The organism is Brevundimonas aurifodinae (assembly GCF_040195595.1).
Lineage (GTDB): Bacteria > Pseudomonadota > Alphaproteobacteria > Caulobacterales > Caulobacteraceae > Brevundimonas > Brevundimonas aurifodinae.
Window position 1 is genome coordinate 1 of sequence record NZ_JBEGDD010000012.1, and the last position, 55,850, is coordinate 55,850.

Here is a 55,850-nt window from a genome sequence, read left to right on the forward strand (position 1 = left end):
GGGTCCAGACGCGATGTCGGCGCTCAAGCACCGGCCGCCCCCACCCGGTCTCCGCTTCGCGTCGACCACCCTCCCCGTTCCTGGGAGGGAGAGGCGATCACCCCCACCCCGCCCCTCGACCCCCGCCCCTCGACCCTCTAGACCCCCTCCCCCATGCCCTTTCCCTTCGACATCGCCGCCACCGACGGCCGCGCCCGCGCGGGCACCCTGCGAACGCCGCGTGGCGATATCCGCACGCCGGCCTTCATGCCCGTCGGCACCGCCGCCACGGTCAAGGCCCTGACCGTCGACCAGGTCGCCGCGACCGGGGCCGATATCCTGCTGGGCAACACCTATCACCTGATGCTGCGTCCCGGGCCCGAGCGGATGGCGCGGCTGGGCGGGCTGCATCGCTTCATGGGGTGGGACCGGCCGATCCTGACCGACAGCGGCGGCTTCCAGGTCATGTCCCTGGCCGGCATTTCGAAGGTCAAGGAAGACGCCGTCACCTTCTCCAGCCACATCGACGGCTCAAAACACGTCCTGTCGCCGGAACGCTCCATCGAGATCCAGGCCGACCGCATCGGGGCCGACATCGTCATGCAGCTGGACGAATGCGTCTCCTGGCCGGCCGAGGAACCCCGCGCCCACGCCGCCATGGAGCTCAGCGCCCGCTGGGGCGCGCGGTCCAAGGCCGCGTTCGGTACCCGCGAGACCCAGGCCCTGTTCGGCATCCAGCAGGGCTCGACGTATCAAGGCCTGCGCCGCGAATCCTCCGACCGCCTCATCGACATCGGCTTCGACGGCTATGCTATCGGCGGTCTGGCCGTGGGCGAGGGCCATCAGGCCATGTGCGAAGTGCTCGACTACGCCCCCGACATGCTGCCCGCCGACCGGCCGCGCTATCTGATGGGGGTCGGCAAGCCGATCGATCTGGTGGAAGCCGTCTGGCGCGGCGTCGACATGTTCGACTGCGTCCTGCCGACCCGCGCCGGTCGTCACGGCCAGGCCTGGACCTGGGACGGCCCTATCAATCTCAAGAATGCCCGTTTCGCCGAGGATCAGGACCCGCTGGACCCGACGATCCTCTGCCCGGCCTCATCGGCCTATTCGAAGGCCTACCTGCATCACCTGATCCGCGCCGACGAGATCCTCGGCAAGACCCTGCTCAGCTGGCACAACATCGCCTTCTTCCAGGCCCTGACCGCAGCCATGCGCGACGCCATCGCGGCGGGCCGGTTCGAGGCCTTCCGGCGCGACTTTCACGCCCGCCACGTCTCGAACTAGCGCCGCGACGCCCCCGCCGGCCGGAACCAGGCGGGCGAGGCCGGAGGCGGACAGTTGGCCCGCATGCCCAGCCCCTTCAGATAGGCCCGCCGCAGCCGACCGGCCTCTACCGCGTCCTGCACCGCCCGCGACCGCGCCTGGGCCCCGCTAAGGCGCCGCACCCAGCTGCGATACGGGATAAAGTCGGTCGCCGCGTCCCGGATGGCGTCCAGCGCCGCCTCGGCCAGGGCGTCCTGAGCCTGTTCGTTCAGGGTCGGCGAATCCGGAGCCGGCGGCTCGTCACGGTCGGGCCCCAGCGCCTCGTCCAGCCTCAGCACCTCGGCCTGGATCGGGGCGCACTGGCTCAGGTTGCGCCGGTCATAGGGATTGGCCTGCGCCTGCAGCAGAACCGTGGGGATCTGCTCGCGCCGCACGTTCAGATCGACCAGCGGCTGCGTCGCCGCATCGCCAACGCCCGCCCCCACCTGCCGCGCCGCCGAACAGCCGCCGACCAGGAGCACGCAGACGATGACGGGCAGAGTGCGCACGCCCTATCAGCTCGCCGGACGCAATGTCGAGGGATCGAATATCTGGATCTCCGAGCCGTACTCGATGAACACCACCCTGGTCGGATCGCTCTCCAGCACGCGGAAGCTGCGGTCGCCCGACATCTGAGGGCCCATCGAACCGCACGGCGGTTCGATGGGCTCGGCGTCGGCCTCTCCCGTCGCGAAGGCGTTCCACCGGGTCGCCAGCTCGCCCGTCGGCTCGAAGCCGAAGCTGCCGGGCACCGCGCCTTCAAACGTCACCGGCTGCAGCGTGCAGTTCGCGGTGTCGGGTCCTGGCGACCGGGCTCGCACGGCCTCCAGGATCGCGTCGATCGGCGCGTCAGCAGCCTTGTTGAAGATAACGACGGCCGGTCCGCGCTCGGTGCGGCCGTCATAGGTCGACTCGACCGCGAACCCCGGCAGGCTGTCGTCGGCGACCAGCTTCACATTGCCGAGCTCGGCCGGACAGGCATAACTCCAGACGGCCAGCCCCGATCCCTCGACCCTGCCCCACGCGCAACTGGCGAAGGTCTGTCGCATGACCTCGGACGGTTGCGGATCCGGCTGGACGGTGGCGGCGGGCTCGCCGGTCGGCTGGCAGGCCGCGATCACGAGCACCGGCAGGATCGCCGCGACGGCGGGAATGGTTCGCATGATCGGCCCCCTGGACAATGCCGCCGACCTTACCAGCGACCGTCCCCCTGTCCATGGAGGCTTGCCCTCAGTAGCGCCGGACGTACCAGTCGTCGTCGCCGGACAGGTTGGCGAACTTCCGCTCGTAGCCGTTGTTCGTCATCACCTCCAGGATTCCGGCCCGCTTCTCCGCGTTGCCGGCGTGCTCGATGGTGAACAGCCGCACGTCCCAGCGGGCGAAATCGAAAGGCCGGATGATGTCCAGTTCGGAACCCTCGGTGTCGATCGAGATGTAGTCGATCCGCGGCGGGGCGTTCCAGTGGGCGAGAAGGTCGCTGAGCGAGACCGTCTCGACCTCGTACCGCTCTCCTTCCATGCGGGTCGCGGCGGCATAGTCGCCGCCTTCATAGCCGGCGATGGTCGAATGCAGGGCGATCGGAGGCTGGACGAAGGTCACCATTCGCCCGCTCTCGCTGAACACCGCCCGACGATCGATGTAGCAGTTCCGGTAGGTCTGGATGTGGGGATACCAGTGCCGCGCCGGCTCCGACAGGATGCCCCGCCACCCGAGCTCCTTCTCGAGATAGTGGGTGTTGCTGGCATGACGCCCGTTGGCGGCTCCGAACTCGACGAAGAAGCCGGACCGGGGCGAGCCGAGTTCCCATGCGACCCACAGGTCCTGGAAGAACTGCGAACGGGCCAGCATCGCGTTCTCGATGCAGTACCGAATGAATTTCAGCTGTTCCTCATTGGATCGCTTAAGGCATTCGTCGCGCAGAAGACGAATGACCTCCAGGCCGCCCGCGAAGCTCATCGTGGTGCCGGCCATGGTTCACCCTCGGGGTTATCGGGCGACCGGCCCGCTGGAGGCGATGGTACGTCCTCTCGGGCTCGAACCGAGGACCCTCTGATTAAAAGTCAGATGCTCTAACCAACTGAGCTAAGGACGCGCATCGCGGGCGCAGAACGGACGGGCCGTTTCGCGGTTGCGCCTTCTGGTTCATGAGACGGCCGGGGTCAACCCCGATGATGCAAAGGCAGGAACGAATGACGCCACTGACGGGGGTCCGTATCGTCGAATTCGATGGGCTGGGTCCGGTCACCTTCGCCGGCATGGTCCTGGCCGACCTGGGCGCCGACGTGGTTCGCCTGACCCGCGCGGACGGTGCCTCGGCCTTCGGGGACGTCGGCGGGGCGGTGCTGCACCGGGGCCGGGCCGCCGTCCCGGTCGATCTGAAGTCCGAGAGCGACCGGGCCGTCGTCCTGGACCTCATCCGTCGCGCCGACGCGGTCATCGAGGGGTTTCGACCCGGGGTGCTGGAACGGCTGGGCCTGGGACCGGACGTCTGCCAGGCGGCCAATCCGCGCCTCGTGTTCGCCCGCGTCACCGGCTGGGGCCAGACGGGGCCCCTGGCCGACACCGTGGGCCACGACATCAACTACATCGCCCTGACCGGCGCGCTGCATGCGATGGGCGAGCCAGACCGGCCGCCGGCCCCACCGCTGAACCTGGTCGGAGACTACGGCGGCGGGGCCATGCTGTTGGTCACGGGCGTGCTGGCGGGCATCCTCGAAGCGAGAACGACCGGCTGCGGCCGGGTCGTCGACGCCGCCATGACGGACGGGACCTCCCTGCTGTCCAGCCTGTTTCACGCCCTGTCGGCCAGCGGGCTGTGGTCATCGCAGCGAGGATCGAACCTGCTGGACGGGGCCGCCCCCTTCTATCGCTGCTATGGCTGTGCCGACGGCGGCTTCGTCGCGGTGGGCGCGCTGGAGCCCCGGTTCTACGCCGCCCTGCTGCGGGGCCTCGGCATCGATCCGTCGGACGCGCCCCAGTTCCCGCCCGGCGGCTGGCCAGCTGTGCAGGCCCGCTTCGCCGAGATTTTCGCGACCCGCGCTCGCGACGACTGGGCGATCCATTTCGAGGGCACCGAGGCCTGCGTCACCCCGGTGCTGACGTTCGAAGAGGCGGCGCTTCACCCGCACAACGTGGCGCGGTCCACCCTGGCCGGCGATCCGGTCCAGCCGTCGCCCGCCCCCCGTTTCGACGGCGCGATCGCGACACCGGGGCTCGCCACCGTGCTGGACCGCGCGGCCCTCTCGGACCTCTGGCGTTAGGCGACGGCCGCCGGTACCGCGGCGACGGGGTCACGCCCGGCGCACGCCTCGGCCAGGGTCTCCGCCAGCAGGGCCGGATCGATCGGCTTGGTCAGGAAGGCGTGCACCCCCGCCGCGTCCCAGGCGGCGCGGTGGACATCCATGGCGTTGGCGGTCAGGGCGATGACAGGCGTTCTGCGGTTCAGCCCTCCGGCTCGAAGCCGCGACGTGGCCTCCAGCCCGTCCATGACGGGCATCTGCATGTCCATCAGGACCGCGTCGAACACCTGGGTCATCGCGGCCTCGACCGCCTCGGCCCCGTTCTCGACCAGCACCAGCGAACAGCCGTGCGGCTCCAGCAACAGCGACAGGATCCGCCGGTTCACGGCGTGATCGTCGGCCGCCAGGATCACCCGGCCCTTCAGGCTGGCCTCGTCAACAACGACCCGGCGCGGCGCCTTGGCGGCCTTGACGATGGCCTCGACCGGCAGGCTGAGCGTGAAGACCGACCCCTGCCCGACCGCGCTCTCGGCCGTCAGGCGACCACCCATGATCTCGGCCAGGCGGCGACTGATCGCCAGGCCCAGACCCGTGCCGCCATATCTGCGCGTCGTGCCGGCGTCGGCCTGTTCGAAGCTGTCGAAGATGCCGGCCAGCCGCTCGGGCGCGATGCCGCAGCCGGTGTCCGCCACGGAAACGATCAGCCGGCCATCCGCCTCGCTCCAGTCGACCGAGACCGAGATCGTCCCGTCCTCGGTGAACTTCACGGCGTTGGACAGGAGGTTGAACAGCATCTGCTGAAAGCGCAGCGGATCGGTGCGGACGGCCTCGGGAACGTTCGGCGCGATCTCGACCTGAAGGCGCACGCCGTTGGCCTCGGCTTTCGGCTGCCAGAGCCGGGTGAGCGAGGCCAGCTTGTCGCGCAGATCCATGTCCGACGCCTCGAGCTGCATCTTGCCGGCCTCGATCTTGGACAGGTCCAGAACGTCGTTGAGCAGCCCGACAAGCACGTCGCCGGCGTCGAGCAGCATAGAGACGTGCTCGCGTTGTTCGCGGTCCAGGCGCGTGCGGCGCAGCAGGTTGGCCGCCGAGATGACGGCGTTCATGGGCGTGCGGATCTCGTGGCTGATGACGGCCAGGAAGTCCGATTTGGCGGCGCTGGCCACCTCGGCCGCCGCGCGCTGGGCCTGGGCCTCGGCGTTGGCGTCCTGTAGCGCCTTGGTGGTCGAGGAACTCTGACGCACAGCGACGACCAGATGCGTCATGTAGAGCACCCCGCCGATGGCGATCAGAACGTCCTCGGGACGTCGCGCGACGATGGCCGTGGCGATCGGAAGTCCCAGAAAATAGAGGCTGTGCGGAACGACCGCCGCGATCAGGAGGGGTCGGACATGGTGCATGTGCAGGCTGACGTGCAGCAGCCCTCCGGCCACCTGGACCATGGCGAACAGCTTGCCCGCCTCGCCACCGGCGACCCAGAGGTAGGCCGAAATGCTGGAGTAGACGAGTACGTTCACCGCTGCGGTGACGCTCAGCAGGACCTTGTAGCCCAGCGACGGTTCTGTCTCCGGGCGGCGACGCAGCGGCCGGAACGCCAGCCAGTCAAAGAACTGGCTGACCACGACAGCGCCCAGCCAAACGGCGGGCCAGTAGCCCTTGCTGAGGAACCAGGCGGTCACGGCGATGAAGGCGGCAAGGCCGATCCGCGTCTTCAGCTCGCGAAACCGCACCTGGGCGATCATGGCCCAGCCGTTTGCTGATGTCTGGATCCCCTCGCCCATGCAAACTGCGTCTCACAGAGAAGCAAAGGAACGGTTGAGGAAATCACCATGCCTGTGACAGGCCCCGTGACGTCGGGCGCGCCCCGGGTTATGGAACCGTCGATCAGACAACGCGTTTCGACGCAGAATCCCGGGGAAGATCCACGCACATGAAGCGACTGTTTCTTTTGGCCGGCTCGGGCCTGACCCTGGCCCTCGGCGGCTGCGAGGAGCCCGCGCCACGCGACATCGAGACCGCGCCGCCGATGGAGGCCGACGTCGCGCCGTCCGCCGAAGACACAGCCGCGCCTGTCGTCGACACCACCGCCCCGACCGACCAGCCGCCGCCGCTCGACAACGGCCGACTTCCGCCGGCCAATCCGTCATCGGAAGAATCGGTCCAGCCTGAAAGCGAGACCCTGTTCTACTGATCGTCGCCTTATCGGTGTCGCGATTGACTGCTTCCGGGGCACCGGTGTCGGCCCCCTCGCCGACCGACAGCGCCAGCCGAGGCCCCCGCGTGCTTCTTCGCCATTCCAGTCTGACCCTGTTTGCCGCCACGGCGTCGGCGACACTGATGATCGCCGGGACGGCCCATGCGGACCCCAGGGCCCAGATCAGAGGCACGCTGCCGGACGACCTGCGCGCCCAGATCGAACAGGCCATCGGCGAAACGGACGGCCCGCCGACGAACCGGTTCGAAGCCCGACGCCGCGCCCGGGCCGCGATGGAATCCGCCGAGGCCCTGCTGAGGTCAGAGGGCTACTATCAGCCGTTGCTGGAGGACATCGTCGAGGGCGAGGACACCCCCGTGGCGATCGTCTCGATCGATCCAGGCCGGCGGTTCGTCATCGGCAATCTCGACGTCCAATGGCAGGCGCCGGAGCCTCCTTCAGAGGTGATCGAGACGGCGCGAACGCGGCTCGAACTGTCGCCCGGCGATCCCGGCCGTGCCGCCGACGTCATCGCCGCCGAGGGGCGCATCATCGCCAGCCTGACCCGACAGGGCTATCCCGACGCCGACGTCCAGCCCCGCCGCGTGGTGGTCGATCATGCCACCTTCACCGTGGCCCCGACCTACCGCATCGCCTCCGGCTCGCTCGTTCGACTGGACGGCGTTCGGATCGAGACGGCCGGTCCGACGAATCCGGCCTGGGTGGCCGCCCTCGCGCCGTGGCAGGAAGGCGATCGCTACGACCCCGAACAGGTCGCCGAGCTCGAGCGCCGCCTGCTGGAGACGGGCGTTTACGACGGCGTCGGCGTCGCTCTGACGCCGGCTGACCAGGCGACCCAGACCGGAACGCGCCCGATCGTCGTCACCCTGACCGACCGGCCCCGTCGCATCCTCGAAGCAGGCGCGACCTTTTCGACGGCCGACGGTTCAGGGGTCGAGGGGCTGTGGACCTGGTACAACCGCTTCGGTCGGGCCGACACCCTGACCTTCCAGGCCCGCGTCGCCGACATCGACAGCCGGATCGGGGCCGACCTGTCCCTGCCCCACTGGCGGCGGCCCGGTCAGACCCTGGCGCTGTCAGCCGCCGTGGTGAACGAGGACACCGACGCCTATCGCCGGACAGCCGGGGTCGTCTCGGCCGACATCCGTCAGAGGATCGGAAAGACGTCCTGGGTCAGCTACGGCCTCGGCCTCGACGCCGGCCGCTATGACGAGAACCGCTTCGATCCGCTGACCCAGGCGCCGCTGTCGATCAGCCGGGACCTGGCGCTTCTGACCGCGCGGGGTTCCGCCTATCTGGATCAGTCGAACGATCCTCTGGACCCGACCACCGGCTGGCGGGCCACGCTGAGCGTCCAGCCGACGGCGGTGGCCGGAGAGGACAACATCCTGTTCCTGCGGACCGAGGCACAGCTGACCGGCTATGTTCCGCTGCAGGACGGCGGACGAACGGTCGCTGCTGGGCGGATCAGACTGGGCTCCATCCTCGGTGGCGATGAGCTGACCATCCCGGCCGACCGGCTGTTCTACTCGGGCGGCGGAGGCTCGGTGCGGGGCTATGAATATCAGGGCGTCGCGCCGCGCCTGCCCGACAACACCCCGCGCGGCGGCCTGTCGCTGTTCGAGGTCTCGGCCGAGGTCCGTCGCGATCTGGGGCGCAATTTCGGCGCGGTCGCCTTCATCGACGCCGGGGCGGTCGGCTTCGACGAGGCGCCCGACTTCTCCAACCTGCGCTACGCCGTGGGCATCGGCGCGCGCTACAACCTGTCCTTCGGCCCGATCCGCGCCGACATCGCCTTCCCCCTCGACAAGCGCGAGGGCGACGCCGACTTCCAGATCTACATCAGCATCGGCCAGGCGTTTTGACCGACGCGCCCGAGACACCGGAGCCGGTCAAGGCCGAGAAGCGCCGTCGCACCCGGCTCCAGGCTCTCGCCTTCTTCGGCGGCATGGTCGTCGCGGGCCTTCTGGCCGTGTTCCTGATCCTGGCGGTCGGGGGACGGATGTATCTGGTCTCCGGCCCGGGCCGGGAACTGGTCACCAGCTTCGTCACCGGCCAGAAGATCGGGCGGTACGGGCGCATCAACGTCGAGGGCCTGTCGGGCGACCTGTTCGACGACTTCACCATCCGGCGTGTCACCGTCACCGACGCCCGGGGCGTCTGGCTGGAAGCCAACGAGGTCCGGGTGGACTGGTCCTACTGGCCCCTCGTTGCCCGGCGCTTCCACGCCACGCAGATCACCGCCGAACAGATCAGGCTGCTGCGCCGGCCCGAGGTCGAGCCGCCGGATGGACGCCCGCCACGCCCCCTCCCGCTGGACATCGATATCGACAGCTTCCAGGCGAACGTCGAGCTGCTGGAGGGCTTCTCGAAGGAATACGGCCGGTGGCGACTGACCGGGGAGGCCGCCGTACCCCGGCGCGGCGACAAGACCGCCCGGATCGGCGCCTACAGTCTGAACCGCCCGGGGGATTTCCTCCGGGTTTCGGCGACCCTCGGAGCCGGCCCCGAGGACCTGCGCCTCAACCTTCGCGCCAACGAGGCCCAGGGCGGCCCGCTCGCGGGATCGCTGGGCTATTCCCCCGACCAGCCCTTCTTCGCCTCGGCCGTGGTCAACGGAGAGATCATCAACGCCACGGTCCGCACCGGCGACTTCACGCCGGTCACGGTGCGCGGTCGGTATGGAGCGGCCGGATCGCGGATCTCGGGATATTTCGATTTCAGCGGGTCCGATCTGCTGGGCCCCTTCGTCCGGCGTATCGGCCGAACGGCGCGCTTCGGCTTCGCCTCGGTGCCCGCCGTCGAAGAGGGCGTGCACGGCGTCGCCTGGCGCCTGCTCGCCGACAATCTGACGTCGAGCGCGCGGGGGCGGTTGCGGCTTTCGGATCGCAGCGTGCCGGACGCGCTGAACCTGTCGGTTTCGACGCCCTCCCTCACGCGTCTGGTCGGCTCGGAGACCGGTGGCGCGACACGCTATGAGGCGACCTTCACCGGGGACGCCGAGACGTGGAGCCTGGACGGCAGGCTCAGGATTGAGGACGCCAACTTGGCGAGTTACACGGCCGACCTCATCGCAGGACCGTTCGACGTCACGGCCGACGGCGGTCGCTATACGCTCACGGGCGATCTGGCGGCGAACGGCGGCAGCGGGTCCGGCATCGTCGGCGGACTTCTGGGCGCGTCACCGACGGCCGCGTTCGAGGCGACGCGACTGGCCGACGGCGCCCTCCTGCTCGAGCGGATCGATGCGCGCGGGCAGGCGCTGACGCTGACGGGCTCGGGCGGCCGCAACCTGATGGGCGGCCTGGGCTTTAGCGGCCGCGCCGAGATCACCGATATCGGCCGCCTCCGCCCCGGCGCGCGCGGCGCGTTCGGTGGGCCGATCAGCGCCACCTCGGCCCGGTCGGGCGCGCCCTGGACCCTGACCTTCGACGGTCGAGGCACGCGCCTGGCCAGCGGCATGGCCGAACTGGACCGCCTGCTGGGAGCCACCCCCCGGCTCCAGCTGGCCGGCAACCTGCGCAGCGGCCAAATCGCTGTTGAGCGCGCCGTCCTGACGGGCGCGGCCGGCACCGCCACGGCACGCGGCCTGATCGAGCCGGAGGGACGCCTTCGCCTTGCCCTGGACTGGAACGCGCAGGGGCCGTTCGGTGTCGGACCGGTCGCCATCGACGGTGCCATGACCGGTAACGGAGCCCTGACCGGCACCCTGGCCCAGCCGCGCGCCGACCTGACGGCCAGTTTCGGCCGGGTCGCCGCCGGTCCGCTGACCCTGACCGACGCCGATCTGACGCTCAGTTTCCGACGGGGAGCGGACGCCTCGGACGGACGTGTGGCCCTCACCGCCGGGTCGAACTACGGGCCGGCCCGGGCGTCCGGCAGCTTCTTCCTCGGCGGAAACCGCATCCGGCTCTCGGACGTGGATCTGGACGCCGGCGGCGTAACGGCCCAGGGCGCGATCGCCCTGGCGAACAATACGCCCTCCAGCGCGGACCTGACGTTCACTGCGCGGCCCGGCGCCTTCCTGGCCTCCGGCACCGCAGACGGCCGCATCCGCCTGACCGAGGGCGCGGGGTCCGAGACCGCGATCCTGGACGTCACCGGGCGCAACGTCCGGCTGTCGAATTCCAGCTGGACCCTGCGCACCCTGGAGCTGAACGGGCGCGGCACGCTGGAGCGACTGCCCTTCACCGTGGTCGCCGACGTCGGAGGCGCGACGCCCGTCGCCTTCGACGGATCGGGCGTCTACTCTCGCCAGGGCGACGCGCAGAGCGTGACGCTGAGCGGGGACGGCCGGGTCCGCGAGATCGCCTTTTCCACCCGCAACCCGGCGGTGGTCGCCCTGGCCGGCGACGGGCGGGTGGCGCGGCTGGACCTGTCGGTGGGGGGTGGCGTCCTGCTGGGCGAACTGCGCCAGGATTCCGACGCCGCGGTGATCCAGGCCGACCTGACCAGCGTCGATCTGGGGTCGATCGCGCCCGATCTGCGCGGCCAGGTCACCGGCCGGGTGTCGCTGCGCGGCGCGGGCGATGATCTTTCGGGCTCGGCCAACATTCGCCTGGCCGGGTTGCGCAGCACCGACGCCCCCCGCGGCCTCAGCGTCGACGGGGCCGTCACCGCGACCCTGGTCAACAACACTCTGCGGATCCAGGCCAATGCTTCAGGAACCGACGCGGTGACCGCCACCGCCGACGTGACCCTGCCGGTCGAGGCCTCGGCCGCGCCGCTGCGGCTCGCCATTGCCCGGACGCGGCCCATGTCGGGCGAGATCGACATCGACGGCCAGATCCAGCCGATCTGGGACGTCTTCTTCGGGGGCGAAAGGTCCCTCGCCGGGCAGGTCGATGGCCGCGCTACCCTGGGCGGCACCCTGGCGGCCCCATTGATCAACGGCCGGCTGGCCCTCGCCGAGGGCCGGTTCCGCGACAACGGCTCGGGCCTTGTGCTGGACGACATGGCTCTGGCGGCGCGGTTCGACGACGCGACGGCCCTGATCCAGACCTTCACCGCCACCGACGGGTCGGGCGGCACGGTCTCGGGCGACGGCCGGATCGGCCTGCGCCAGGGGTCCGGCTCCAGCTTCGAACTGGCCCTGACCCGGTTCCGCATCATCGACAACTACATCGCGGAGGCTCGTGCCTCGGGCCCGCTGACCGTGGTTCGCGCGGCCGATGGCAACGTCACCCTGTCGGGCGAGATCAACGTCGACGAGGCCCGGATCGAGGCCAATCCGCCGGGGTCCAACGGCATCGTCCGCATGGATGTGGTCGAGATCAACCGTCCCGGCGGCGATACCGATGAGGATGACGAGGTCACCGCGTCGCGCGGTCCCCAGATCGGTCTGGACATCCGCCTGCGCTCACGGGGCGGCGAGGTCGCCGTGGTCGGTCGGGGCCTGAACGTCCTGCTGAACGTCAACGCCCGTGTGGCCGGCACGGTGAACCAGCCGGTCCTGACCGGCAACGCCAACATCGTGCGCGGCGACTATGACTTCGCCGGCAAGCGGTTCGTCTTCGACGAGCGCGGCTCGGTCTCTCTGTCGACCGATCCGGAACGGATCCGGCTCAATCTGACAGCCGTGCGAGACGATCCCGCCCTGACTGCGACCATCCGGGTGACCGGCACGGCGGCGCGGCCGGAGATCGTGCTCACCTCCAGTCCAGCCCTGCCCCAGGACGAGATCCTGTCCCAGGTGCTGTTCGGTCGATCGGCGTCGCAGTTGTCGCCGTTCGAGGCGGCGCAGCTGGCGGCCGGCGTCGCCTCCCTGGCGGGCGGGGGCGGCTTCGATGTGATCGGCAATCTGCGCGAACTGGCGGGACTGGACCGGCTGTCGTTCGGCGGCGAGGCCTCGGCCCTGACGGTCGCGGGCGGGCGCTACATCACCGACGACGTCTATCTGGAGATCATCGGCGGCGGCGAGGGCGGAGCGGCGGTGAACGTCGAGTGGCAGGTCCGGCGGAACCTGGCCATCACGTCCCAGTTCGGCGGCCAGGGCGACGCGACCCTGTCGATCCGCTGGCGGCGGCAGTCGCGGGTCCCCGGCACGGGCCGGCAGGACCGCCGACCCAATGCCGAGGCCGTGGCGTCAGACTAGCGCGCGGCTTCCATCTGGAGCTTGTCCAGCTTGTTGATGCCGCGCAGGCCGGCGATGTGCAGGATCATCTGGACGACCATGATCGCGACCGACAGGGCGATCTGCCACATCGGGATGACCGGCATGCCCGGCATCGACGAGGCCAGAAGCGGCGTCGCGGCCGTCGACAGGATGCCATAGGCGATCAAAACCATGAACAGGATGGCGATGAACTTGCCGGGATTGCGCCACTGGACGATGCCGAGGATCAGCTGAAGAACGGCCAGACCCCCCTTCAGGTAGATCGCGAACTGCGCCCCCATGGCAGCGGCGGCTTCGGTGTTGGCGTCCCCGCCGGCGGCGGAGGCAACAGCCTCCTGCATCTGTCCGGGGTTGGCCAGGGACCAGGCGACGGTGACGGCCCCGACGAGCACGCCGATGAAGATCGAGATCGCGCTGGCCTTCGAGGCCGCTTCCGCCTCGGCCTCCGTTCGAAGCGGCGCGGCGGGGTTCATGCCGGTGATCAAGCTGGCCATTCGTATCCTCCCTGAAATGACAACGGTCCTTTACATGACAAGGGTCCCTTACACAAGCGGCGGCGTGAGGCCTCTTCCCGGGGTTCACCTTTGAGGTTCGTCCGGCTACAACCGGCCCATGCGGATTCTCCCACAGGATCATGCCGCCCTCGACCTGGTCGGGCGGGGGGCGGCGGTCCTGATCGATCGCGCGGTCGCCTGGGCCAACGTCAACTCCGGCAGCGACCACGCCGAGGGTCTCCAGGCCACCCTGGAACGGCTCGAGACCGAAGCGGCACGCCTGCCCGCCGAGACCGAACGGGTCCCGACGCAAGGCTTCTCCACCGTCGCTGACGACGGGAGCCTGATGCCCCAGGCGCGAGCGGACGCGCTGAAGATCACGGCCCGGCCCGAGGCCCCGATCCAGGTCGTCCTGACCGGCCACTATGACACCGTCTATCCCGCTGACAGCGCCTTTCAGCGTGTCGCCTCGCGCCCAGACGGCGCGTTGAACGGCCCCGGCATCGCCGACATGAAGGGCGGCATTTCGGTCATGCTGGGCGCGCTGGAAGCCTTCGAGACCCATCCGGAGCGGGAGCGCGTCGGCTGGACCGTGCTGCTGTCGCCAGACGAGGAGATCGGCTCGCCCGCCTCGGCCCCGCTGCTGGCCGGGCTCGGCGCGCGCGGCCATATCGGCATGACCTATGAGCCGGCCCTGGCGGACGGGACGCTCGCAGGGGCCCGGAAAGGCAGCGGCAACTTTCATCTGGTTGTCTCCGGCAAGGCCGCCCACGCCGGTCGCGCCTTCGACGAAGGGAGCAACGCCGTCGCCGGCGCGGCCCTGGTCGCCGCCGCCCTGCATGCGCTGAACGGTCAGCGCGAAGGCGTCACGGTCAACGTCGCCCGCATCTCCGGTGGCGGGGCGCTGAACGTCGTGGCCGACAACGCCGTGGTTCGCTTCAACGTCCGGGTGCCCGATCTCGCGGCCGCCGACTGGATCACCGCCGCCATCGCCGAAATCGCCTCCCAGCCCCCCTTCAAGGGCCTGACGCTGGAGCTGCACGGCGGCTTCACCCGCCCGCCCAAACCGATGGACGCCGCCCAGACCGCGCTGTTCGAGGCGGTGCGCGAGACCGGAGCCTTGCTGGGTCAGACCATCGCCTGGTCGCCGTCCGGTGGCGTCTGCGAAGGCAACAATCTTCACGCGGCGGGCCTGCCCAACATCGACACCCTGGGCGTCCGGGGCGGCCTGATCCATTCAACCCAGGAGTTCGCCTGGCCCGATAGCTTCATCGAGCGGGCCCAGCTGTCGCTGCTGATGCTGTGCAAGATCGCCTCCGGCGAGATCGACGCCGAACACCTGAAACGCCTGCGTCTGGAGACGATGTAGATGCTCGTCGTCCGCCCCGCCGGTCCCGCCGACCTGGACCATCTGCTGGAGCTCGCCATCCTGTCGGGCCCCGGCTTCACCAGCCTGCCCGAGGATCCGGACCAGCTGGTCGAGCGCCTGGACATCAGCCGCGACAGCTTCACCGGCGTCCTGTCGCCCGAGAAGCGCTGGTACACCCTGATGATGGAGGAGGCCGACACCGGCGACATCGACGGCATCGCCTCGGTGAAGGCGGCGGTCGGGCTGAACCGGCCCTTCTTCTCGTTCCGGCTGGCCAATCAGGCCGCCGCGTCGCCGTCGCTCAACATCCGGCTCGACCACCAGACCCTGCAGCTGGTCAACGAGTGCAACGGCTGGACCGAGGTCGGGTCGCTGTTCCTGAAGGCGGACCGGCGCAAGGGCGGCGCGGGGCGGCTGCTGAGCCAGTCGCGCTACATGCTGATCGGGGCCGAGCCCGAGCTGTTCGCCGACATGGTGCTGGCCGAGCTGCGCGGTGTGTTCACGCCGGACGGAGCCTGCCCCTTCTGGGACCATGTGGCGCACAAATTCTTCCCGATGGAGTTCGACCAGGCCGACATGATGACCGGCTCGACCGACAAGCAGTTCATCATCGACCTGGCGCCGCGCCACCCGATCTATGTCGACCTGCTGCCCGAGCCGGCCCGCGCCGTGATCGGCAAGGTTCATCCCCAGGGTGTCGCCGCCATGGCCCTGCTGGAGAGCGAAGGCTTCCGCCCCAACGGCCTGGTCGACATCTTCGACGCCGGGCCGACCGTGACCTGCCAGCGCGACCATATCCGCACCGTCCGCGACGCCCGCCGCCTGACGGTCCAGATCACCGAGGACGTCGAGGCGGAACTGCCCGCCCTGATTTCGACCGACAGCGTCTCCGCCTTCCGCGCGGTCCGGGCCAAGGCCCAGATCGAAGGCGACACCGTGCGCCTGACCCCCGAGGTCGCGACGGCGCTCAAGCTCGGCGACGGCGACGTCGCGCGGGTCAAGACGTGACCCTGTTCCTTCCGCTCATCCCCGCGAAAGCGGGGACCCAGTGCTTTGGCGAAGGACAGGAGCGATCCTGTTCCGTTGGCCATCCCCGACACCTCTCCTCGCAACAGAACTGGGTCCCCGCTTTCGCGGGGATGAGCGGAAAAGATGATTGACGGACATCTCTATCTGAACGGCCAGTGGACCGCAGGGCGCGGCGACGGCTTCGCCTCGTTCGATCCGGCGACCGAGGCGCGTGTCTGGCGCGGGAACGAGGCCTCGCCCGATCAGGTCGGAGCCGCGGTCGCCGCCGCCCGCGCCGCCTTCCCCGGCTGGGCCGACCGGCCGCGCGACGAACGCATCGCGGCCATGAAACGCTATCAGGCCGCGCTGAAGGCCCGCGCCCCGGCCTTCGCAGAGGCCATCAGCCGCGAGACCGGCAAGGCGCTGTGGGAGACCACCGCCGAGCTGGGCACCATGGCCGGCAAGGTCGACATCTCCATTCGAGCCTATGACGAGCGCACCGGAGAGCGCACCTCCGAGACCGCCTTCGGCCACGCGACCCTGCGCCATCGCCCGCATGGCGTTGCGGCGGTGCTGGGGCCGTTCAACTTCCCCGGCCATCTGCCGAACGGCCACATCGTCCCGGCCCTGCTGGCGGGGGACACCGTCGTGTTCAAGCCATCGGAAGAGACGCCGCACGCAGGCCAGTTGATCGCTGAATGCCTGGCCGAGGCCGCCCTGCCGGCCGGAGTGTTCAACCTGGTTCAGGGCGGGCGCGACGTGGGCGCCGCCCTGCTGGACCAGCCGATCGACGCCCTGATGTTCACCGGCTCGGGCGCGGCGGGCGCGCATTTCCGGAGGAAGTTCGCCGACAATCCTCACGTCATCCTGGCGCTGGAACTGGGCGGCAACAATCCACTGGTCGTGTGGGACGCGGCCGATCCCGAAGCTGTAGCGGGGTTGGTCGTCCAGTCGGCCTTCGTCACCACGGGCCAGAGGTGCAGCTGCGCCCGGCGGCTGATCGTGCCGGAGGGTGCGGCGGGGGACGCCATCATCGAGGCCGTCGACGGACTTGTGGACCGGCTGATCTTCGCGCCCTGGGATTCGACGCCCGAGCCCTATGGGGGTCCGTTGATCTCCAAGCGCGCCGCCGAACAGGCGCTGGGCGCGCTCCAGCAGCGCATCGGTCTCGGGGCGAAGGTGATCCGGGCGTCGGGACCGGTGGACAACCTGCCCGGTGCCTTCGTCCGACCCGCCATCCTCGACGTCACCGGCGTCGATGTGCCCGACGAGGAGATGTTCGCCCCCTTCCTGTCGGTGACCCGCGTCGCCTCATTCGACGAGGCCATCGCCGCCGCCAACGCGACCCGGTATGGGCTGAGCGCGGGCCTCATCAGCGACGATCCCGCGAACTGGGACCGCTTCATCCGCCGCATTCGCGCGGGCGTCGTGAACTTCAACCGGCCGACGACGGGTGCCGCCGGGGACATGCCCTTCGGCGGCCTCGGGGCCAGCGGCAACCACCGGCCATCCGCCTACTACGCCGCCGACTACTGCGCCTATCCGGTGGCCAGCTTCGAGGCGGGGGCGGTGTGGAATATCGAGGGCGAAATGAAGGGGCTGCGATGACCTCCGCCGTCGAAGCCAACGCCGACGGCCTGATCGGGCCGACGCACTCCTATGCCGGTCTGAGCCCCGGCAACCTCGCCTCCAGCCTGAACAAGGGCGAGGCGTCGAACCCGCGCGCGGCGGTGCTGCAGGGGCTCGACAAGATGAAGCGGCTGGCGGACCTCGGCCTGCCCCAGTTCGTCCTGCCGCCGCACGAGCGGCCCAACATCCCCTTCCTGCGCAGTCTCGGTTTCACCGGCTCGGACGCGGCCGTGCTGGAACGCGCCTGGAAGGTCGCGCCCAGCTTCGCCGCCGCCGCCTGCTCGGCCAGCCCGATGTGGGCCGCCAACGCCGCGACCGTGACGCCCGGCGCCGACAGCGGCGACGGCAGGGTCCACTTCACGCCCGCCAATCTTCACACCAATCTGCACCGCTCGCTGGAACACGCCCAGACGAAGCGGTCGCTGGACGCCCTGTTCCCCGATCCCGCGCGGTTCGCCGTCCACGACGCCCTGTCGCCGGTGGCCCACCTCGCCGACGAAGGCGCGGCGAACCACGTCCGCCTGTGCGCCGAGCACGGGGCACCGGGGGTCAACCTGCTCGTCTGGGGACGGGACGCCTTCGAGGCGTGGGACGGTCCCTACCCTGCCCGCCAGACCCGCCAGGCATCCGAGGCCATCGCCCGTCGCCACGGCGCGTCCGGCGCGGTCCTGGCCCAGCAATCCCGCGCCGCCATCGCCGGCGGGACCTTCCACAACGACGTGGTCTGCGTCGGCGCGCTGGACACCCTGTTTCACCACGAGCTGGCGTTCGAGGATACTGCGGCCACCCACACCGCCATTCGCGCGGCGGCGCAGGGGTTCCAGCCGATCTTCGTGGAGGTCTCGTCCGCCGACCTGCCGCTGGCCGACGCGATCTCGAGCTATCTGTTCAACTCCATGCTGGTCAGTCTGCCCGGCGAAGACCGGCTGACGCTGATCTGCCCGACCGAGACGCGCGACAACGCCCGCAGCCACGCGGTGGCCCAGGGGTTGGTGGCGTCGAACGGGCCGATCGGCCGGGTCGAATACGTCGATGTGCGCCAGTCGATGCGCAACGGCGGCGGCCCCGCCTGCCTGCGGCTGCGCGTCGTCCTGACCGAAGCGGAACTCGACGCGACCAATCCGGCGATGCGCCTGACAGACGACCTGCACGCTCGCCTGTCGAGCTGGGCCGGGCGTCACTATCGCGACCGCCTGACGCCCGCCGACCTCGCCGATCCGGCGCTGATCGACGAGAGCCGGGCGGCGCTGGAAGACTTGACCGCGCTGCTGAATCTCGGGTCAGGGTTCTATCCCTTTCAACGGATCTGATCGGACGCCGCCATGCCTCAGAACCCGGCCCTGATCGTCGGCGGCGTGCTCAGCGCCTTGGCGTCCGTGCTGCATCTCGCGGTGATCTTGGGCGGTCCGGGCTGGTATCGCTTCTTCGGGGCCGGCGAGGGCATGGCACGCATGGCCGAGCGTGGCTCGATCTATCCGACGCTGATCACCATCGGCATCGCGAGCGTTCTGGCTGTGTGGTCGGCCTATGCTTTCGCGGGCGCGGGCCTGATCCCTCGTCTACCGCTGATGCGGACAGCCCTCGTGCTGATCTCGGCCGTCTATCTGCTGCGCGGTCTGGTCCTGATCCCGGCCTTCATCGTCAATCCGGGTGGGATCCTGCCTTTCGTGCTGTGGAGCTCGCTGATCGTGCTGGTCTACGGCATCGCCTATGCGGTCGGGACCTGGATCGCCTGGCCGGGCCTGTCCGCGCGATGAGAGCGAGCCCATGACGCTTGCGATGACCCCCGCCCGCCGCCTGAAGAACATCGTCGGAGGCTCGGCGGGCAATCTGGTGGAGTGGTTCGACTGGTTCGCCTATGCGGCCTTCACCGTCTATTTCGCGCCGGTCTTCTTTCCGGAGGGGTCGTCGACGGCGCAGCTGCTGTCGGTGGCCGCCATCTTCGCCGTGGGCTTTCTGATGCGTCCGGTCGGGGCCTGGGTCATGGGCGTGTACTCCGACCGCAAGGGACGCAAGGCCGGCCTGACCCTGTCGGTCAGTCTGATGTGCGCGGGGTCGCTGATCATCGCCCTGACGCCCGGATACGCCACCATCGGCGTCGCGGCGCCCGCCCTGTTGCTGCTCGCCCGGATGATGCAGGGGCTCAGCGTCGGCGGCGAGTACGGCTCCAGCGCCACCTATCTGTCTGAGATGGCGACCGCCAAGCATCGGGGCTTCTGGTCCAGCTTCCAGTACGTCACCCTGATCTCGGGCCAGTTGCTGGCGCTGGCCCTGCTGATCGTGCTGCAGCGGACGCTGGGCGACGACGCGCTTTCGGCCTGGGCCTGGCGCATCCCCTTCCTCGTCGGGGCGGGCCTGGCGGTCGTGGTGTTCTGGCTGCGTCGAGGGCTGGACGAAACCCGCGCCTTCGAGACGCGCGAAGGGCCGAAATCCAGCGCCCTGGAGCTGATCCTGCGTCACCCGAAGGAGGCGCTGATGGTCATCGGCCTGACCGCCGGGGGCACGCTGGCCTTCTATACCTACACGACCTACCTGCAGAAATTCCTGGTCAACACCTCGGGCTTCACCAAGGCCCAGGCGACGGAGATCAGCGCGGCGGCCCTGTTGATCTTCATGTTGATGCAGCCGGCCGTGGGGGCCCTGTCGGACCGGGTGGGGCGAAAGCCCGTGATGATCTGTTTCGGCATCCTGGGTGTCTTCTGCACCGTGCCGATCATGACCAGCCTGGCGGCGACGAACGAGCCGTTCACGGCCTTCCTGCTGGCGCTGTCGGCCCTGGTGATCGTGTCGGGCTATACCGCCATCAACGCCGTGGTGAAGGCCGAGCTGTTCCCGGCCCATATCCGCGCCCTGGGCGTCGCCCTACCCTATGCGATCGCCAACGCCGTGTTCGGCGGCACGGCGGAGTATGTCGCCCTGTGGTTCAAGCTGGACGGGCGCGAGAGCCTGTATTTCTGGTACGTCACTGCGATGATCGGCATCTCGCTGATCACCTATGTGACCATGCGCGACACCAAGGAGAAGAGCCTCATCCGCGAGGATTAGGCTTCCGGCACAGCGGGAGGCGGCAGGACCGGGCCATCCGGCTGGGCCGATTCCGGTTCGTCTTCGGTCCGATAGACCACGCGGCACTCGCCATCGATGGTGGTGTAGCGACCGTTGTCGGCGTCGACGAAGGCGATGCGGCCGCCGTCGTTGTACTCGACCTTGCCAGTCGATCGGCCGGAGAAGGTCTCGGTCCCGTAGGTCCAGCAGGTGATGTCGGCGGGCTGATCTCCGAAGGTCGCGGCGTTGCGCGCGCGCTTGGATTCGGTACAGGCGGCGGCCGAGACGGCGAGGCCGGCGACGAGGAAGACGGTGATCGTGCGTGTCATGCCGCGAACCTTCCGCCCTTCTGGGCATAAGCCTGGGTACCTCGGGTGAGGACCCTGTCGTAGGGTTGGATGGCGTCGACGGGGATGGTCGACTGCCCTTTCAGACGATCGTAGATCGGGCCGAAATCCTCATAGGTCGCGTCGTTCAGCGCCTCGATCGAGGGGATGACGAAATAGACCTGCTGGAAGTCGTCGATGCGGTAGTCGGTCCGCATGATCCGTTCCAGGTCGAAGGCGATGCGGTTGGGCGATGGATCCTCGAGCGCGAAGACCGTCTCGGTGGCCGACGACACGATGCCCGCGCCGTAGATGCGAAGCGTCCCGGCCTCCTCGATCAGGCCGAACTCGACCGTGTACCAGTAGAGCCGCGCCAGGTTCTTGAGCATCCCGAGCCCCTGAGCCCTCTGACCGCCCTTGCCATAGGCCTGCATGTAGTCGGCGAAGCCCGGATCGGTCAGCATCGGCACATGGCCGAAGACGTCATGAAAGATGTCTGGCTCTTGCAGATAGTCCAACTGGTCGGGCTTGCGGATGAACTGGCCCGAGGGAAAGCGACGGTTGGCCAGGTGGTCGAAGAAGACCTCGTCAGGCACGAGGCCCGGGACGCAGACCACGGTCCAGCCGGTCAGGGCTTTCAGCTTGGGGTTCATGAGGGCGAAGTCGGGGATGCCCCCGGTGTTGAGGTCCAGCGCGCCCAGCCCTTTCAGGAAGGCTTCGGACGCGCGGCCCGGCAGGATATCCATCTGACGGGCGTACAGAGTGTCCCAGGTGTCGTGCTCGACCTCGGTATAGGCGCGCCAGTTCTGGGAAATGGTCCAGTCGGCGGCGGCGCCTTCCGGCGGCGTGTCGAAAACGTGCTCGAAATCGGCCATGGCGAACTCCCTTGCCGACTATCTAGGCGAGCCGGTCCGAAGGCTCAATGCATGGGCTGGCTGCGGGGTGCCAGACGGCCCAGGGCATCGACGTTGAACCATTCGGCCTGATCCGAAGCAGACAGGGGCGAGACCCCCTCGTCATGCAGGAGCACGTTCTCGGCGGCATAGACGAGGAAGCCCGCGTCCTCGCCGATGGCCAGCACGCGATAGTAGGGCTGATCCCGCTGATCCGGGCCGGGCGCGCCGGCGGGGCCGGCATAGGCGGGATCGACGTCGACGACGACACCCTGGAACTCGGCGTTGCGATGGCGAACGATCTGGCCGAGGGCGAATTTGGCGGTTCGGGACTGGGTCATGGAACGCGGATACAGCCCCGGGGCTGAGCCTTGACCGTATGGGCCGTTCATCTTCCTGACAGGTGGGCTTGGCGCGGGCGGGCGGGCGGGTCTAGGGTCATGGGGACGGGTGCCCGTCTCGGTTGCGCCCAAACGAAAGTCGGCCCATGCCGGAACCCGACGGCGCGCCCCAGCGGCGCGACGCGCGGTCCCGGGTCCAGCGGGCACAAGGCGGAGCCGCGCCGGGGCGCGACGGCCCTGCGTTTGGCGCGCTCGATCTCGGGACCAACAACTGCCGCCTGCTGATCGCCCGCCCGGCGCGCGACGGGTTTCGCGTGGTCGACAGCTTCAGCCGCATCGTCCGGCTGGGCGAGGGCCTGTCGCGCACCGGCCGCCTCGACGATACCGCGATGGACCGCGCCTATGAGGCCCTGGCCCTGTGCGCCGAGCGCGTCGTGAGACGCGGCGTCGACTCGGCGCGGCTGAGCGCCGTCGCGACCCAGGCCTGTCGCCAGGCCGAGAACGGGCCGGAATTCATCGAGCGGGTGCGGCGGGGCACGGGCCTGCGCCTGCGGATCATCGATCCCATCGAAGAGGCCCGGCTGTCGGTCGAGGGGTGTCTGAACCTGATCGATCCCAAGGCCGAGGCGGTGCTGGTCATCGACGTGGGGGGCGGATCGACCGAGCTGTCGTGGCTGAAGCGATCGGACGGCGAGATGGAGACGGTCGGCTGGATGTCGGCGCCGCTGGGCGTCGTGACCCTGGCCGAGCGCCATCCGGAGCCCGAGGGCGCCGGCGACGCCTGGTACGAGGCGATGGTGGCCGACATGGGCGCGGCTCTGGACAAGGGCGGGTTCGAGGACGCGGCGTTCCGAAAGGCCTTCGCCGACGGGCGGGGGCATCTGGTCGGCACCTCGGGGGCGATCACTTCGCTGGCGGGCGTGCATCTGAACCTGAGGCGATACCAGCGCGACCGGGTCGATGGCCTGTGGATGACGCGGGCGGAGTGCGAAGCGGCGGCGGAGCGGCTGAAGGCGCTGGGGCCCAAGGGACGATCGGACGAGGCCTGCATCGGGCCGGACCGGGCGGACCTGGTGCTGGCCGGGGCGGCGATCCTGGAGGCGGTGCAGCGGGCCTGGCCCAGCGAGCGCGTCAGGGTCGCGGACCGGGGCCTGCGCGAGGGACTGCTGCTGCAACAGATGCGGGCGGCCAGGAAACCGGCGCGGCGACGCCGCGGGCGCGGCCGGGGGCGGCCTCAGGTGGCGGGGGCCGGCGCGCCCGAGACCTGAACCGGCAGGTCGATGTCGCAGATCGAGAAGTCGGCGCCGCGCGCGGTTCGCGCCGCCTGGGCCAGGGTCTGGAAGGCGGCGGAACCGGCGTCGAGCACCTGGACGACCGGGCGTTCGTCCTCGGGCAGGTCGGAAGCGACGCGGACGCGGGTCATGATGTCGGGATCGGAGGGCACCATGCCGTTGTTGGCGGCGTCGCCGGTCTTGATAGCGCGCACCACCTCGAGGCCCGACACCACGCGACCCCAGACAGTGTAGCGTTTGTCCAGCGCCGGATAGGGCTGGCGCATCAGGAAGAACTGGCTGTTGGCGCTGTTGGGAGCCTCGTCCCGGGCCATGCCGGCGACGCCGGGGCAATAGGCCCCCCAACCGTGGACCTTGCCGTCGGCGGTGGTGGCCATGAGGGCGGTCGGCTGGGTCTGGATCGGCAGGCTGTTCATGAAGCCGAGCATGGATCCGGCGGGTTCGGCGACCGGGGTGAAGGGCATCTCGGGGCCTCGGCGAAAGGTGAATTCGCCGACCAGGTCGGGATAGGGGCTCTGGCCCTCGCCATTGCCCAGGGGGTCGCCGGTCTGGGCCATGAACAGGTCGATGACCCGGTGAAACACGATGCCGTCGAAGAACGCCCGACGCGCCAGCACGCGCATGCGCTCGACGTGCAGCGGCGCGGCCTCGGGGGCCATCTCGACCAGGATACGGCCCCGGTTGGTGTCGATGACCAGCAAGGCGTCCGCCGGGACCGTGCGCCAGTCGGCCGCGGTGGGGGATGGGGTCGGCGCAGGCTCCTGAGCCAGGGAGAGCGAGCCGAACGTCAGCGCAAGGACCGCGCCAAGGATCAACTTCAACTTCCGCTCATCCCCGCGAAAGCGGGGACCCAGGGCTTTGGGCGAAGGGTGTTGGGATGACCCCGGCTGCTGATCCATGACGCCGTGCCTCGCTTAAGGACTGGGTCCCCGCTTCCGCGGGGATGAGCGGAAAGAAAAGTCAGGAGAGCGAACCGGTTACCTCTACGACCGGCTGGGCGTCGCAGACGCTGAACTGGCGGCCACGGGTGGCGCGGAGGTCGGCGATCCGGGCCTGATAGGCGGGGGAGCGGGCGTCCAGCACGCGGGCCACCGGGCGTTCGCCCTCGGGCAGGGCGGCGGCGGTGCGGACGCGGGTCATGGTGTCGGGATCGACGGCGACGCGACCGTCCTCCGCCTCGGGCCCCGCCTTGAGCGACTGGACGACGTCGAGTCCCTGAAGCACGCGGCCGAAGGCGGTGTACTGGCCGTTCAGGACGGCGTTGTTGCCCATCATCAGGAAGAACTGGCTGTTGGCGCTGTTCGGATCGCCCGCGCGCGCCATGCCGAGCACGCCGGTGCAGAACAGGCCCGAGGCGTCAGTGCGGAAATCGGCGGTGACCATCATCTGGGCGTCGGGCTGAGTCTGGACCGGCAGGGATCCGACCAGGCCCGAGACCGCATCGGGTATGCCGCCCTCAATGGCGGCGAAGCCGGCGTCGCGGCCGCGGCGGAAGGTGAACTCGGCGGCTATATCGGGCAGGTCCGATCCACCCGCCCCGGTGCCGAGCGGATCGCCGGTCTGGGCCATGAAGCCGGTCAGGACGCGGTGGAATTTGTGCCCGTCATAGAAGCCCTGGTCGGCCAGGGTGCGGATGCGCTGGACGTGAGCGGGCGCGGCGCGGGGCTCCAGCTCGACCAGGATGCGGCCCTTGGAGCTGTCGATGACCAGGAGGTTCTCCGGCGCGATGACGCGCCAGTCACCGGCGGTGGGGGCCGGGGCGGTCTGGGCGGCGGCACCGAGAGGAGACAGGCCGAGGGCGGCGGCGAGGGCGATCAGGACAGGCTTCAAGGCGGAAATCCGGGTTCAGGGTTTGACGCGGGCGCGCACGGCGGCGGCCACGGCGGGGCTGACGAAACTGTCGATTGAGCCGTCCAGGCGGGCGATCTCCTTGACCAGCCGCGAGGCGATGGCCTGGTGGCGGGGGTCGGCCATCAGAAAGACGGTCTCGATGTCGTCATTGAGGCGCTGGTTCATCGCAGTCATCTGGAACTCGTACTCGAAGTCCGCGACGGCGCGCAGCCCGCGCACGATGACGTTGGCGCTCAGGTGTTCGGCGAAATGCATCAGCAGGGACGAGAAGGGCTGGACGTCGATGTCGGCGTTCAGGCCCGCGACCTCGGCCTTCACCATCTGGACACGCTCGGCGGTCGTGAACAAGGGGCCCTTGTCGTCGTTCTGGGCGACGCCGATCACGAGACGATCGACCAGCTTCACCGCCCGACCGATGATGTCCATGTGGCCGTTCGTGACCGGATCGAAGGTGCCGGGATAGAGCCCGATGCGCATGCGATTCCTCCCCGCGTCCCGTCTGAGTAGCAGGCGACGACGCGGGCGTCTCCTCCCTCCCCCTTGGGGTCGACGAAGGCTCGCCTGCGAGCCGAGGAGAGGTGGAAGCGGAGCGGAGACCGGGTGGGGGCGGCCGGGCGATGCGGGCGCGAACATCGCCTTTGTCGCGCGGGGCCGCCCCCACCCGATCGCTGCGCGATCTGCCCTCCCCTGAAGGGGAGGGAGAGACGGCGCGGTCCCTCGTCGCCCCCTACCCCTCCTCGGGGTCGGCGTCGGGGATGGCTTCATCGACCTCGGGCAGGACGTAGGCGCCGGTGAGCCAGCGTTGCAGATCCAGGTCCGCGCAGCGGCGCGAGCAGAAGGGCTTGTAGGCCTCTGCCGACGGGTTCTTCTTGCAGATGGGACAGGCCATCAGCCCTCCTCGATGTCGGCGTGGCCGGGACGGACGGCCGAATCGGCCAGGATCGCCGCCCGGGGGCCGAGGCGGGCGATCAGGGGGGCAGCCAGGGTCGCCTCGGCAGGGGCGCAGCGGGCGGTGAAGCGCGGCGTCGCGGTGTCCTGCAGCATCCGCATGCGCAAACGGCGCGCGAGGGCGATGGCGCGGGTCATGGGCGCCTGGGCCCCGTCCCAGCCCCTCAGCCGATCCTCGATCGGGGTGCGCCGCCAGGGCAGAGACAGTTGCAGCACGCCGAACCGGTTCAGCGGGCCGAGCACCGCCTCGGGCTCGTCGGCGAAGGCGGACCGGGCGGCGCGGCCGAGGCTCTCGGCGTCAAGACGCGTGCCCACGAGGTCGATGGCCACGAGACCGCCCCAGCTCTTGAGCCGGATCAGACGGGCGGCGTGGCGCAGGCCCTCCTGATTGGCGCGGTGGCGGCCCTTTCTGGGGTCGCGGCCCGGCAGGTGGGCGTAGTCGATGTCGACGGCGATGAGGGCGCGCGTGCGCTGGACGGCCAGATCGAACGCGAGGTCGGCGAACACGGCCCCATCGGACAGGGCTTCTCCTTCCGCGTCCCAGGCGGCCTGGATGGCGGCGGGGCCGGTCTGGATCGGGACGCCGGGGGCGAGGCGGGCCAGTTCGGCGGCGACATCGGGACCCGAGGCGATCAGGCGCGGTGGGCCCTCGGTCGGGCCGAGCAATCGGACGGTCGGGCCTTTGCGCTCGCGGGGTTCGGCGGTGGTCTGGACCTCGACGGCCTCGCCCTCGCGGAGGCGAGGCCCCTGCCCCAGCGGCAGGAAGGCGGCGGGACCGGGCGCGCCCAGATCGACGAAGGCGGCGTTGAAGCCGGCCTCCACATCGACCACGCGGCCGACCGAGCGGGCACCCAGCCGGGTCTGGGGCGGATCGTCGTCGCGCTGAATCAGCAGACGCTCGAAGCGGCCGTCGCGGGCCAGGATGCCGCGCGTCTCGCCGGGGGTATCATCCAGGAAGGCTTCGAGCCCACTCATCGCCGCCAGCCGGTGCCCGCCAGCAGATTGACGGTCTCGGGCAGGGGCAGGCCCATGACGGCGGGGTGGCTGCCGACGATGCGGGTGACGAAGGCGGCGGCCGGGCCCTGGATGCCGTAGCCGCCCGCCTTGCCGCGCCAGTCGCCGCCCGCGACATAGGCGGCGATCTCAGGCTCCGACAGGCGTTTGATCGTCACGCGGGTCTCGACGCAGCGGTGGGTGACACGGGCGGCGGTGGCCACGGCCACGGCGGTGAAGACGCGGTGGTTGCGGCCGGACAGCAGACGCAGGAACCGCTCGGCCTCGGCCGCATCGGCGGGTTTTTCCAGCAGGCGGCGGCCGACCGCGACGACGGTGTCGGCGGACAGGACGACAGCGTCGGGATGGCGGGCCAGCACGGCCTGGGCCTTGGCGCGGGCCAGCCGCACGGCGAGGCGCGGGGGCTCCTCGGCCTTCAGAGGGGTCTCGTCGATGTCGGCGGGGTCGATGTGAACCGGCGTTATGCCGATCAGCGCCAGCAGCTCGATGCGGCGCGGGCTGGCCGAAGCCAGCACCAGGTCAGGACGGGGGCTCACCCCTGCCCTTACTTGAAGCGATAGGTGATGCGGCCCTTGGTCAGGTCATAGGGCGTCATCTCGACCAGGACCTTGTCGCCGGCCAGGACGCGGATGCGGTTCTTGCGCATCTTGCCGGCGGTGTGGGCGATGATCTCGTGATCGTTCTCGAGCGTCACGCGAAAGGTGGCGTTCGGCAGCAGTTCCGACACCGTGCCGGGAAACTCGAGCAGTTCTTCCTTGGCCATGCGGCCTCCTGCGCCCCGTGAATACGAATCGAGGCTCGCGCCGGGCGGGGACGCGAGCCGTAAGAAGTGGGCGCTAATGCACGAAAACGACGGGTTAGTCGAGTTCAGCCGCGCCGATACAGGGCGCAGACCAGGGTGAAGAGCCGCCGGGCGGTTTCGTGGTCGATGGCGATCTTGCCGTCGAGGCGGGCCTTGAGCAGTTCGGCCCCCTCGTTGTGCAGGCCGCGGCGGCCCATGTCGACGGCCTCGATCTGGCTGGGCGAGGAACCGCGAAGGGCCTCGTAGTAGCTGTCGCAGATCAGCAGATAGTCGCGCAGCACCTGCTTCAGCGGCGTCAGCGACAGGGCGTAGGTGCGGGCGAAGTCGATGCCGCTGATATCGAACACCAGCCGGTTGTCCTGGAGCGAGAGCTTGAGCCCATAGGGGCCGGCGTCGGCCTCGTGCGGGGCGAAGGCGTTCTTCTCGACCAGGTCGAAGATGGCGACGCGGCGCTCGTGCTCGATCTCGGCGGTGGCGGACGGCAGCGTCGCCTCGTCCAGTTCGACGCTGGCCAGCCTCTGATCGGTCATTCGGCGTCCTTGCCGGACGGGGGGCCGTCCAGGTGGGTGGGGGCCATGCGGGCCTGCCAGCGCTCGGACAGATCGGCGACGACGGCGTCCAGGCATTCGACGTCGACCCGCAGGTCGCCGCCGCCCGCGAACATCAGGATCACCTTGCCGCCCGGCGGCTCGCCCTCGATGAAGTGGATGGCGAGAAGCTCCAGCGGGGTGTCGGGCAGGCGCGGCAGGCCCCGGCTCTTGACCGCCTGGACGTCGCCGAACTGCATGGCCGCCCGCACCCAGGTGCCGCCGCATTCCCAGCAGAAGCGCGAAAGCTCGATGGTCAGGCGACGCGCGCCCTTTTCCCAGACGATGTCGGCGGGGCGAAGGATGGCGTCCTGAAGCGCGGCGGAGATGATGGCCAGGTCCTCGCCGTCCTCGGCGAGCAGGCGCAGGGGCGCGCTGGAGCCGCCCGCGGCCTGCCGCAGCGCCTCACCCTCCTCGCTCGTGATCGGCGCGCTCGCCAGATCCTCAGTGGTCATCGTCCGGTCCTTCGACGGGCGGGCCCTTCACCCGTCGGATGTCGGCCCCGCAGGCACCGAGCTTTTCTTCCAGACGCTCGAAACCGCGATCCAGATGATAGACGCGACCGATCGAGGTTTCACCCTCGGCGACGAGGCCGGCGATCACCAGGCTGACCGAGGCGCGCAGGTCGGTGGCCATGACCGGGGCCCCCTTCAGCCGATCCACGCCAGTGACGTGGGCCTCGCCCGCATGGACCGAGATGTCGGCGCCCAGACGCGCCAGCTCGGGCGCGTGCATGAAGCGGTTCTCGAAGATGTTCTCGTGAATGACGCTGACGCCGTCGGCGGTGGTCATCAGGGTCATGAACTGGGCCTGGAGGTCGGTGGCGAAGCCCGGATAGACCTCGGTCGCGACGTTCGTGGCCCGGAGCCGGACGGACGGGTCGCGGCGGACGATGACGCCGTCGTCGGTCGGCTCGATCTCGACGCCCGCGGCGGTCATCTTGTCCGTGAGGGCGGTGATGAGGTCGGGACGGGCGCGGGTCAGGCGGACCTCGCCCCCCGCCATGGCGGCGGCGCAGGCGTAGGAGCCCATCTCGATCCGGTCGGGGATGACCGACCAGTCGCCGCCCGAGAGGGAGGTGACGCCCTCGATCACCAGGGTATCCGTGTCGATGCCCTCGATGTTCGCGCCCATCATGACGAGGCAGCGGGCCAGGTCGCCGATCTCGGGCTCGCGGGCGGCACGCTTCAGCACGGTGGTGCCCCGGGCGAGGACGGCGGCCATCAGGGTGTGTTCGGTCGCGCCGACCGAGACGAAGGGAAACTCGATCTCGGCCCCGCGCAGCCCACCGGGTGCCATGGCCGAGACATAACCCTCCTCCAGGTGGATGGAGGCGCCGAGCCGGGTCAGGGCGTCGATGTGCAGATCGACGGGGCGCGCGCCGATGGTGCAGCCGCCCGGCAGGGAGACCTTGGCGTGGCCGGTGCGCGCCAGCAGCGGGCCCAGGACGTTGAAGCTGGCCCGCATCTGACGGACCAGGTCGTAGGGGGCGAAGGTCGAACTGATCTCGGCGGCATGGAACAGGGTCTCCTGCTCGGAGCCGTGGCCGTTCTCCGTCACCTCGACGCCGAAGGAGCGCAGCAGCCGGCCCAGGAATTTGGTGTCGGCCAGACGCGGCATATTGGTCAGGCGCAGCGGCTGGTCCGTCAGGATCGAGGCCGCCATCAGCTTGATGGCCGAGTTCTTGGCCCCCGAGACCGGGATCTCGCCGTGCAGCGGGCCGTTGCCGTGAACCGTAATGCTGTCCATGTCGTCCTTGAAGCCGCAAGGATCGACCGTCCCGGCGAGCCGGCTATCTAGCGCGGCCCGGGTGCGTTGCGAAAGGGGAGGATGCGGTCACGTTCGGTGAGCGGTCAGCTGTCGGTGGGGCGGGCCGGTTTGGGGGCCTTGCGGCGACGGAGATTTTCCCGGAGCGCCTTGGCCAGGCGGGCGGCGCGTTCGGACTTGGCCGACGGCTCCCGCGTCGGCGCCGCCTCGAGCCGGACGGCGGGCGGGGTGGACGGTGTCTCGGGCGGCTCGGTCATGGTCGCAGTCAGCACCGGGAAATCTTTCGCGGCAAGGGGCTTCCCCCCCGACACTCCAGTGGCTATACGGCCGCTTCCTCAGAACAGGCCGCCGTAGCTCAGTGGTAGAGCGCATCCTTGGTAAGGCTGAGGTCGTGGGTTCGATTCCCCCCGGCGGCACCATCTGAACGAACAAGGCCCGGTCACGAGACCGGGCCTTTTGCGTTTGGACATCACCCGTTCAGCGGCGGCGGTCGTCGGCGCGCTTGCGGTCGCTGCCGGACTGGTAGGACAGGCCGATGGAGGTGCGGGGCTCGCGCGAGCGGTCGCGGCCCGCGTGGCTCCAACCCGGGCCGAAGAAGGAATTGGGGGCGTTCAGCGGCGGGCCGTCCAGGTCGTCGTACCCCTGACCGCGGCGATCGCCGTAGAGACCGCCGCCATAGCCGTAACCGTATCCGCCATAGCCATATCCGTAGCCGTAGCCGTAGAGGCCATGACCGTTGCGAACTTGCTGATAGGTCAGGTCGATCCGGCCGTTCTCGCCGACCGGCAGGGAGACGCCGACCTCGACCGCGCTGAAGTCGTTGGAGCCGATGGAGCCGCTGACATAGCCGTGCATCCTGCGGTCATCGACGGGGCTGCCGTCGTCGGCGAAGGGTTCGGTCTCGGCCGTCCGCGCCGACAGCCAGCGATCGATCTGCTGCTGGGTGGTGAGGTTGTGAGGCGTGATCGCCGTCGACTGAGGATCCGGCACCGCGTCGGCGACCGGCGCCTCGGCCCCCACGATCACCGAGCCGGTCCCGGCAGGCGCCGTGGCGATCAGGTCGGGGTCGGACGCGGTAAGGGCGGCGGCGAGACCGAGGGCGATCAGCATGGGCGGAACTCCGGACTGACGTTCAGTCTAGCCTCAAATGCGGCGCGATGGCGACCGACCGGATTCGACCGCGTCACGCGACGCCGTCGCCGCGCCCCAGGGGATCGGGCAGAGGGGTGCCCTCGGGCACGAACTGGAGCGCGACCGAGTTGATGCAGTAGCGCAGGCCGGTCGGGGGCGGACCGTCGGGGAAGACGTGGCCCTGGTGGCCGCCGCAGCGGGCGCAGACGGTCTCGGTGCGGGTCATGCCATAGGACCGGTCGACGATGGCGGTGACATGATCGTCGCTGACCGGCTGGGTGAAGCTGGGCCAGCCGGTGCCGCTCTCGAACTTGGTGCCGGCGCGGAACAGGGGCAGGCCGCACTGGCGACAGACGTAGACGCCCGACCGCTTCTCACCCAGCAGGACGCCGCAGAAGGGAGCCTCCGTGCCGTGGGAGAGGAGGACGCGTTTCTCCTCTGCGCTCAGATCGGCTTCGAGCGCGACGCGCTGGCCCTCCGACGGCGGGGTCAGGTCGAAGCCGGCGGCGGAGCGGTGGGGCGTGGCGGTCTCGGTCATGATGCGGATGTGGGGGTGGCTACGGTCGCTGCCAAGGGCGGGATGATCGGGTCGTCAACACCGGGATCAGGAGCGAGGCTGATGATCGGTTCCGACCCACCTCGAACAACCACTCAGACAAAACGCCCGGCCTTTCGACCGGGCGTTCCGCGCCTAACTCAGCAGGCAGTTAGGGGCAGCAAGGCATCGAAGCGCCTTGGCAGCAGGCCGCCAGAGCGTCGCAACAAGAGGCGACGGCCTGGATCACGGTCTCGGGCGACGCCGCAAACGCGGCGGTTCCAGATGCGAGTAGAATCAGGCCCGCCACGGTGAACACGTTCTTCATTTGAAAACTCCGTATGATGATGAGTGAGTTGAGTTCGTTGAACACGCCCGCCTATCGAGGTGGCGGGTCATCGCCTTCAACGAGCACTGACATCAATCCCAGGCAGGAGGCCGAATAGGACACACGTTGGAACACAGTCACCTTATCCACTACTGGAGGAGACAAGACCAGCGCGTGGCAGATGACAGCGCACTCTGCCGAGCAGGGCGGTCCACCCTTTCCCGGAACCATGTCCGCGCAGTTTTCAACGGACATGCCCTGCATGGCCGACGCGGGCGCAGCGATGCTGACTGACGAAACCATCAGCAAGGCGAAAACCGCGAGAGCGGCACCAATCAGTGGGGCGATACAGCAGAAGATCGGCTTCATCTCAGATCGACTCGTGAGTCCCCATCCTACGCCGCCAACCGGGCCTGAGTTACCTCAGCGGCTGAAGGGTAGTCTCGGCGTCCGCTAACCACCCACGGCGACCTCCGACGACAAACGTCCCGCCCCTGTGCGACCAGTGCGCGACGAGCAACCCGGCGATGCTGCCAGCAATCGAAAGGGCCGGGCGAGGTGTTCCCTGCCCGGCCCAACTCGCTCAGATCCCGCTCAAGCAGCGGGCGACCGCGTCGCCCGCGTTAGCGCGCCAGCATGCCTCAGCCCCCGAACAGGGTGCCGACCCATTCGCGGACGGCGGTCTCGTCGGCGGGATTGCCGGTGTAGGCCAGGCCCTGGGCCGGGGTGAAGGGCTGGTTGTTGCCGCGCTGGCGGCTGGTCCAGGCCTTGTGGCCGTAGCTGAGGTCCGAATAGTTCGACGGCAGGCGCATGACGGTCGGTTCGATGAAGATCGAATCGGTCGCCGTGGTCGAGCCGGCGATGCGGACGTTCGGCAAGCGAACCAGAAGGTCCAGCGTGTCCAGGCAACCGCCCGAGCAGCCGGCGTCGACCAGGACCACGACCGGGCCCTGGACGGGGTTGGGCGCGCCCGTGTCCGGCACCGCGGGACGGCCGGCCAGGGTGAATATCTGCTGACCGGCGGCGAGCGCGGCGTCGAACGCCTCGACGATGGCCTGGGTCTGTTCGATGACCGGAGTGTTCTCCTGAACGAACAGGGGATCGGCCCGCATCCGGCCCAGGGTGTCGGCGTACCACTGGCGATTGCCGGCGGTGGCGCGATAGGTGATCTCGCCGGCGGCCGGCTGGCGGCTGACGGTGAACTCGGGCGTCCAGATGCGGTTGGCCAGGCCATAGCCGCGCGCGGTCGAGGTGAAGGCCGAGGTCCCGGCGGCGGCGCGCAGGTCCAGCACGAAGCCCTGGGGTCCGCGCAGGGCGGCGGCCTGGTTTTCGACCAGGCTGTTGAAGGCGCTCCAGCCGGCGCTGTCGGCGAAGGAATGGACATGGACCCACGGGCGGCCGTTCACGGTCTCGACGTTCAGCGGCGTGGCGGGCGGCATGTAGACGGTGGCGCGGTAGGCGGCCTCGAGATCACCGGCCACCAGCGGGATGGGACGCAGATCGATGGCGCGGGCGCGGCCCCGACCGCCGCGCTGGAACTCGCAGGTCGAGGGCAGGCCCGAGACGAAGGGGTTGTTGCGGTTCCACAGCAGGTAGGGGGCCGAGGTCACGCGACCGGACTCGGTCTCCAGGTTGCCTTCCCACTTGTCGAGCTTGCCGCGGGCGTATTCCTCGATCGGGGTCAGGTTGCAGCTGACCACGACGTCGCCGACGCGGGGCGCGTTGCGGACGCCCGGCTTCACATAGGTGACCTCATAGCGGCCGTTGCGCCAGCCGGTGGCGACGCCGGGCCAGCTGATGCCGAAATAGGGGCCCAGACCCTCGAACGTCGGCCGGATGGAGATGTTGGAATCGCGGAAGCCGGCGCCGTAGTAGCGCATCAGATAGGCGTGGGCGTCGCCGGAGTTGACCTGGCCGATGCGGCCTTGGGCGTCCGTCAAGCCGGCGTCGATCCAGGCACGGAAGGTGTCGCCCGCCGCGCCGGGGATGACTGCGGCCGGGTGGTTGGCGCGCAGCTCGTCGCGCGCGGCCACGAGGTCGGTCTGGGCCAGGGCGCGGAAGTCCTGAGCGGACGCGACGGACGCCGTGAGCAGGAGGGCGGTCGCCGAGACGGCGGTCAGGAAGCGGTTCATTGGCGAACTCCAGGCCAGTCAGTCGAAGGGGTCGGCGAGGGTTAAAGCCGATCAAGGGCGACCTTGCCAACCCAGAACGGCGATCATGTGACGGTTCGCCTGAACGGGGAATGGTCGCGGCGTTCATCCATGCCCCCTGCCCGGGCCCGGCGGCGCAGGTATGGACCGACGGCGCGCCACCGCCTACGAACCGGCCCATGTTCGACAAGATCCTGATCGCGAACCGGGGCGAGATCGCCGTCCGCATCATCAAGACCGCCCGACGGATGGGCATAGCGACGGTCGTCGTCCACTCCGACGCCGACGCCGGGTCGATGGCCGTGGAAATGGCCGACGAGGCGATCCACATCGGCCCGTCGCCCACCGCCGAGAGCTATCTGGTGCAGGACAAGATCGTGGAGGCGGTGCGTCGTTCGGGCGCGCAGGCGGTGCATCCCGGATTCGGCTTCCTGTCCGAGAACCCTGTCTTCGCGCGGCGGCTGGAGGCCGAGGGCATCGCCTTCATCGGTCCGAACCCCGGGGCCATCGAGGCCATGGGCGACAAGATCACGTCCAAGAAATTCGCCGCCGAGGCGGGCGTTTCGACTGTGCCGGGCCACATGGGCCTCATCGAGACCACCGACCACGCCGTCGAGATCGCGCGCCAGATCGGCTATCCGGTGATGATCAAGGCCTCGGCCGGCGGCGGCGGCAAGGGCATCCGCGTCGCCCATTCCGATGACGACATGGCCGAGGGCTTCGCCGCGGTGAAGGCCGAGGCCCAGACCGCGTTCGGCGACGACCGGGTCTTCCTGGAAAAGTTCATCATCGACCCGCGCCACATCGAGATCCAGGTGCTGGGCGACAAGCATGGGAACATCGTCCACCTGTTTGACCGCGAGTGCTCGATCCAGCGGCGGAACCAGAAGGTCATCGAGGAGGCCCCCTCCCCCCTGCTGGATGAGGCCACGCGCGAAGCCATGGGAGCCCAAGCCGTCGCCCTGGCGCGGGCAGTCAACTACGACTCGGCCGGAACGGTGGAGTTCGTGGCGGGTCAGGACCGCAGCTTCTTCTTCCTGGAGATGAACACCCGGCTGCAGGTCGAGCATCCGGTGACGGAGCTGATCACCGGCGTCGATCTGGTCGAACAGATGATCCGTTCGGCGGCAGGCGAGCGCCTGCCTTTCACGCAAGGACAGCTGGCCATCAACGGCTGGGCCATCGAGAGCCGCATCTACGCAGAGGACCCTTATCGCGGCTTCCTGCCCTCCATCGGCCGCCTGGTCCGCTACGAGCAGCCCGAGGAAGGCGAGCAGGACGGCTACACGGTGCGGAACGACTCGGGCGTCCGCGAAGGCGACGAGATCTCGATGTTCTACGACCCCATGATCGCCAAGCTGAACACCTGGGCCCCGACCCGGATCGCGGCGGTGGACGGCATGCGCCGGGCGCTGGAGGATACCCATCTGGCGGGCGTGGGGCACAATGTGCCGTTCCTGGCAGCGGTGATGGACCAGGAGCGGTTCCGCTCGGGCGCCCTGTCGACCAGCTACATCAGGGACGAGTTCCCGGACGGCTTCCGGGGCGCGGAGCCGGACCGGCGCCGGCTGGACGTCATGATCGCAGCGGCCTGCGCCATGAACGAGATCATGGCCGAACAGGCGGGCGATCCGTCGGAGCGTACGGACTGGATCGTGCTGGTCGACCGCGACGCCCACGGGGTGTCGCTGGGCTACGACGAGGACGAGGTTCTGGCGCTTGAGCTGGCGGGCGAGGACCGGGTTCTGCGCCTATCCGACATCGACTGGCGGCCGGGGCTGGCGCAGTTCCGCGCCGTCCTGGACGACCAGGCCTTCACCGCCGAGGTCGCCCGCACCGCCGACGGTTGGACCGTGCGCTCGGGTGCGGCGAAGGCCCGGGTGCGGGTGTTCACCCCGCGTCAGGCCGAACTGTTCGCCCGCCTGCCCGAGAAGGCGGCGGCCGACACCTCCAAGCTGATCCAGTCGCCGATGCCGGGGCTGGTGGTGTCGATCGCCGTCGCCGTGGGCCAGGAGGTCAAGGCCGGCGAGACCGTCGCCATCATCGAGGCCATGAAGATGCAGAACATCCTCAAGGCCGAACGCGACGGCGTGGTGAAGACCGTGGCGGCCAAGGCGGGCGACCCGGTGGCAGCGGATGACGTGCTGGTGGAGTTCGGCTGAGGCGGCTCAGGCCGCGAGAACCGAGTCGAGGGCCGCCTTTCGCAGGGCCAAGGCCAAAGGGGCGTCCACGGCCCGCGCGGTAGACATCGCGCCGATCAGCAATATGAGCCGGCGCGTCGCCTCGACCTCTCGGTCGGCCGGTCCAACGTCGAGCGTTTCTGCGACCGCCGCGATCATGCGATCCATTCCGCGCGTAAAGACCGCGCGCGTCCCGTCGGGGGCCCAGGCGATCTCGGAGCTCAGCGCGGCCGCGGGGCAGCCGAACCCCGGGTTCAGCAGGTGGTCATCGGACAGATAGAAGCGGGCGAAGGCCTCGAAGCCCCGGCGTCCCTCGGCTGGCGGCGGGTCGGCAATGACGGTCAGCATCTGATCGAACGCGGCGTCCAGGCAGGCCTGGACCAGGGCGTCCTTGGTCTGGAAATGCCGATAGAAGCCGCCGTGCGTGCGACCCGCAGCGGCCATGACCTCGGCCACGCTGGTTCCCTCGATGCCGCGTTCTCGGATCATCCGCGCCCCGGTCTGGACGATCAGATCGCGGCCCTCGGCCGTGGCTTCCCTCGATTTGCGCATGATGCAGCGTAGCGGCTTGAAAAGATGATGACCATACTCTAAAAGAAAATGACGTTCATCATCTAAATGGATTTACAGATGTCTCTTCGCCGTTTGGCCGCCCTGCGAGACGTCCTCGCGCGATTTGCGGAGGCGCTCGATCGCCGGCCCGAGGATGACCTGCGCGACGACCTGGATGGGCTGGCGCGCCGGATCGAGCGGCTGGAAGCGCGCAACGTCGACGCGGCATCCGAACAAGGGGCGGGCGCGTGAGCCGGCCCCTGATCCTGGTCACGGGCGCGACGGGCAAGACCGGCGGAGCCGTCGCGCGCCAGCTCCGGGGGCTGGACTGGCCCGTACGGGTTCTGGTGCGCAGCGCCGACGCGCGGGCCCGCGTCCTCGCCGACCTGGGCTGCGAGGTTCAGGTCGGGGACCTGTTCGATCCCGCAGTGATGCAGACGGCCATGCGCGGCGTCGGCCGGGCCTATCTGGTGCCGCCGTTCGACCCCCGCATGATCGAGGCGGCCGACCTGTTCCTGAGGGCGGCGCAGGAAGCCCGGCTGGAGTCCACCGTCGCCCTCGGACAGTGGCTGGCGTGCGAGCGGCACCCGGCGTTCGAGACGCGCCAGCTTTGGCAGATGGAGCAGAGGCTGAGAGGACTGAGCCTGGGTGTGACCCTGGTCGCGCCGGGCTTTTTCGCCGACAACTATCTGAGGCTGATCAATTTCGCAGCACAGCTGGGCGTGCTGCCGTCGCTGACCGGGAACAGCCTGAATGCGCCTCCGTCGAACGAGGACATCGCCGCTGTGATCGTCGGGGCCCTGATCGATCCCGACCGCCATGCAGGACGCGCCTATCGACCGACCGGACCCCAACTCCTGTCGACAGCCGGCATGGCGAAAGAGGTCGCGACGGCGCTGGACCGCGGTGTGATGCGGTTCGAGATGCCGATGTGGCTCTTCCTGAAGGCCGCGCGCATGCAAGGCGTGCCGGCGGCGGAACTCAGCGGGTTCCGCCACCGGGTGAGGGATCACAAACAGGGCGCTTTCGCCTTTCACGGCTTGACCGATCACGTCGAACGGGTGACGGGTCGACCGCCTGAAGCCTTCGGAGCCACCGCCCGGCGCTATGCCGCCCTGCCCGAGGCCCGCGTGACCTTCGCCTCGCGCACGGGGGCCTTTCTCGACTTCATGCGCACGCCGATAGCCCCGGGCTACGATCTGGCACGGTTCGAGCGCGACGCCGGGGTCGTCGCGCCCGCCAAGGCCCGGTATGCGATGCAGGATCCGGTCTGGAAGGCCTCGCGCGAACGGCTGGCGCGGGACGCGGTGCTGACGGCCTGACCCTGCGGGAGGGCCCGCCTAGAACGCGCTCTCGCCCGTGATCGCCCGCCCGAGGATCAGGGCATGCACGTCGTGCGCGCCTTCGTAGGTGTTGACGGTCTCCAGGTTCATGGCGTGGCGCATGACGTGGAGTTCGCCGGTGATGCCGGCGCCGCCATGCATGTCGCGGGCCTCGCGCGCGATGGCCAGGGCCTTGCCGCAGTTGTTGCGCTTCATCATCGAGATGGCTTCGGGCACGAAGGCACCGGTGTCGAGCAGGCGGCCGAGCGCATAGGCCCCCTCGAAGCCGAGGGCGATGTCGGTCGACATGTCGGCCAGCTTCTTCTGCACCAGCTGGCGTGACGACAGCGGGCGGCCGAACAGCATGCGCTCGGCGACATAGTCGCGGGTGGCGTGCAGGCAGAACTCGGCGGCACCCATGGCCCCCCAGGCGATGCCGTAGCGGGCCTTGTTCAGGCAGGAGAAGGGGCCGCGCAGGCCCTTGACGCCCGGCAACAGGTTGTCCTCTGGCACAAAGACGTCGTTCAGGCCGATGTCGCCGGTGATGGAGGCGCGGAGCGACAGCTTGTCGCCGATCTTGCCGGTGGTGAAGCCGTCGAAGTCGCGCTCGACGATGAAGCCGCGGATGACGTCATCAAGCTTGGCCCAGACGATGGCCAGGTCGGCGATGGCGGAGTTGGTGATCCAGTATTTGCCGCCGTTCAGGCGGTAGCCGCCCTCGACCTTGACCGCCTTGGTCTTCATCGAGGCGGGGTCGGACCCCCCGTCGGCCTCGGTCAGGCCGAAGCAGCCGATCAGCTCGCCCGCCGCCATCCGGGGCAGGAAGCGCATGCGCTGTTCCTCAGAGCCGAAGGCGTAGATCGGATACATGGCCAGCGACGACTGGACCGACATGGCCGAGCGATAGCCGCTGTCGATCGCCTCGATCTCGCGCGCGATCAGGCCATAGGCGACGTGGCTGGCGCCCGCGCCGCCGTACTGTTCGGGCAGCATGGCGCCGAGGAAGCCCATCTCGCCCATCTCGGTCATGATGGCGCGGTCGAAGACCTCGTCCCGGAAGGCGGCGACGACGCGGGGCAGCAGCCGGTCCCGGGCATAGGACCGGGCGGCGTCACGGATCATCCGCTCGTCATCGGTCAGGCGGCCGTCGAGATCGAACGGGTCGTCCCAGCGATAGGTCTGGGTGGCATCTTGGTTCTGGGGGGAGGGGCTGCCGTCGGCCATGGGTCGGTCCTTCGTCGTTTCGTCGGCGGAATTGCCTTGGCAAGTCCACGAGAGCAAATGATATAAGATTATATCTTTTGCGCGGTCCACCGCCGCGCGCGTGTCGGTGTGAGAATGGCTGGAGCCAAGGCCATAGAGGGCAGGACGCTCGTCGAAAAGGTCGCCGCCAAGGCGTCCGGCCGCGCGGACACCCGCGCGGGCGATCTGGTGACGGCCGAAGTCGACCTGTGCTTCGCCCACGATTCGTCGGGTCCGAGGCGGTGGGGACCCATGCTGGCCGAGCTGGGCCGGGGGCTGTGGGACCCGTCGAAGGTGGTGATCGCGTCCGATCATTATGTCCCGGCGGTCGACGCCGAAAGCGCGGCGATCCTGAGCCTGACGCGACGGTTCGCGGCCGAGCATGGGGTGGGCCGGTTCTACGACATGGAGGGCATCGGCCACATGCTGCTGGCCGAACGGGGGCTGGTGCGACCGGGCATGCTGGTGGCGGGCGGCGACAGCCACACGCCGATGGCGGGGGCGTTCGGGGCCTATGCGGCGGGGTATGGCGCGACCGACATGGCGGCGATCGCGGCGACCGGTCGCACCTGGCTGCAGGTGCCGGCGACGATCCGGGTGGAGTGGCGTGGGGCGCTGAGGGGCGGCGTCACGGCCAAGGACATGATGCTGTTCCTGTGCCGCGAACTGGGCATGGACAACGCCTTCCGGGCGGTGGAGTTCGCCGGCCCGACGGTCGAGGCCATGTCCATGCCCGAGCGGCTGGTCCTGACCAATATGGCGGCCGAACTGGGGGCCGAGACCGGGGTGGTGGCCCCGGACGCGACGACCTTCGGCTGGCTGCGAGAGGCCGGAACTCCGGTCGAGGACGAGGCGGCGGCGCGGGCCTGGGCGTCGGATCCGGACGCGGACTACGAGGCCGTCCACCGGTTCGACGCGGGCGCGCTGCCGCCCATGATCGCCCTGCCTCATTCGCCCGCCAACAGCGTGGCGGTGGCCGAGGCCGAGGGCCGCCGGATCGACCAGGCCTATGTCGGGGCCTGCGTGGGGGCCAAGCTGGAGGACCTGCGGATGGCGGCGCGCGTCCTGGCGGGCCAGAGGGTCGCGGCGGGCGTGCGCCTGCTGGTAGCCCCGGCGTCTTCGCGGGTGACGGAGGCGGCGTCGCGCGACGGCACCTTGGCGACCCTGATGGCGGCGGGGGCGACCCTGATGCCGTCGGGATGCGGCGCCTGCGCGGGCATGGGAGCGGGATTGCTGGCCGACGGCGAGGTCTGCATCTCGACCACCAACCGCAACTTCAAGGGCCGGATGGGCCATGCGGGGGCGGAGGTCTATCTGGGCTCCCCCTACAGCGTTGCGGCGGCGGCGATCGCGGGCCGGATCGTCGATCCGCGCGGGTATCTGGGCCAGCGGAGGGCGGCGGCATGACCCCCTCTCCTATCGGCCGCGCCTTCGTCTTCGGCGATCAGATCGACACCGATCTGCTGGCCCCCGGCCATCGGATGAAGCTGGAGCCGGACGCGCTCGCCGCCCACTGCCTGGAGGCGGTCGATCCGACGTTCGCGAGCGCGGTGCGGCCCGGCGACTTCGTGGTGGCGGGGCTGAACTTCGGCCTGGGGTCGTCGCGTGAGCAGGCGGCGGTTTCGCTGAAGCGGCTGGGGGTGCGGGCCGTGATCGCCCGATCGTTCGCGCGGATATTCTGGCGCAACGCCATCAACCTGGGCCTGCCCGCCGTCACCCTGGCCGAGGCCGATCAAATCACCGCCGGAGACCGGCTGAGCCTCGATCTGGAGGCCGGGCGATTGACCAACGAGACCCAGGGACGGAGCTACGCCTTCGCCCCCTTCCCCGACCACCTGACGGCGATGATGCGCGACGGAGGGCTGATCGCCCATCTGAAGCGTTCCGCCCAACCCGAGACCGGAGCCGCCGCGTGAGCCTGAGAAGCCGCCTGACCCAGCCCGGCGCGCCGGTCCATGCTCCCGGAGCCTTCGACGCCCTGTCGGCCCTGCTGATCGAACAGGCCGGGTTCGAGGCCGTCTATCTGTCGGGGGCGTCGATCGCCTATACCCAGCTGGGGCGGCCGGACCTGGGGCTGGTCAGCTTCGACCATGTCGCCGATGTGGTGGCTCGCATCTGCGAGCGGGTGGACATCCCCCTGATCGTCGATGCCGACACCGGCTTCGGCAACGCCCTGAACGTCGCCCGCACGGTCAAGGTGTTCGAGCGCAACGGGGCGCGCGCGATCCAGCTGGAAGACCAGACCTTTCCCAAGCGGTGCGGCCATCTGGCGGGCAAGGGCGTCGCGTCGCTGGAGGACATGGTGGGCAAGGTCCACGCGGCGCTGGACGCCCGGCGATCCGAAGAGACCCTCATCATCGCCCGGACCGACGCCATCGCCGTGGAGGGGTTCGAGCCGGCCATGGAGCGCGCCGTCGCCTATGCCCAGGCCGGGGCCGACGTTGTGTTCGTCGAGGCGCCGGGCGATCTTGAGCAGATGAAACGGATCGTGGCGACGCTGGGCCGCACGCCCGCCATGGCCAATATGGTCGAGGGCGGAAAGACGCCGATCCTGACGCGCGATGCGCTGGGCGAACTGGGCTTCAAGCTGGTCATCAGCCCGGGGGCGCTGGTGAGGGCGCTGATTCCGGCGGCGGAAAGCTTTCTGCGCGCGCTGAAAGCCGAGGGGTCCACGGTCGGCTACAAGGACCGGATGACGGACCTCGCCGGGGTCAATGCCCGCATCGGGCTGGAAGAGATGCTGGCGCTGGGCGACCGCTATGAGCCGGAGCGGCAGGAAGCGGCCGAGTGAACCGGTCCGATCCCAACCTCTATGACCACTGGCCGTACCGGGATCGCCCGAAGATCGTCTGGCCCGGCGGCAAGGCCCTGGCCTTCTGGATCGCGCCGAACATCGAGTTCTACGAATTCGATCCGCCAGTGAACCCGTCGCGTCCCGGCTGGCCGAGGCCGGCCCCTGACGTGGTGGGGTATTCCCAGAGGGACTGGGGCAACCGGGTCGGACACTGGCGGCTGCAGGACCTGCTGGACCGGCATGGCCTGCGCGGGTCGGTGTCGCTGTCGATCGGCCTGATCGACCACCATCCGGAGATCATCGAGGCGGCCAACGCGCGGGGCTGGGAGTTCTTCAGCCACGGCATCTACAACACCCGCTACTCCTACGGCATGGACGAGGCCCAGGAGCGGGCGGTGCTGGAGGACTCGATCCGGTCGGTCGAGGCGGCGACGGGCCAGCGCATCCGGGGCTATCTGGCGCCGGCCCTGACCCATACGGCGCGAACGCTGGATCTGATCGCCGAGCACGACTTCTGGTACAGCTGCGACCTGTTCCAGGACGACCAGCCCCAGCCGCTGAAGACCCGGACCGGGCGGCTGGTGTCCATGCCCTATTCGCTCGAGGTCAACGACGTCATCGGCTATTCGGTGATGGGTCTGGACCCGTGGCGATACGCCGACATCCTGAAGCGGCATTTCGACCAGCTGCTGGCCGAGGGACGGGAATCGGGCACGGTCATGTGCATCCCGCTGCACGCCTATCTGGTCAGCCAGCCGCACCGCATCCAGGCCTTCGAGAGCGCGTTGGAGCACATCCTGGGGCACAGCGACGAGGTCTGGTTCGCCACGGGATCGGAGATCGCGGCCCACTACCGCGAGCACTGCTGGGACCAGACAGTGGCGGACATCCAGCGGCGCGGACTGGCGACGGGTGGCCATGGGTTCGACGATGCTGCCTGAGGAGCATCTGATCTATCCGCATCGACGGCGCGGCATGGACCAGTCGCTGTACGGCTGGCGGCCGGTGGCGGAGCGGCCCAAGGGACGCTGGCCGGGCGACCGGGGGCTGGCGGTCATGATCGTGATGCCGGTCGAGTGGCATATGCTCGACCCGTCGGGAAAGCCGTTCAAGCACCCCGGGGCGATGCAGACGCCCTGGCCGGATTTGAGGCACTACACGACCCGCGACTATGGCCCGCGCATCGGAGCGTATCGCTTGCTGAGGGCATTGAAGGAGGCGGGGCTAAAGGCGACGGTGCCGGTGAACGGGATCGCCCTGGAGCGGTATCGGCCGCTGGTCGAGGCGGCGCTGGAGGACGGGCACGAGATCGCGGCGCATGGCTGGTCGACGGACGCGATCCATCATTCGGGCCTGAGCGAGGACGAGGAGCGGGCGCTGGTGGGTCGGACACGCGAGGCGTTCGAGCGGGCTGGCCTGACGCCGCGAACCTGGATGAGCCCGGCCCGGCAGCAGTCGTTCCGCACCCTGCCCCTGATCGCCGAGGCGGGGTTCGACGTCTGTCTGGACTGGGAACAGGACGAGGTGCCGGTGGCGATGACGACCGACGCGGGCGTCGTCCAGGCCGTACCACTGATGAACGAGCTGGACGACCGGACCCTGCTGATCGACCGGCGTCAGACCGAGGACGCCTGGGCCGATCAGGTGCTGGAGGCTGCGGCGTTTCTGAAGGCGGCCGCGGGGGCGGACGACCGGCGGGTGTTGGGGTTCACGTTGACGAGTTATGTCGCCGGGCAGCCGTTCCGGATGAGCGCGGTGCGGCGGATGCTGGCGGGGCTGGCGGATGGTGGGGCGTGGTCGGCGACGGCGTCGGAGATCGCCCGTTGTTTGGACTCTGGCGATACCGAGTCCAAGGAGTCCAAATCCTAGGTCGCAACATCAGACTTGGACGATAAGTTTCTGATATTAAATTATTTTTGTCTTTCAGTGGTCAACACTAACCTATAGCCCAGCTCGGTACTGCGGGTGCCTAACGTCTCCTCCCCGTCGCGCAGCGATGGGGAGGAGACGGTGTTCTACTCCCCCACCGGCAGATCGCTCAGCACCTGGTTCAGTTCGATGTAGTGGCCGTCGGGGTCGTAGACGGACGAGAAATTGACCCGTATCACGCTGGCACCGTCGTAGCCGGGGTAGGTCACGATGTGCGGGGTCTCGCCGACGCGGACGCCGGGCGAGGCGATGGCGCGGGCGAAGACCTCCTCCTGGTTCTGGACGTTGAAGACCAGGACGATGTCGCCGGGATGCAGGATGCGATCGTCCTCGGCGCGGGCCGGGCGCGGCTCGCGCTCGGGCTTGGCGTATTCCATCAGGCCGATGATGCCGATGTAGTCGTCGTTGGCGCGCAGAAAGACCAGGCGGAGGGACCGCTCGGCCGCCGCATCGGTGGGGGCGTCGCGCGGGGTGCGGATGATGTTGTCGTAGATCGGGACGAGGCCGATGGCGCGGTAGAAGGCCAGAGACGCCTCCATGTCGCGGACCACCAGGGTGGTGCGACGGAAATCCAGCGGCACGCGCTGGTCGGCGGGCACGCGATCCGGCGCAGGCTCGGCGACGGCGGTGGAGGCGCAGGCGGAAATCGCCAGGGCCGTGGCCAGCATGAGGGCGCGGATCATCGGGCGGTCTCCAGGTGCTTGAGGACTTCGGCCGCCGGCAGGACATCGGCGTATTTGAGCAGCAGGTCCGTCAGGTTGGCGTAGTGGTAGCTCTCGTGCTTGTCGGCGACGCACTCGACCGGGACGATGGTCCGGTATCCGCGCGACAGGCTGTCGACGGCGGTGGCGCGCACGCAGCCCGAGGTCGAGCCGCCGGTGACGATCACCGTGTCGATCCGGTGCCAGACCAGATAGCTCTGCAGCGGGCTTTCGTGGAAGGCGGACGGCATGCGCTTGTCGAAGATCAGGTCGGTCTCGCAGTCGGGCCGGGCGCGGGGATCGAAAGCGTGGCGCGGTGACCCGAACTTGATGTTCTGCAGGCTGTCGGGCGTGTCGGTGCGGGTGCCCCAGATGCCGGCGTCGCCGCCGTCGGGTTTGTAGCAGACCCGGGTCCAGACCACGGGCAGCCCCCCTGCCCGCGCCGCATCGCTGAGCCGGTTGATCCAGTCGATCTGGTCCGGGTCGGTGACATAGGCGGATTTCGGGAACAGATCGGGGCGGGTGTAGGCCTGCTGCACGTCGATGTTCACGACCGCCGCCCGATCGCCGAAACCGAAGCCGCGACGCGCCGGATTGGCCAGAACCTCCTCATAGATCGTGCGCGCGGGCCGGTCGTCGCGGACCATGGTGGAGGCGAATGTCAGTTCCGTCATAAGCGTGACCGTGGCCTGTAAAACACGACGATGCGACGACAGGGTAGCGACGCTTGTGGGACGTCGCAAATGATATAAGGATATACCATTAGAACCGACCGATCAGAGTCGGGTTCGCCGTCATCCAGAGCCAGGAGAACCACCGATGTGTAGGTCCGCGTTGCTGTTCACGAGCGTTTCCAGCCTGATCCTTCTGTCCGCGCTTCCGGCCACGGCCCAGACCGCGCCCGCCCAGGAGCAGGCGTCGCGGATCGAGGACATCGTCGTCACGGCCCAGCGCCGCGAGCAGAACATCCAGGACGTGCCCCTGGCCGTCACCGCCTTCACCGACACCCAGCTGGAAATCGCCATCGTCGAGGACACCACCGACCTGGTGCGCGTCACGCCCAGTCTGACGGGCGGTCTGAACACCGGCACCGGCGGGGCGGTCAGCTACTTCATCCGGGGCCTGGGCTCGACCGAACAGGTCGCCACCTTCGACGTGCCGGTCGCGACCTATGTCGATGAGGTCTATGTCGCGCGTCAGATCGCCAACAACATCACCCTGCTGGACGTGGACCGGATCGAGGTCCTGCGCGGGCCGCAGGGAACACTGTTCGGACGCAACACCACCGGTGGGGCGATCTCGATCACGACGCGGAAGCCGGGACAGGATTTCCGGGGCAGTCTGGAAGCCAGCTATGGCTCCTTCGAGCGCATGCACGTCCGGGGAAACGTCAGCGGGCCGCTGAATGACAGGGTCGCAGCCGGCTTCACCTTTCTGCGGATCGACGACGACGGCTATGCCGACAGCCTCGTCACCGGTGAAGGCCTGAACGGCGAGGCGACCTGGGGCGTCCGGGGCGCGCTTCGCATCACCCCTTCGGACAACTGGGACTGGAACATCTCGGCGGACTACGTCGACCAGCAGAAGACCACGATCGGCGTGAACCCGCTCGACCCCGAATACACCAGCCGCACAGGCCTGAGGCAGGGCGAGTGCGACAACGGATCGATCAACGATTACCTGTTCCAGCGGCTCGGCAACTGCGCGCGAAACGAGGTGTCGACCGTGATTTCGAACCTCAGCCACGAGATGGACTGGGCGACGATCAGCTTCATCACGGGCTACATCAACACCTCGCAGGACTTCTCGATCGACTTCGGTCTGGGCGGCAGCCCCACGCCGTTCGGCGGCTTCACCATCTCCAACGAGGTCGACTCCAAGCAATTCTCGCAGGAGGTCAAGCTGGCCGGCGAGCACGGCCGGGTGAACTGGGTCGCTGGCCTGTTCTACTTCACCGAGGACAACTCGACCTATCAGGTCGACACCTTCGCCACCACGCCGACGGCCACATCGGCTCTGGTCCTGGGCGACCGGCTGCTGGAAAACTCGACCGACAGCTTCGCCGTCTATGCCCAGGCGGACATCGGGCTGACCGACCAGTTGATCCTGACGCTCGGCGGTCGGTACACGGACGAAGAAAAGGAGGTCGATTTCATCGACCGCACCCGCGCCAGCTATCCTGCAGGCTTCATCCCCTTCACCGGGGCCGCCACTACGCGGCCGACGACGGCAAACCTTATCGCCGCCGGTATCCCCGTCGAGCAATCGACGTCCCGGTTCACGCCGCGCGTGGCCCTGGCCTATGAGGTCAGCGACGACGTGATGGTCTTCGCCTCGGCGACCAACGGCTTCAAGTCCGGCGGCTGGAACGCCCGGGGCACGACGGCGGTCACCAACTCGGCCTTCGGGCCGGAAGAGGCCTGGTCCTACGAACTGGGCCTGCGCTCGGACCTGTTCGACGACAGCCTGCGCCTGAACCTGACGCTTTATCGTCTGGACGTCGAGGACCTGCAATTGCTGTCCGGCCAACCCCGGCCGGGCGGCGGCATCGATTTCGTGACCCGCAACGCCGGCGGACTGGAAGCCACCGGGCTCGAGGCCGAGATCACCTGGCGGCCGACCGATGCCCTCGAGATCTATGCCACAGGGTCCATCGCGGATCGCGAGTATGTCGACATCCCGCCGGTCAACGGTGCCGGCGGCGTGCCCTGCTCGTCCACGCCGGAACCCTTGAACTGCGTCACCGAGCGAGACGAGCCGGTGCGGTTCCCGGAGAGCCAGGCGACGCTCGGCGCGCGCTACACCCTGCCGACGACCTTGCTGAACGGCAGTTGGTCACTGAACGGCTCCATCAGCTATTCGGACGAATACTGGACCTCCAGCTACAACGACGCGAGGACGGTCACGGGCGTGCCGTTCGGTGGCACCACGCCGATCACCGTGCCGCTGTCGCTCACGCCCACGACGACCGTCTACAACATCGGCATCCGCTACGAGAGCCTGGACGGCGGCTGGGAAGCCTCGCTCGACTGCTCGAACTGCGGCGAGGAATACTATCTGACGTCGTCGCTGGTGGGTCTCGGCTACCCCAACGATCCGCGCCGGGTGACCTTCCGTCTGCGCCGGAACTTCTGAGGCCAAGAGGTTGCGTCGCCGGACTCTCCTGGCCGGCGGCGCGATGGGGGCGGACCTGAACGCCACCTACAGAGGGGCGCGGGCGGTGAGCTCGCGCCCCGTCTTCTTACGGAGGATACGATGATGCCCGACCGCCGCGCCGTGTTGATCGGCTCCGCCCTGGCCCCCGCCGTGATGGCCGGGGCCGCCGTGGGTCAGGCCCCGCCCTCCACCGGCCAGCTGGTGCGATGCGCCCTGTTCGTGTCGGATCTGGAGGCGTCGACCGCCTTCTATCGCGACGGGATCGGCCTGCCGGAACTGCTGTTCGAAGGGGCCTTGCAGGGCGCGCCGCTGGAGCGGCTGCTGGGTCTGGCCGAGGGCGCGGGCGTGCGGTTCCGCATCCTGAAGGCGGAGGGTCCGCCCTATGGCATGATCGCCCTGTTCCAGGTGACGGGGCAGGACCTGACGCGGGTCGAGAAGACGCAAGGATCGGTCAACATCGGCGAGGGCGTGCTGGTGTTCCACCGGCCGGACCTGGACGCCCTGGCCGCGCGGCTGGCACCCATGGGCCACGCCTTCATCGGCCCGGCGGAACGGCTGGTGGACACGCCACAGCGACGAACGGATCGCGAGGTGATGCTGCGCGACCCGGACGGGGTGCTGATCAATGTGATCGAGCGGGCCTGATACCGGTCAGGCTCCGAGCGGGTGTCGGTTCGAAGGGTTTCATCACAACGAGCACAACGAAGGCACAAAGGACACGACGAGACTGAGTGCGCGTCTAGATCGCCGACTACAAACCCATGATGCTCGGGCAGAAAAGAAGGGGCGGCTTCGCCGCCGATCTTCGTGCTCAATCTCACCGGGGCGGATCGGCCCTGCGAACGCGCGCTCGGTCCCGTCGTGTCCTTCGTGCCTTCGTTGTGCTCGTTGTGATGAACCTCTTCTACCAGGCTCGGCGCGGGCTCAACGCTCGAGCGCGATCAGCTCGTACCAGGTCTGCATGTAGCCGCCGACACCGCCCTGGAGCATGATCCCGTCGGCGTCGTCGGTGATCCAGACATCGTAGGGCGGATGCTGGCCGGCCATGCCGGAGGTGCCGTCGTCGATGAACTGAAAGTGTTTGGCGGCGAAGGTCCCGGCCCTGACCGTCACCGCCTCGCGGCCCAGGAAGACGGCGTCGATGTTGACCTCGGAGATCATCGGCGGGGTGGCGCCGCGGTGGTCGGGGCTGGGGAGCAGGACACGCAGCTTCTTCTTCTCGCCCTCGGCCCAGTCGAACAGGGCCAGCAGATAGCCGTCGGCCACGACCGGATGGGTGCCCATGCCGTCGATGGGAGCGTCCAGCGGCATGAACTGGCTGAGCCGTCCGATGGCGGGGCCATGGCTTTCGCACTCGACGCCGTCGGGCGTGAAGCGGAACCAGCCCGAGCCCATGAAGCGGTCGTCGACCGTCAGGCGGACGTGGCAGTCCATCGGCCGCCCATGCTCGTCCAGCGAATAGACGATGTCGCGCAGGACGCTGGGATGCGGCTCCTCGATCTCGCAGTGGGCGCGCAGGGTGCGCTTGCCGTCGGTATGATGGGTGAAGCGGAAATGCTCGATGCCGCGCGGCTGGTCGAGGCGCTCGGGCTTCTTCGAAGTGTACAGGATGGTGCCGGTGATGGAGCGGTGCTTCACGTCGAACCCTCTTCGGAAAAGGCGGCCAGCGGCAGGGGCCGGGCGGTGTTGGCGATCAGCGCCTGACGACGGAGAAAGCGGCGATAGCCGTCCTCGCCCATGCGGGAGGGGCCCAGGCCCGAGCATTTGAAGCCCTGTTTGGCGGCCTCGTAGAAGATGGAGGTGAGGGCGGCGTCGTTCAGGCTGATCGCCCCGGCCTCAAGCCGTCGGCCGACCGCCTCGGCCTCGTCCAGGGCGGCGGCGAAGACGGCGGCGGACAGACCGTATTCGCCGTCATTGGCCAGGGCGACGGCCTCCTCGACCGTGTCGAACGCCATGACCGGCAGGAGGGGGCCGAAGGTCTCGTCGCGCATCACGGCCATGTCGGGGGTGACCTCGGCGATGACGGTGGGCCGCAGCCACAGGCCGCCGCCGTGGGTCTCGATCTCGCCGCCGGTCAGGACGCGGGCGCCCCTCTGGCGGGCATCGGCGATCTGGGCGGACAGGATATCGACCTGGCGGTCGAAGATGATGGGGCCGATCTCTCCCACCGTGATGTCGGGCCAATTCAGGCGGGCGGCCTGCGCCTTCTCGACCAGCCGGGCCAGGAAGGCGTCGTGGATCGGTCGGGCGACATAGATGCGCTCGATCGACTGGCAGGCCTGGCCAGTGGACAGGACCGAGCCCCGCAACGCTGCGTCGGTGGCGGCGTCGAGGTCGGCACCCTCCAGCACGATCAGCGGGTCCTTGCCGCCGAGCTCCAGATAGGCGGGGATCAGGCGGCCGGCGGCCTGGACGGCGACCTTGCGGCCCGTCGCGACCGAGCCGGTGAAGCAGACGCAGTCGGCGAGGTCGACCACGGCCTGTCCGGTGATCCCGTCGCCGGGGACGAAGGCGAAGACAGCGGCGAGCTCGGGCACCTCGGCCACGGCGGCCATGACGGGAGCGATGAAGCGGGGCGTAACCTCGGACGGCTTCACCAGGACGGCGCATCCGGCCAGCAACGCCGGGACCGCATCGATCATGCCCAGAAGAAGGGGAAAGTTCCACGGGCTGACCACGCCGACGAGGGCATAGGCCTTCCAGGCGGCGGTGTGGCGCACCGACGGCAGACCCCGGCCCTGGATCCATTCCGGCGGGGCGTCGGCGGCGATGACGCGAGCCCAGGCCTCGATGGAGCCGACGACGCTGTCGATCTCAAGCCGGGCGATGCGGCGGCGGCCGGTGTCGGTCTCCAGCGCCGCACCGATGGGCTCGGCGTGGCGGCGCAGCGCCTGGGCGAAGGCGCGCAGCACCTCCAACCGGGAGGCGCCCCCCCTCGCCTCCCACCCTTGCTGGGCGGCGCGAAGGCGGGCGGCGACCTCCAAGACCTCGGCCGGGTCGAGCGCCTGACCGCGCCAGTCGTGGACGCCGGTGCGTGGGTCGCGGGCGGTGAAGCTCCTCACAGGCCCAGCACGCCGGGGTTCATGCGGTTCGTCGGATCGAGTTCGGCCTTGATCGCGCGGATCAGGCGGCGGGAGCCCTCGTCCAGGCTGTCGAGCCAGGGGTAGGTCCGGCCGATCTGGAAGTGGGCGGCGCCGATCTCGGTGAAGGCCTCGATACAGGCGGCCCGCGCCTCGGCGACGAGAGCGGTGACCTCGGGGTTCTCGCCATGGCGGGGCAGTTTGGACAGGATGTGCGGCTCCACCGTCGCCTCGTGCAGGGCGCGGCGTTCCTCGGGCCAGACGAACACGGGTTCGATCAGCAGGGCGTTTGTGGACAGGGCCGTCAGCATCATGCCCGTCTGCACTCGGCCGGCCTCGAACCGAGGCTTCAGCACCTCGAACCGGGCCATGATGGCGCGATAGGCGGCCGGGCCGTCGTGGAGCGCGACGAGGCCGTGGACCGGAACCCACCGCTCGCCGTCGGGGCCGAGCACATTGTTCAGCGGGGTGAAGGGGCTGGCGCGGACCACGCGGGGGATGGAGGCCTCGACCTCTCGACCGCCCAACCCCAGGCAGATGCGCCGCGCCTCGGCCAGATCGGCGTCGGCCCCGGCGGCGGAGCGGGCTTCGGCGGTCAGGTGGATCGACCAGTCGTCAGCCCCAAGAAAGCCGCGTCCGGCCATGGCCGTGCGGGCCGCGGCCGCCACGCCCTTCAGGCCGCCCGAGGTCGCCATGGCCCCCAGCGCCTTGATCCCCTGCACGAGAGACGCCCGCTTCAGCCGCATGGCCGACAGGGCCGGGTCGAAGCCGAACATGTCCGCCGCCACGCCGGCACGACTGATCTCGGCGGTCGCCGCCAGCGCCTGATCCGCCGTGTCGAAGGCGAAGGAACCGTGCGACTCGTGCGCGGGGCTGCGCATCAGACGCAGGGTGATCTCGGCCTTGACGCCGAGGGCCCCGCAGTCACCGCAGAACAGGCCGGTCAGATCAGGGCCGTAGTGGCGATAGAAGGCGCGCCCGTCGGCCTTGCGCCGCGCGCCCGTCGAGACCAGCCCCCCGTCGGCGAGCACGACCGTCAGGCCGACGACGCTCTCGGACGTCGTGCCCCAGTGGCCGGCGCCGAAGACGGCGTTCAGCTGGGACAGGCCGCCGCCGATGGTCGAGGACACGCCCGACAGCGGGCCCCAGAAAGGCGTCCGCAGGCCCTGGGGCTTGAGCGTTTCCAGCAGGGTCTTCCAGGTGCAGCCGGCCTCGACCGTCACCGTCATGGCCTCGGCGTCGACGTGCAGCACCCGGTCCATGCGGGACAGGTCGATCAGGGCGACGGGTCCGGCGTCCGAGGCATAGCCGCCGGTGTAGCTCATGCCCCCGCCGCGCGGGGCGACAGGCAGGTTGAGCCGCGCGGTCTCGGCCAGCGCGCGCGACAGGCCGTCGGTGTCGGCAGGGCGCAGGATGGCGACGGGGCGGCGGCCTACCTTCCAGATGTCCTGGCCGTAGAGGTCCAGCAGGCGGGGATCGGTCAAGACGACATCGGGGCCGAGCGACGCGCGGAGGCTGTCGGCGGGGGACGGGCGGGACAGGTCGTCGGCAGGGCTCATAGCGGTTTCCACAGACCGAGGAGGGCCGCCGCCAGAAGCAGCAGCCAGATGAGGAGGACGGCGGGGCGGGTGACCGCCAGAGACCGGGCGATGCGGGCGTCGGCGTCCGCCTGTCCGGCGGCGAGGGCACCCAGGGCCGGGCCGAGGTCGGCGGTCAGGCGGCGGACCAGGAGGCCTGTCAGGACGCAGGCCGCCAGGATCAGCAGCTTCAGGTTCAGGAACAGGGGCCAGCCGGTCGCCCCGGCCAGACCTGCCAGTCCGCCCGCGCCCAGCAATGCCGCCGCCGTCCAGCGCAGGCCGAGATCGAACCGACGCAGGCCGGACGTCGGCGCTGCGTGCTTCAGATGGATGCGCCAGGCGAGGCCCAGCCAGACCAGACCCGCAGCCCAGGCGGCCACGATCCAGACCGGCTCCAGCGCCAGCCAGCCGCGCGCCACCGCGAGGGTGAACCCCGTGGGAAAGGCCAGGATCAGGGCGGTGCGTGGCGCCATGTCGACGTCGCCCAGCAGCCCTGCCGCGCCGAGACGGGCGGCGCGGTCCCTCGTCGGATCGGCGATCAGGTACGACGCCACGAACGCGCCGAGGTCGCCCCCCAGCCAGTAGACCAGGATCAGGACATGCAGCAGGAGAAGGAGCGCGTCGGCCAAGGCGTCGTCCGCAAATGATCTATTTCTATATCATTTGCTGGAGGGGCGGTTGGCAAGCGCAATCGGCCGTCAGGTCCAGCCTTCGGTGCCCGACTGGCGCTGGGACTTCATGTGATACTGGAAGCGATCGGGCCGGTAGTGACCGACGATCATCTGGACCGGAGCCCCGTCGGCACCGATCATGGTCCGCTCGATCTTGAGCACCGGCGAGCCCGAGGGCACGTCCAGACAGGCGGACACGGTGGGCGAGGCCGAGGCGGCGGTGATCCACTGTTCGGCCTCAACAGCCCCCGCCCCCGCCCGCTCCAGCAGCATCAGCAGCGGCGTGGAGCGCAGTTCCTCGATCGAATAGCGGCCGGCGATGACCGAGGGGACATAGGTCGTCAGATAGGAGAAGGGCTCGCCCTGAAGCTTGCGCAGGCGCACGGCCCGCTGAACCGTCGCGCCGGGTTCGAGCTTCAGCCGGGCGGCGACCAAAGCGTCGGCGGGTTCGTCGGCCACCTCCAGCAGCTCGACCTCGGTCGCCAGACCCATGGACCTCAGCGAGGAGATCAGGGTCTCGAACGAGCCCGACACCATCGGAATGACGCCACCGAGGGTGACGATGGTCCCGCGACCCCGATGGCGGGTGACCAGATTGTTGGCGGCGAGTTCGTTCAGGGCGCGCTTGACCGTGATGCGCGACACGTCGAAGGCGCGGGCCAGCTCCTGCTCGCCCGGCAGGGTCGATCCCTCGGCGTATATGCCCGACTGGATCCGCTCGCGCAGGACCAGATAGACCTGATGATACAGCGGCGTCGGCAGGGTCCCGTTCAGCAGCCCCGCATAGTCCCCGCCGATGTCCGAAGCGCCGTCGGCCAAATGACCTATTCCTATACCAACTGAGTCCGCGCTAGGCATAGGACGATCCGCACGGAGCGCGCAATGTCCGACCCATCACCCTACATCGCCCTCGCCTTGCAGACGACCTGCTTCGCCGTCAACGGCGATGCCGACGCCCGCGCCGCTCGGCCGCGGATGGCGGAGGCCATTCGTCGGATCGGCGGACAGATCGCGGCGTCCAAACGCTTCATCGGACCCGACGTGCGGCTGGTGGTTCTGCCCGAATATTTCCTGACGGGTTTCCCGATGGGCGAGCCGACGGCGGTATGGGCCGAGAAGGCCTGTCTGGCCCCCGACGGCGCGGAATACCGGGCGCTGGGCGAGGTGGCGCGGGCCAATGACGTCTTTCTGGCCGGCAACGCCTATGAGACCGACGCGCATTTTCCGGGGCTGTATTTCCAGTGCAGCTTCGTGATCGCCCCGGCGGGCCAGGTCGTGCTGCGGTACCGGCGGCTGGTGACCCTTTTCGGACCCAGCCCCTATGACGTGTGGGATCACTATATCGCCCGCTACGGGCTGGACGGGGTGTTTCCAGTGGCGGACACCGAGATCGGGCGGCTGTCGGCGATCGCGTCCGAGGAAATCCTGTATCCGGAGATCGCGCGCGCCCATGCCGTTCGGGGCGCGGAGGTCTTCGTCCATTCTTCCAGCGAGATCGCAGCGGCCCTGACCACACCCAAGAACGTGGCGAAACAGGCTCGCGCCATCGAGAACCTGGCCTATGTCGTCAGCGCCAACTCGGCGGGCATCGAGGGCATCGCCATCCCCAAGGCCTCGACCGACGCCTCGTCCAAGGTCATCGACTTCCGCGGCCTGGTGCTGGCCGAGGCCGGCTATGGCGAGAGCATGGCGGGCTACGCCGAGATCGATGTCGCGGCCCTGCGCCGGTATCGCCGCCGACCGGGCATGCCCAACATCCTGTCGCGGCAGCCGATGCACCTGTGGACCCAGGCCTATGCCGGGGTCGACATCCAGCCGCGCAACACCCTGCTGGACGGCTCCGGCGGGCTGAACGTGCCCACGCCGGCCTTCTACGCCCAGCGGCAGCGGGCAGTGATCGACAAGCTGGCGGACGCCGGCCTCATCTGACCGGTGTTCACCGTGTTCTGACGGTTACGGTCCAACAGCGCGTCGGCTCTTCCGCGCGAGGTCGTTACATTACAGCGTTGACGCCGGGCGAACACGGCCCATAGTCAAATGATCTATAAGTATATCATTTGGCCAATCGGAGGGGCTGGTTATGATGTCGCAGACCAATCGTGCTCATGGAACCCGGACGGTGATACTCGCCGGCGTCGCCTTCGCCGCCTTGGCTTCGGTCGCGGCCCCGGCCTCGGCGCAGGACGCTCCGGGCGGCCAGGAGGCCAGCGCGGTCGAGGATATCGTCGTCACCGCCCGCCGTCGGGAAGAAGCCCTGCAGGACGTGCCGATCGCGGTGACCGC

Annotated in this window: 55 protein-coding genes and 2 tRNA genes (1 of these 57 running past the window's edge); 25 read left to right on the forward strand and 32 right to left on the reverse strand. The window is 69.2% G+C overall.

Annotated features, from left to right (window positions below; all coding sequences use genetic code 11):
• The first annotated feature begins 153 nt into the window (after nt 1-153).
• On the forward strand, nt 154-1,266 hold the full coding sequence (gene tgt, locus ABN401_RS13430; RefSeq protein ID WP_349685371.1) for a tRNA guanosine(34) transglycosylase Tgt: 1,113 nt from the start codon (nt 154-156) through the stop codon (nt 1,264-1,266).
• Here the strand turns inward: tgt and ABN401_RS13435 are convergent.
• The 4 genes from ABN401_RS13435 to ABN401_RS13450 all read right to left on the reverse strand — a co-directional run bounded on the left by ABN401_RS13435 (nt 1,263) and on the right by ABN401_RS13450 (nt 3,376).
• Nucleotides 1,263-1,793: a hypothetical protein gene (locus ABN401_RS13435; protein ID WP_349685372.1), complete on the reverse strand. Its 531-nt coding sequence runs from the start codon at nt 1,791-1,793 to the stop codon at nt 1,263-1,265. The two genes, tgt and ABN401_RS13435, sit on opposite strands and share 4 nt — an antisense overlap.
• Before the next feature lie 6 nt (nt 1,794-1,799).
• Nucleotides 1,800-2,447 (reverse strand): hypothetical protein, encoded by a 648-nt coding sequence (locus tag ABN401_RS13440; RefSeq protein ID WP_349685373.1) that lies wholly within the window; start codon nt 2,445-2,447, stop codon nt 1,800-1,802.
• A 67-nt stretch (nt 2,448-2,514) separates the two neighbouring features.
• Complete coding sequence (locus ABN401_RS13445; RefSeq protein ID WP_349685374.1) at nt 2,515-3,255, reverse strand: FkbM family methyltransferase; 741 nt, start codon at nt 3,253-3,255, stop codon at nt 2,515-2,517.
• A 44-nt stretch (nt 3,256-3,299) separates the two neighbouring features.
• Nucleotides 3,300-3,376: transfer RNA gene (locus tag ABN401_RS13450), tRNA-Lys, on the reverse strand.
• Between the two features lie 97 nt (nt 3,377-3,473).
• Between ABN401_RS13450 and ABN401_RS13455 the strand changes: the two genes are divergently transcribed.
• Nucleotides 3,474-4,544, forward strand: a complete 1,071-nt coding sequence (locus ABN401_RS13455; RefSeq protein ID WP_349685375.1) for a CaiB/BaiF CoA transferase family protein — start codon at nt 3,474-3,476, stop codon at nt 4,542-4,544.
• On the opposite strand, the gene ABN401_RS13460 is transcribed toward ABN401_RS13455, so the two are convergent.
• Entirely contained in the window at nt 4,541-6,304 is a 1,764-nt protein-coding gene (locus ABN401_RS13460; protein WP_349685376.1) for an ATP-binding protein, read from the reverse strand. The genes ABN401_RS13455 and ABN401_RS13460 overlap by 4 nt on opposite strands.
• 149 nt (nt 6,305-6,453) lie before the next feature.
• Here ABN401_RS13460 and ABN401_RS13465 point away from each other — a divergent pair, with 149 nt between their 5' ends.
• From ABN401_RS13465 to ABN401_RS13475, 3 genes are all read left to right on the forward strand, one after another.
• Nucleotides 6,454-6,714 carry a hypothetical protein gene (locus ABN401_RS13465; RefSeq protein ID WP_349685377.1) on the forward strand — a complete coding sequence of 87 codons (261 nt, stop codon included), beginning with the start codon at nt 6,454-6,456 and terminating at the stop codon, nt 6,712-6,714.
• Nucleotides 6,715-6,803: 89 nt separating this feature from the next.
• Complete coding sequence (locus ABN401_RS13470; RefSeq protein ID WP_349685378.1) at nt 6,804-8,603, forward strand: autotransporter assembly complex protein TamA; 1,800 nt, start codon at nt 6,804-6,806, stop codon at nt 8,601-8,603.
• A complete protein-coding gene (locus tag ABN401_RS13475) occupies nt 8,600-12,832 on the forward strand; it encodes a translocation/assembly module TamB domain-containing protein (protein WP_349685379.1) in 4,233 nt (1,410 codons plus the stop codon). Before ABN401_RS13470 ends, ABN401_RS13475 begins: the two co-directional genes overlap by 4 nt.
• Here the strand turns inward: ABN401_RS13475 and ABN401_RS13480 are convergent.
• Entirely contained in the window at nt 12,829-13,347 is a 519-nt protein-coding gene (locus tag ABN401_RS13480) for a hypothetical protein (RefSeq protein WP_349685380.1), read from the reverse strand. The two genes, ABN401_RS13475 and ABN401_RS13480, sit on opposite strands and share 4 nt — an antisense overlap.
• Before the next feature lie 118 nt (nt 13,348-13,465).
• On the opposite strand from ABN401_RS13480, the gene ABN401_RS13485 reads away from it, so the two are divergent.
• From ABN401_RS13485 to ABN401_RS13510, 6 genes are all read left to right on the forward strand, one after another.
• Nucleotides 13,466-14,716 (forward strand): hydrolase, encoded by a 1,251-nt coding sequence (locus tag ABN401_RS13485; RefSeq protein ID WP_349685381.1) that lies wholly within the window; start codon nt 13,466-13,468, stop codon nt 14,714-14,716.
• A complete protein-coding gene (locus ABN401_RS13490) occupies nt 14,717-15,724 on the forward strand; it encodes an arginine N-succinyltransferase (RefSeq protein ID WP_349685382.1) in 1,008 nt (335 codons plus the stop codon).
• Between the two features lie 147 nt (nt 15,725-15,871).
• Entirely contained in the window at nt 15,872-17,332 is a 1,461-nt protein-coding gene (astD, locus tag ABN401_RS13495) for a succinylglutamate-semialdehyde dehydrogenase (protein ID WP_349685506.1), read from the forward strand.
• Complete coding sequence (gene astB / locus ABN401_RS13500; protein ID WP_349685383.1) at nt 17,329-18,663, forward strand: N-succinylarginine dihydrolase; 1,335 nt, start codon at nt 17,329-17,331, stop codon at nt 18,661-18,663. Before astD ends, astB begins: the two co-directional genes overlap by 4 nt.
• Nucleotides 18,664-18,675: 12 nt before the next feature.
• Entirely contained in the window at nt 18,676-19,110 is a 435-nt protein-coding gene (locus ABN401_RS13505; protein ID WP_349685384.1) for a hypothetical protein, read from the forward strand.
• A gap of 10 nt (nt 19,111-19,120) precedes the next feature.
• Nucleotides 19,121-20,398 (forward strand): MFS transporter, encoded by a 1,278-nt coding sequence (locus ABN401_RS13510; protein WP_349685385.1) that lies wholly within the window; start codon nt 19,121-19,123, stop codon nt 20,396-20,398.
• On the opposite strand, the gene ABN401_RS13515 is transcribed toward ABN401_RS13510, so the two are convergent.
• From ABN401_RS13515 to hspQ, 3 genes are read right to left on the reverse strand one after another with little or no spacing between them, the layout of a single operon-like run.
• A complete protein-coding gene (locus tag ABN401_RS13515; RefSeq protein ID WP_349685386.1) occupies nt 20,395-20,727 on the reverse strand; it encodes a hypothetical protein in 333 nt (110 codons plus the stop codon). The two genes, ABN401_RS13510 and ABN401_RS13515, sit on opposite strands and share 4 nt — an antisense overlap.
• Nucleotides 20,724-21,599 (reverse strand): phenylalanine 4-monooxygenase, encoded by an 876-nt coding sequence (phhA, locus tag ABN401_RS13520; protein ID WP_349685387.1) that lies wholly within the window; start codon nt 21,597-21,599, stop codon nt 20,724-20,726. The genes ABN401_RS13515 and phhA overlap by 4 nt, the downstream gene beginning before the upstream one ends.
• Before the next feature lie 44 nt (nt 21,600-21,643).
• Nucleotides 21,644-21,958: a heat shock protein HspQ gene (gene hspQ, locus ABN401_RS13525; protein ID WP_349685388.1), complete on the reverse strand. Its 315-nt coding sequence runs from the start codon at nt 21,956-21,958 to the stop codon at nt 21,644-21,646.
• 146 nt (nt 21,959-22,104) lie between these two features.
• On the opposite strand from hspQ, the gene ABN401_RS13530 reads away from it, so the two are divergent.
• Nucleotides 22,105-23,226 carry a Ppx/GppA phosphatase family protein gene (locus ABN401_RS13530; RefSeq protein WP_349685389.1) on the forward strand — a complete coding sequence of 374 codons (1,122 nt, stop codon included), beginning with the start codon at nt 22,105-22,107 and terminating at the stop codon, nt 23,224-23,226.
• On the opposite strand, the gene ABN401_RS13535 is transcribed toward ABN401_RS13530, so the two are convergent.
• From ABN401_RS13535 to ABN401_RS13585, 11 genes are all read right to left on the reverse strand, one after another.
• Nucleotides 23,193-24,071, reverse strand: a complete 879-nt coding sequence (locus ABN401_RS13535; protein ID WP_349685390.1) for a peptidylprolyl isomerase — start codon at nt 24,069-24,071, stop codon at nt 23,193-23,195. The two genes, ABN401_RS13530 and ABN401_RS13535, sit on opposite strands and share 34 nt — an antisense overlap.
• Before the next feature lie 139 nt (nt 24,072-24,210).
• On the reverse strand, nt 24,211-25,080 hold the full coding sequence (locus ABN401_RS13540) for a peptidylprolyl isomerase (RefSeq protein ID WP_349685391.1): 870 nt from the start codon (nt 25,078-25,080) through the stop codon (nt 24,211-24,213).
• Between the two features lie 15 nt (nt 25,081-25,095).
• On the reverse strand, nt 25,096-25,578 hold the full coding sequence (gene coaD / locus ABN401_RS13545; protein WP_349685392.1) for a pantetheine-phosphate adenylyltransferase: 483 nt from the start codon (nt 25,576-25,578) through the stop codon (nt 25,096-25,098).
• Between the two features lie 250 nt (nt 25,579-25,828).
• Entirely contained in the window at nt 25,829-25,990 is a 162-nt protein-coding gene (locus ABN401_RS13550; protein WP_432763562.1) for a DNA gyrase inhibitor YacG, read from the reverse strand.
• On the reverse strand, nt 25,990-27,024 hold the full coding sequence (locus tag ABN401_RS13555; RefSeq protein WP_349685393.1) for a S1 domain-containing protein: 1,035 nt from the start codon (nt 27,022-27,024) through the stop codon (nt 25,990-25,992). Before ABN401_RS13555 ends, ABN401_RS13550 begins: the two co-directional genes overlap by 1 nt.
• The gene (locus tag ABN401_RS13560; RefSeq protein ID WP_349685394.1) at nt 27,021-27,599 is read right to left on the reverse strand and encodes a Maf family protein; all 579 of its coding nucleotides are present in this window, start codon (nt 27,597-27,599) and stop codon (nt 27,021-27,023) included. The genes ABN401_RS13555 and ABN401_RS13560 overlap by 4 nt, the downstream gene beginning before the upstream one ends.
• A gap of 8 nt (nt 27,600-27,607) precedes the next feature.
• Entirely contained in the window at nt 27,608-27,826 is a 219-nt protein-coding gene (gene infA / locus ABN401_RS13565) for a translation initiation factor IF-1 (protein WP_008261544.1), read from the reverse strand.
• Between the two features lie 104 nt (nt 27,827-27,930).
• Nucleotides 27,931-28,395, reverse strand: a complete 465-nt coding sequence (locus ABN401_RS13570) for a UPF0262 family protein (protein ID WP_349685395.1) — start codon at nt 28,393-28,395, stop codon at nt 27,931-27,933.
• The gene (locus ABN401_RS13575) at nt 28,392-28,907 is read right to left on the reverse strand and encodes a DUF2948 family protein (protein WP_349685396.1); all 516 of its coding nucleotides are present in this window, start codon (nt 28,905-28,907) and stop codon (nt 28,392-28,394) included. Before ABN401_RS13575 ends, ABN401_RS13570 begins: the two co-directional genes overlap by 4 nt.
• Nucleotides 28,897-30,201 (reverse strand): UDP-N-acetylglucosamine 1-carboxyvinyltransferase, encoded by a 1,305-nt coding sequence (murA, locus tag ABN401_RS13580; RefSeq protein WP_349685397.1) that lies wholly within the window; start codon nt 30,199-30,201, stop codon nt 28,897-28,899. The genes ABN401_RS13575 and murA overlap by 11 nt, the downstream gene beginning before the upstream one ends.
• Nucleotides 30,202-30,305: 104 nt before the next feature.
• Nucleotides 30,306-30,491 (reverse strand): hypothetical protein, encoded by a 186-nt coding sequence (locus ABN401_RS13585; protein WP_349685398.1) that lies wholly within the window; start codon nt 30,489-30,491, stop codon nt 30,306-30,308.
• A 72-nt stretch (nt 30,492-30,563) separates the two neighbouring features.
• On the opposite strand from ABN401_RS13585, the gene ABN401_RS13590 reads away from it, so the two are divergent.
• Nucleotides 30,564-30,638 (forward strand) — tRNA-Thr (locus ABN401_RS13590).
• A 58-nt stretch (nt 30,639-30,696) separates the two neighbouring features.
• On the opposite strand, the gene ABN401_RS13595 is transcribed toward ABN401_RS13590, so the two are convergent.
• From ABN401_RS13595 to ABN401_RS13605, 3 genes are all read right to left on the reverse strand, one after another.
• Nucleotides 30,697-31,329, reverse strand: a complete 633-nt coding sequence (locus ABN401_RS13595) for a hypothetical protein (RefSeq protein WP_349685399.1) — start codon at nt 31,327-31,329, stop codon at nt 30,697-30,699.
• Between the two features lie 73 nt (nt 31,330-31,402).
• Nucleotides 31,403-31,888, reverse strand: coding sequence for a peptide-methionine (R)-S-oxide reductase MsrB (msrB, locus tag ABN401_RS13600; protein ID WP_349685400.1), 486 nt, complete (start codon nt 31,886-31,888; stop codon nt 31,403-31,405).
• A gap of 966 nt (nt 31,889-32,854) precedes the next feature.
• Nucleotides 32,855-34,345 carry a hypothetical protein gene (locus tag ABN401_RS13605; RefSeq protein WP_349685401.1) on the reverse strand — a complete coding sequence of 497 codons (1,491 nt, stop codon included), beginning with the start codon at nt 34,343-34,345 and terminating at the stop codon, nt 32,855-32,857.
• Between the two features lie 197 nt (nt 34,346-34,542).
• On the opposite strand from ABN401_RS13605, the gene ABN401_RS13610 reads away from it, so the two are divergent.
• Nucleotides 34,543-36,525, forward strand: a complete 1,983-nt coding sequence (locus ABN401_RS13610) for an acetyl-CoA carboxylase biotin carboxylase subunit (protein WP_349685402.1) — start codon at nt 34,543-34,545, stop codon at nt 36,523-36,525.
• Between the two features lie 6 nt (nt 36,526-36,531).
• On the opposite strand, the gene ABN401_RS13615 is transcribed toward ABN401_RS13610, so the two are convergent.
• Nucleotides 36,532-37,095 (reverse strand): TetR/AcrR family transcriptional regulator, encoded by a 564-nt coding sequence (locus ABN401_RS13615; protein WP_349685403.1) that lies wholly within the window; start codon nt 37,093-37,095, stop codon nt 36,532-36,534.
• Between the two features lie 78 nt (nt 37,096-37,173).
• On the opposite strand from ABN401_RS13615, the gene ABN401_RS13620 reads away from it, so the two are divergent.
• Together ABN401_RS13620 and ABN401_RS13625 are read left to right on the forward strand one after the other, a co-directional pair.
• Nucleotides 37,174-37,347: a hypothetical protein gene (locus tag ABN401_RS13620; protein ID WP_349685404.1), complete on the forward strand. Its 174-nt coding sequence runs from the start codon at nt 37,174-37,176 to the stop codon at nt 37,345-37,347.
• Nucleotides 37,344-38,417 carry an NmrA family NAD(P)-binding protein gene (locus ABN401_RS13625; RefSeq protein WP_349685405.1) on the forward strand — a complete coding sequence of 358 codons (1,074 nt, stop codon included), beginning with the start codon at nt 37,344-37,346 and terminating at the stop codon, nt 38,415-38,417. Before ABN401_RS13620 ends, ABN401_RS13625 begins: the two co-directional genes overlap by 4 nt.
• An 18-nt stretch (nt 38,418-38,435) precedes the next feature.
• Here ABN401_RS13625 and ABN401_RS13630 read toward each other — a convergent pair whose 3' ends face one another.
• The gene (locus tag ABN401_RS13630; protein ID WP_349685406.1) at nt 38,436-39,641 is read right to left on the reverse strand and encodes an acyl-CoA dehydrogenase; all 1,206 of its coding nucleotides are present in this window, start codon (nt 39,639-39,641) and stop codon (nt 38,436-38,438) included.
• A gap of 114 nt (nt 39,642-39,755) precedes the next feature.
• Here ABN401_RS13630 and ABN401_RS13635 point away from each other — a divergent pair, with 114 nt between their 5' ends.
• From ABN401_RS13635 to ABN401_RS13655, 5 genes are read left to right on the forward strand one after another with little or no spacing between them, the layout of a single operon-like run.
• Complete coding sequence (locus ABN401_RS13635) at nt 39,756-41,066, forward strand: aconitase/3-isopropylmalate dehydratase large subunit family protein (RefSeq protein WP_349685407.1); 1,311 nt, start codon at nt 39,756-39,758, stop codon at nt 41,064-41,066.
• Nucleotides 41,063-41,575, forward strand: a complete 513-nt coding sequence (locus ABN401_RS13640; protein WP_349685408.1) for a LeuD/DmdB family oxidoreductase small subunit — start codon at nt 41,063-41,065, stop codon at nt 41,573-41,575. Before ABN401_RS13635 ends, ABN401_RS13640 begins: the two co-directional genes overlap by 4 nt.
• Nucleotides 41,572-42,450 (forward strand): isocitrate lyase/PEP mutase family protein, encoded by an 879-nt coding sequence (locus ABN401_RS13645; RefSeq protein ID WP_349685409.1) that lies wholly within the window; start codon nt 41,572-41,574, stop codon nt 42,448-42,450. Before ABN401_RS13640 ends, ABN401_RS13645 begins: the two co-directional genes overlap by 4 nt.
• Complete coding sequence (locus ABN401_RS13650; protein ID WP_349685410.1) at nt 42,447-43,394, forward strand: polysaccharide deacetylase family protein; 948 nt, start codon at nt 42,447-42,449, stop codon at nt 43,392-43,394. Before ABN401_RS13645 ends, ABN401_RS13650 begins: the two co-directional genes overlap by 4 nt.
• Nucleotides 43,372-44,322, forward strand: a complete 951-nt coding sequence (locus ABN401_RS13655; RefSeq protein ID WP_349685411.1) for a polysaccharide deacetylase family protein — start codon at nt 43,372-43,374, stop codon at nt 44,320-44,322. The genes ABN401_RS13650 and ABN401_RS13655 overlap by 23 nt, the downstream gene beginning before the upstream one ends.
• A 146-nt stretch (nt 44,323-44,468) precedes the next feature.
• Here ABN401_RS13655 and ABN401_RS13660 read toward each other — a convergent pair whose 3' ends face one another.
• On the reverse strand, nt 44,469-45,065 hold the full coding sequence (locus ABN401_RS13660) for a VOC family protein (RefSeq protein WP_349685412.1): 597 nt from the start codon (nt 45,063-45,065) through the stop codon (nt 44,469-44,471).
• Nucleotides 45,062-45,757, reverse strand: a complete 696-nt coding sequence (locus ABN401_RS13665; RefSeq protein WP_349685413.1) for an isochorismatase family protein — start codon at nt 45,755-45,757, stop codon at nt 45,062-45,064. The genes ABN401_RS13660 and ABN401_RS13665 overlap by 4 nt, the downstream gene beginning before the upstream one ends.
• A 145-nt stretch (nt 45,758-45,902) precedes the next feature.
• Between ABN401_RS13665 and ABN401_RS13670 the strand changes: the two genes are divergently transcribed.
• Together ABN401_RS13670 and ABN401_RS13675 are read left to right on the forward strand one after the other, a co-directional pair.
• Nucleotides 45,903-48,218 (forward strand): TonB-dependent receptor, encoded by a 2,316-nt coding sequence (locus tag ABN401_RS13670; RefSeq protein WP_349685414.1) that lies wholly within the window; start codon nt 45,903-45,905, stop codon nt 48,216-48,218.
• Nucleotides 48,219-48,341: 123 nt separating this feature from the next.
• Entirely contained in the window at nt 48,342-48,884 is a 543-nt protein-coding gene (locus ABN401_RS13675; RefSeq protein WP_349685415.1) for a VOC family protein, read from the forward strand.
• Between the two features lie 279 nt (nt 48,885-49,163).
• Here the strand turns inward: ABN401_RS13675 and ABN401_RS13680 are convergent, their stop codons facing one another.
• The 5 genes from ABN401_RS13680 to ABN401_RS13700 all read right to left on the reverse strand — a co-directional run bounded on the left by ABN401_RS13680 (nt 49,164) and on the right by ABN401_RS13700 (nt 54,386).
• Nucleotides 49,164-49,877 carry a DUF3108 domain-containing protein gene (locus ABN401_RS13680; RefSeq protein WP_349685416.1) on the reverse strand — a complete coding sequence of 238 codons (714 nt, stop codon included), beginning with the start codon at nt 49,875-49,877 and terminating at the stop codon, nt 49,164-49,166.
• Complete coding sequence (locus tag ABN401_RS13685) at nt 49,874-51,301, reverse strand: aldehyde dehydrogenase family protein (protein WP_349685417.1); 1,428 nt, start codon at nt 51,299-51,301, stop codon at nt 49,874-49,876. The genes ABN401_RS13680 and ABN401_RS13685 overlap by 4 nt, the downstream gene beginning before the upstream one ends.
• Nucleotides 51,298-52,878 carry an FAD-binding oxidoreductase gene (locus ABN401_RS13690; protein ID WP_349685418.1) on the reverse strand — a complete coding sequence of 527 codons (1,581 nt, stop codon included), beginning with the start codon at nt 52,876-52,878 and terminating at the stop codon, nt 51,298-51,300. Before ABN401_RS13690 ends, ABN401_RS13685 begins: the two co-directional genes overlap by 4 nt.
• Nucleotides 52,875-53,525 (reverse strand): hypothetical protein, encoded by a 651-nt coding sequence (locus tag ABN401_RS13695; RefSeq protein WP_349685419.1) that lies wholly within the window; start codon nt 53,523-53,525, stop codon nt 52,875-52,877. Before ABN401_RS13695 ends, ABN401_RS13690 begins: the two co-directional genes overlap by 4 nt.
• Before the next feature lie 69 nt (nt 53,526-53,594).
• Nucleotides 53,595-54,386, reverse strand: coding sequence for a GntR family transcriptional regulator (locus tag ABN401_RS13700; RefSeq protein ID WP_349685420.1), 792 nt, complete (start codon nt 54,384-54,386; stop codon nt 53,595-53,597).
• Between the two features lie 63 nt (nt 54,387-54,449).
• On the opposite strand from ABN401_RS13700, the gene ABN401_RS13705 reads away from it, so the two are divergent.
• A complete protein-coding gene (locus ABN401_RS13705) occupies nt 54,450-55,496 on the forward strand; it encodes a nitrilase-related carbon-nitrogen hydrolase (protein ID WP_349685421.1) in 1,047 nt (348 codons plus the stop codon).
• Nucleotides 55,497-55,686: 190 nt separating this feature from the next.
• Nucleotides 55,687-55,850, forward strand: partial view of a TonB-dependent receptor gene (locus tag ABN401_RS13710; RefSeq protein ID WP_349685422.1) — the 5' portion only. Its footprint extends 2,179 nt past the window's final position; the window shows 164 of its 2,343 coding nt (coding positions 1-164); the start codon lies at nt 55,687-55,689; the stop codon falls past the right edge of the window.

Excerpts from the sequence above, each read along its gene's own strand:
- tgt (WP_349685371.1), top strand. The coding sequence starts at position 154 with ATGCCCTTTCCCTTCGACATCGCCGCCACCGACGGCCGCGCCCGCGCG.
- ABN401_RS13440 (WP_349685373.1), bottom strand. The coding sequence starts at position 2,447 with ATGCGAACCATTCCCGCCGTCGCGGCGATCCTGCCGGTGCTCGTGATC.
- ABN401_RS13445 (WP_349685374.1), bottom strand. The coding sequence starts at position 3,255 with ATGGCCGGCACCACGATGAGCTTCGCGGGCGGCCTGGAGGTCATTCGT.
- ABN401_RS13455 (WP_349685375.1), top strand. The coding sequence starts at position 3,474 with ATGACGCCACTGACGGGGGTCCGTATCGTCGAATTCGATGGGCTGGGT.
- ABN401_RS13460 (WP_349685376.1), bottom strand. The coding sequence starts at position 6,304 with ATGGGCGAGGGGATCCAGACATCAGCAAACGGCTGGGCCATGATCGCC.
- ABN401_RS13465 (WP_349685377.1), top strand. The coding sequence starts at position 6,454 with ATGAAGCGACTGTTTCTTTTGGCCGGCTCGGGCCTGACCCTGGCCCTC.
- ABN401_RS13480 (WP_349685380.1), bottom strand. The coding sequence starts at position 13,347 with ATGGCCAGCTTGATCACCGGCATGAACCCCGCCGCGCCGCTTCGAACG.
- ABN401_RS13485 (WP_349685381.1), top strand. The coding sequence starts at position 13,466 with ATGCGGATTCTCCCACAGGATCATGCCGCCCTCGACCTGGTCGGGCGG.
- ABN401_RS13490 (WP_349685382.1), top strand. The coding sequence starts at position 14,717 with ATGCTCGTCGTCCGCCCCGCCGGTCCCGCCGACCTGGACCATCTGCTG.
- astB (WP_349685383.1), top strand. The coding sequence starts at position 17,329 with ATGACCTCCGCCGTCGAAGCCAACGCCGACGGCCTGATCGGGCCGACG.
- ABN401_RS13505 (WP_349685384.1), top strand. The coding sequence starts at position 18,676 with ATGCCTCAGAACCCGGCCCTGATCGTCGGCGGCGTGCTCAGCGCCTTG.
- ABN401_RS13510 (WP_349685385.1), top strand. The coding sequence starts at position 19,121 with ATGACGCTTGCGATGACCCCCGCCCGCCGCCTGAAGAACATCGTCGGA.
- ABN401_RS13515 (WP_349685386.1), bottom strand. The coding sequence starts at position 20,727 with ATGACACGCACGATCACCGTCTTCCTCGTCGCCGGCCTCGCCGTCTCG.
- phhA (WP_349685387.1), bottom strand. The coding sequence starts at position 21,599 with ATGGCCGATTTCGAGCACGTTTTCGACACGCCGCCGGAAGGCGCCGCC.
- hspQ (WP_349685388.1), bottom strand. The coding sequence starts at position 21,958 with ATGACCCAGTCCCGAACCGCCAAATTCGCCCTCGGCCAGATCGTTCGC.
- ABN401_RS13530 (WP_349685389.1), top strand. The coding sequence starts at position 22,105 with ATGCCGGAACCCGACGGCGCGCCCCAGCGGCGCGACGCGCGGTCCCGG.
- coaD (WP_349685392.1), bottom strand. The coding sequence starts at position 25,578 with ATGCGCATCGGGCTCTATCCCGGCACCTTCGATCCGGTCACGAACGGC.
- ABN401_RS13550 (WP_432763562.1), bottom strand. The coding sequence starts at position 25,990 with ATGGCCTGTCCCATCTGCAAGAAGAACCCGTCGGCAGAGGCCTACAAG.
- ABN401_RS13555 (WP_349685393.1), bottom strand. The coding sequence starts at position 27,024 with ATGAGTGGGCTCGAAGCCTTCCTGGATGATACCCCCGGCGAGACGCGC.
- infA (WP_008261544.1), bottom strand. The coding sequence starts at position 27,826 with ATGGCCAAGGAAGAACTGCTCGAGTTTCCCGGCACGGTGTCGGAACTG.
- ABN401_RS13570 (WP_349685395.1), bottom strand. The coding sequence starts at position 28,395 with ATGACCGATCAGAGGCTGGCCAGCGTCGAACTGGACGAGGCGACGCTG.
- ABN401_RS13575 (WP_349685396.1), bottom strand. The coding sequence starts at position 28,907 with ATGACCACTGAGGATCTGGCGAGCGCGCCGATCACGAGCGAGGAGGGT.
- murA (WP_349685397.1), bottom strand. The coding sequence starts at position 30,201 with ATGGACAGCATTACGGTTCACGGCAACGGCCCGCTGCACGGCGAGATC.
- ABN401_RS13595 (WP_349685399.1), bottom strand. The coding sequence starts at position 31,329 with ATGCTGATCGCCCTCGGTCTCGCCGCCGCCCTTACCGCGTCCGACCCC.
- msrB (WP_349685400.1), bottom strand. The coding sequence starts at position 31,888 with ATGACCGAGACCGCCACGCCCCACCGCTCCGCCGCCGGCTTCGACCTG.
- ABN401_RS13605 (WP_349685401.1), bottom strand. The coding sequence starts at position 34,345 with ATGAACCGCTTCCTGACCGCCGTCTCGGCGACCGCCCTCCTGCTCACG.
- ABN401_RS13610 (WP_349685402.1), top strand. The coding sequence starts at position 34,543 with ATGTTCGACAAGATCCTGATCGCGAACCGGGGCGAGATCGCCGTCCGC.
- ABN401_RS13615 (WP_349685403.1), bottom strand. The coding sequence starts at position 37,095 with ATGCGCAAATCGAGGGAAGCCACGGCCGAGGGCCGCGATCTGATCGTC.
- ABN401_RS13620 (WP_349685404.1), top strand. The coding sequence starts at position 37,174 with ATGTCTCTTCGCCGTTTGGCCGCCCTGCGAGACGTCCTCGCGCGATTT.
- ABN401_RS13630 (WP_349685406.1), bottom strand. The coding sequence starts at position 39,641 with ATGGCCGACGGCAGCCCCTCCCCCCAGAACCAAGATGCCACCCAGACC.
- ABN401_RS13635 (WP_349685407.1), top strand. The coding sequence starts at position 39,756 with ATGGCTGGAGCCAAGGCCATAGAGGGCAGGACGCTCGTCGAAAAGGTC.
- ABN401_RS13640 (WP_349685408.1), top strand. The coding sequence starts at position 41,063 with ATGACCCCCTCTCCTATCGGCCGCGCCTTCGTCTTCGGCGATCAGATC.
- ABN401_RS13655 (WP_349685411.1), top strand. The coding sequence starts at position 43,372 with ATGGGTTCGACGATGCTGCCTGAGGAGCATCTGATCTATCCGCATCGA.
- ABN401_RS13660 (WP_349685412.1), bottom strand. The coding sequence starts at position 45,065 with ATGATCCGCGCCCTCATGCTGGCCACGGCCCTGGCGATTTCCGCCTGC.
- ABN401_RS13665 (WP_349685413.1), bottom strand. The coding sequence starts at position 45,757 with ATGACGGAACTGACATTCGCCTCCACCATGGTCCGCGACGACCGGCCC.
- ABN401_RS13670 (WP_349685414.1), top strand. The coding sequence starts at position 45,903 with ATGTGTAGGTCCGCGTTGCTGTTCACGAGCGTTTCCAGCCTGATCCTT.
- ABN401_RS13675 (WP_349685415.1), top strand. The coding sequence starts at position 48,342 with ATGCCCGACCGCCGCGCCGTGTTGATCGGCTCCGCCCTGGCCCCCGCC.
- ABN401_RS13690 (WP_349685418.1), bottom strand. The coding sequence starts at position 52,878 with ATGAGCCCTGCCGACGACCTGTCCCGCCCGTCCCCCGCCGACAGCCTC.
- ABN401_RS13705 (WP_349685421.1), top strand. The coding sequence starts at position 54,450 with ATGTCCGACCCATCACCCTACATCGCCCTCGCCTTGCAGACGACCTGC.